Raw genomic sequence first — 55,315 nt, forward strand, 5'->3', positions numbered from 1 at the left:
GCGCGCCTCCTCGACAAAACCCGCGGCCGGGTAGACGTTGCCGCTCGTTCCGATCGCCACGAACAGGTCGCAACGCGTCAACGCCTCGCCGATCTCTTCCATGCGGTAAGGCATCTCGCCGAACCAGACCACGTCGGGCCGCAACCGTCCCTTCGCACCGCAGGCTGGACATCCGGACTGAATAGCGATGTCGCCGGCCCAGGCGCTGCTTCCGCCACAGTCCTGGCAAAGCGCGCGGCCGAGCTCTCCATGCATATGGATCAAGTTTCGCGAGCCGGCGCGCTCATGCAGATCGTCGATATTCTGGGTGACGAGGAGGACGTCGCCTCGGATTTCGCGCTCCAGCCTGGCCAGTGCCGCATGGGCCACGTTCGGCTCGACGCTGTCCATTTGTCGCCGGCGCATGTTGTAGAAGTCCTGCACCTTGACGGGATCGCGGGCAAAACCTTCCGGCGTCGCAACGTCTTCGAGGTTGCATTTCGTCCAGACACCATCGGGATCGCGAAAGGTCGCGACGCCCGATTCCGCCGAAATGCCGGCACCTGTCAGGATGACGATCCTTGATCTGGGCATGGCCGGGCCGCCTGCATCCGGAAACATCACTTTGGCCGATGATGTTACCGAAACGGCTCCAAGGCCTCAAACCCTTGTGCCGCCAACCGTCATCTGGTTCATCCTGAGATGCGGCTGGCCGACGCCGACCGGCACGCCCTGTCCGGCCTTGCCGCACATGCCGATGCCATTGTCGAGCTTCATGTCGTTGCCGACCATCGAGACGCGGTGCATGGCATCCGGCCCGTTGCCGATCAGCATCGCCCCCTTGATCGGCTGCGTTACCTTGCCGTTCTCGATCATGTAGGCCTCGGTGCAGCCGAACACGAATTTGCCCGAAGTGATGTCGACCTGGCCGCCGCCGAAGGAGACGGCATAGATGCCGTTCTTGACCGAGGCGATGATCTCGTCCGGCTCCATGTCACCAGAAGTCATGTAGGTATTGGTCATGCGCGGCATCGGCTGGTGCGCGTAGCCCTCGCGCCTTCCGTTGCCGGTGGCCTTCATGCCCATCAGCCGGGCATTCTGCCTGTCCTGCATGTAGCCGACCAGCTTGCCGTCCTCGATCAGCACGTTGCGGGCCGACGGCGTCCCTTCGTCGTCGACGGTGAGCGAGCCACGCCGCTCCGGGATTGTGCCGTCGTCAACCACGGTGACGCCCTTGGCGGCGACCTGCTGGCCCAAAAGGCCGGCGAAGGCCGAAGTCTTCTTGCGGTTGAAGTCGCCTTCCAGCCCGTGCCCGACGGCTTCGTGCAGCATGACGCCCGGCCAGCCGCTGGACAGCACGATGTCGAAGGTACCGGCCGGGGCGGGAATGGCCTCGAGATTGACCAGCGCCTGACGGAGCGCTTCCTTGGCGGCATGCTTCCAGCTGTCCTCGATCAGGAATTCGCCAAAGGTCTTGCGTCCACCCATGCCGTAGGAGCCGCTTTCCTGGCGGTCGCCGTCGCCAACCACGACCGAGACGTTGATGCGGACCAGCGGCCTGATATCGCGCACCACCTGACCGTCCGCGCGTACGATCTCGACATGCTGCCAGGACGCGGCGAGCGAGGCCGTCACCTGGCGCACGCGTGGATCCTCGGCGCGCAGCCAGGCGTCAATTTCCTGCAACAGCTTTGCCTTGGCCTCGAAGGAAGGCGAGGGGATCGGGTTCTCGTCGCCGTAGAGATGGCGGTTGGTGCGGGCGGGCGGCGTGGCAAGCGTACCGGAATAGCCGCCCTTGACGGTCGCAACCGCAGCGGCCGCGCGCAGCAGCGAGGCCTCGGAGATGTCGCTCGAATGAGCGTAGCCACTGGCCTCACCGGCGACCGCGCGCAGGCCAAAGCCCTGGTCGGTGTTGAAGTTGGCGGTCTTCAACCGGCCATTGTCGAACATCAGCGCTTCGCTCTCGCTGTATTCGAGAAACAGTTCGCCGTCGTCGGCGCCGTTTATGGTGTCGGCAACGATCTGCTTGATACGATCGTCTGACATGTCGAATTGGCCGATCAGGCTGTTCATGGCGTGCACCCGTGGGAAGATTGCTTTCCCCCGATGTAGGCGCGAAGCCGCCCCCGCACAATCGGCAATGAAGATCGGTGTCGACGAAGGGGCGGCGGCCGGTTGATGCAAGCCCCGCTTCCGATCACGAAAGCCGCGTCAGCATCCGGGTTTCCGAAGGACGGGGTCAGGGAAGGGCGGCGAAACCCTCGGCAAATCCCTTGAGATCGACAGGGATGCCTATGCCTTCTTCAGGCGTCTGGAAGACGATGAACGTCGCCGACGTGCCGGTCTTCAGCGTGTCTAGGAGCGGCTTTTCCAGGATGACCTCGGCGTAGCAGCCGTCCTGGAAGCAGCGCACGAAATAGGCGCGGCCGATATCCTTGCCGTCGACGTTGAGGCCGAGACCGTTGGGCAACAGCACGCCGAGCGGCGCCAGCACGCGCAGGATCTCGGCCTTGTTGTCGGCGGTGCGCAGCACGACCACCGACAGGCCCATCTCCGGACGGTCCTCGGCAACGACATTCTGCATCATGACACATTGCTCGGAGGTCGCGCCTGCGGGCGTGTCGCAGATGATCGACCACGCGCCATGCGTCGAGCGCACCGTGCCGCTCGGCTGGGCCGCATCGGCCTCACTCGCGACGAACAGACCGGCTGTGGACAGGACGGCGAGAAACATGACCTTCGCCAGGGCTGTCGAAAGCCCCGGTCTCGTGTGCCTCAGTCTCGAAAGCCAAGAGTTCATGACGGCTCCATTGCGAATCACGGCACTTTAAGCCGCGCCAATGCCAAGTAAAGGACGAGACCGCGTCCGAACTGTCCCGAAACAGGCAATACAGCGCTTTTTACCGCCAATCTTGCCTGAATTACGACGCTTCGCGCACTCCGCCCGCATGAGGCGGGCGACCCGCCCGAGCATACGCGATTCGCCGCTGCGGCCGCCGCCACGGAAGAGCCGCGCCAGCTTGCGCGCAAAAATGCCGCACAGTTTCCTCCGCTCCTTTCTTGCGGAGGGAAAAAGAGTATGGTTTGAACCACCTTGAGACTGTCGGGATTCCCGTCCCGGCATTGTTCGTTATTCTCGTTGGCGCAGCCGCGAGGAACTGGGAGACGAAGAGGGCGATGAGAAATTTCCGAGCTGGCGCCAGGTTTCTAGCAAGTGCCAAGTTTCTGGGTGCTTGTGCCGCTGCCACGATTTTTGCCGGCACATCCGCCCATGCCGATCAGCCCGTGGCGTGGGAGACGACCTTCCAGGCGCCGGCGACCGATATGATGCGGCAGATCGAGTGGTTCGGAAACTACACGATGTGGTTCATCGTCCCGATCACCATTCTGGTGCTGCTTCTTCTCGCCTACTGCATCGTGAAATTCCGCGCGAGCGCAAATCCGGTCCCCTCCAAGACCAGCCACAACACGCTGATCGAGGTGATCTGGACCGTTGGCCCGGTCGTGGTCCTGCTTTGCCTCGCCATTCCCTCGTTCCAGCTCTTGACCGCGCAGTACACGCCGCCGGAAGAAGCCAAGCTGACCGTCAAGGCGACCGGCAACCAGTGGAACTGGGACTACGAGTACCAGACCGACAACACGCTTTCCTTCAATTCGGCCATCCTCCAGGATGGCGATCGCGCCAAGGCGGGCAAGGAGGATCGCAAGGTCTATCCGCGCCTGCTCGCCGTCGACAACGAGTTGGTGGTGCCGGTCAACACGATGACGCGCGTGCTTGTCACCGCGACCGACGTGATCCACTCCTTCGCCATGCCGTCCTTCGGCATCAAGATCGACGCCATTCCGGGACGCACCAACGAGACCTGGTTCAAGGCCGAGAAGGAAGGCCTCTATTACGGCCAGTGTTCGCAGCTTTGCGGCAAGGACCACGCCTTCATGCCGATCGCCATTCGTGTCGTCTCGGATGCGCAGTTCAAGACCTGGCTGGCGGCAGCCAAGACCGACCTGCCCGGCGCCAACAAGACGCTCATGGCCGAGGTCGAAGGCCAGAACAAGGTAGCGGCCGCCGGCAATTGATGCCGCGGGTTAGCAAGATTTAGGGAACGGAGCGGAACATGGCAGACGCTGCAGCTCACGACGGGCACGACCACAAGCCTTATCACGGTTGGGTGCGCTGGGTTTATTCGACCAACCACAAGGACATCGGTACGCTCTACCTGATCTTCGCGATCATGGCCGGCATCATCGGCGGCGCCCTGTCGGTTGCCATCCGCATGGAGCTGCAGGAGCCCGGCATCCAGATTTTCAGCGGCCTGGCGCAGATGGTCTACGGCATGAACGGTGACGCCGCGATCGATGGCGGCAAGAGCATGTACAATGCCTTTGCCACCGCGCACGCGCTGATCATGATCTTCTTCATGGTCATGCCGGCCCTGATTGGCGGCTTCGCCAACTGGATGGTGCCGATCATGATCGGCGCTCCCGACATGGCTTTCCCGCGCATGAACAACATCTCCTTCTGGCTGTTGCCGCCGGCCTTCATCCTGCTGCTCACCTCGATGTTCGTGCCGAGCGCGCCGGGCGCTTACGGTGTCGGCGGCGGCTGGACGCTCTATCCGCCGCTTTCGACCTCGGGTCAGCCCGGGCCGGCCATGGATCTGGCCATCCTGTCGATCCACATCGCCGGTGCCTCGTCGATCCTCGGTGCCATCAACTTCATCACCACCATCTTCAACATGCGCGCTCCGGGCATGACGCTGCACAAGATGCCGCTGTTCGCCTGGTCGGTGCTGGTCACCGCCTTCCTGCTGCTGTTGTCCCTGCCGGTGCTCGCCGGCGGCATCACCATGCTGCTCACAGACCGCAATTTCGGCACCACCTTCTTCGCGCCTGATGGCGGCGGCGACCCGCTGCTGTTCCAGCACCTGTTCTGGTTCTTCGGCCATCCGGAAGTGTACATCCTGATCCTGCCGGGCTTCGGTATCATCAGCCATATCGTCTCGACCTTCTCGAGGAAGCCGGTGTTCGGCTATCTCGGCATGGCCTACGCCATGGTCGCGATCGGCGCCGTCGGCTTCATCGTGTGGGCGCACCACATGTATACGACCGGCCTGTCGCTCGACACCCAGCGCTACTTCGTCTTCGCCACCATGGTCATCGCGGTGCCGACGGGCGTGAAGATCTTCTCCTGGATCGCAACGATGTGGGGTGGATCGATCTCCTTCAAGACGCCGATGCTGTGGGCGCTCGGCTTCATCTTCCTGTTCACCATCGGTGGCGTCACCGGCGTCCAGCTGGCCAATGCCGGTCTCGACCGCTCGCTGCATGACACGTATTTCGTCATCGCCCACTTCCACTACGTGCTGTCGCTGGGCGCGGTGTTCGCGATCTTCGCCGGCTGGTACTACTGGTTCCCGAAGATGACCGGCTACATGTATTCGCCCGTCATCGCAAACACCCACTTCTGGGTCACCTTCGTCGGCGTGAACCTGATCTTCTTCCCGCAGCATTTCCTTGGCCTGGCCGGCATGCCGCGCCGCACCATCGACTATCCGGACGCGTTTGCCGGCTGGAACTATGTGTCGTCGATCGGCTCCTACATCTCGGCCGTCGGCGTGGCGATCTTCCTCTACGGCGTGTTCGAAGCCTTCCAGAAGAAGCGAATCGCCGGTGCCAACCCATGGGGTGAGGGCGCCACCACGCTCGAATGGCAGCTGCCTTCGCCGCCGCCTTTCCACCAGTGGGAGCAACTGCCGAAGATCAAGTAAGGCGGCTCCCGCCTGAATACAGAACCGCCGGCCCGCCGGCGGTTTTGGCCAACGGAATGATGGACTGAGTACGCATGGCCCTAGTCGACGAAACCAGCATTGACGAAGCGGGCTTCCGCATGTCGGAAGCGACGGCGGGCGATTTCTTCGCCCTGCTGAAGCCGCGCGTCATGTCGCTGGTGGTGTTCACAGCCTTCGTCGGGCTGGTCGCCGCACCCGTGACGATCAATCCCCTGCTGGCGGTGATCGCCATCCTTTCGATCGCCATCGGTGCTGGCGCCTCTGGCGCGCTCAACATGTGGTACGACGCCGACATCGACGCGGTCATGACCAGGACGGCCAGCCGTCCAGTGCCGTCCGGCCGGATCCAGCCGCACGAGGCGCTGAGCTTCGGCCTGGTGCTCTCGGTGCTTTCGGTGATGACGCTCGGCGTGCTGGTCAACTGGCTGTCGGCGACGCTGCTGGCCTTCACCATCTTCTTCTACGCCGTCGTCTACACGATGTGGCTGAAGCGCTGGACGCCGCAGAACATCGTCATCGGCGGCGCGGCCGGCGCGATCCCGCCAGTCATAGGCTGGGCCGCGGTGACCGGCTCGGTCAGCCTCGAAAGCATCATCCTGTTCCTGATCATCTTCCTGTGGACGCCGCCGCATTTCTGGGCGCTCGCGCTGTTCAAGTCCGAGGACTACGAGCGCGCCGGCATCCCGATGATGCCCAATGTCGCTGGCCAGGCGTCGACCCGCCGTCAGATCTTCGCCTATGCGCTGGTGCTGGCCCCTGTTGGCGTGCTGCCGTGGCTGCTCGGCTACACCACGCCCTTCTATGGCGTGGCCGCCATACTGCTCGGGCTCGGCTTTGTCTGGTACGCCTGGAAGGTGCTCGGCATGGCCGACGACGACCGCGCCATGAAGCCGGCCAAGGCGCTGTTTGCCTATTCGCTGCTTTATCTCTTCGCCATCTTCGCTGCCTACCTGGCCGACAGCGTTGTCGAACGCGCGCTTGCCATGGGTGGAGCATGATCATGGTCGAGGAGAAGCTCGAGACGGTCACCCTGACCGATCGCCAGAGGAAGGCCCAGCGCAGCCGGTCCATCGCCATAGGCCTGGCGCTGGCGGTGCTGGTCGTCATTTTCTACATCGCGACGATCGTGAAGTTCGGCCACAATTTGTCGGGCAAGATGTGATGAGCGTCGAGACGCCCAAAGAGACGGCCGGCAAAAACAGCAACCGCATCGTCGCTGCTGTTTGCCTTGCCTTCTTCACCGGCATGATCGGCATGGCCTATGCCGCCGTGCCGCTCTACAAGATGTTCTGCCAGGCGACCGGCTATGGCGGCACGACGCAACGTGTCGAGAAGCAGTATGCCGGCCGCGTGCTCGACCGCGAGATCACCGTCCGCTTCGACGCCAATATTGCCGGCGTGCCGTGGGAGTTCCAGCCGGTCCAGCGCTCGATGACCATGAAGATCGGCGAGACAGTGCAGGCGCACTATCAGGCGACGAACAAGTTCGATCGCCCAGTTACCGGCCGCGCCACCTTCAACGTGCAGCCGGAACTGGCGGGTCCTTACTTCAACAAGGTCGAGTGCTTCTGCTTCACCGATACGTCGCTGAAGCCCGGCGAGACGCTGGACATGCCGGTCCTGTTCTATGTGGACCCCGACATCGTGAATGTGCCGGAACTGAAGGACGTGAAGACGATCACGCTGTCCTACACGATGTTCCCGGTCGAGAAGAACAAGCCGGTCGCCTCCTCGGAGCCGGCCAAGGGCAACAGCAAGACAGTTTCAGATACCGAAGCAAATCTCGGGGGTTGATATGGCAGACGCGCACGCAAAACATCACGACTATCATCTCGTCGACCCGAGCCCATGGCCCTTCCTGGGCTCGATCGGGGCGCTCGTCATGGCCTTCGGCGGTGTCTGCCTCATGGAGTACCTGAAGGGCGGCTCTTTTCCGATATTCGGCTTCAACATCGCCAACCCGTGGCTGTTCTTCATCGGCCTGGTGATCGTGCTCTACACGATGTTCGCCTGGTGGTCGGATACGATCAAGGAAGCGCATGAGGGCCATCATACGCGGGTCGTGTCGCTGCATCTGCGCTATGGCATGATCATGTTCATCGCCTCGGAGGTGATGTTCTTTGTTGCCTGGTTCTGGGCCTATTTCGATGCCAGCCTTTTTGCCGGAGAGGCACAGAACTACGCGCGCAAGGCATTTACTGGTGGCGTCTGGCCGCCCAAGGGCATGGAGGTTCTCGATCCCTTCCACCTGCCGCTCTATAACACTGTTATCCTGCTCCTGTCCGGCACCACGGTCACCTGGGCGCATCATTCGCTCATCCATGGCGATCGCAAGGGGCTGATCAACGGCCTGGTGCTGACCGTCGGCCTGGGCATGCTGTTCACCATGGTGCAGGCCTACGAGTACATGCACGCTCCGTTCGGCTTCAAGGATTCCATCTACGGCGCGACCTTCTTCATGGCGACCGGCTTCCACGGCTTCCATGTCATCATCGGCACCATCTTCCTGCTGGTCTGCCTGATCCGGGCGATGAAGGGCGACTTCACCCCCAAGCAGCATTTCGGCTTCGAGGCTGCTGCCTGGTACTGGCACTTCGTCGACGTGGTCTGGCTGTTCCTGTTTGCATCGATCTACGTCTGGGGATCGGTCGGCGCGGTGATCGAAGGCCACTGATCCGGGCGTTCAGCATTTGGATTTCTGGAAGGCGGCCAGGGCGACGGGCCGCCTTCTTCTTTTCGGCGCAATGATCGCCGATCGGTTGCCGATGCGGCGGACAGTTTCCTGGGCGATTTGCGCATTCATTCTCTTGGCATTCCCGGTTCTTGCGGCTGAGAAGGTCGATCTGGTGCGTGTCCGCAAGGCGGAACGGCGGCTCGAACTGGTCGGTGACGGCAAGGTCCTGCGCAGCTACGGCATCGCGCTCGGTGGAAATCCCTTCGGCCACAAACGCCAGGAGGGCGATCAGCGTACGCCCGAGGGCCGCTATATTCTCGATTGGCGCAACCCCGACAGCATCGCGCACAAGTCGATCCACATCTCCTATCCCAATGCCGACGATCTGGCGGCCGCGAAGGCGCGCAATGCCGATGCCGGCGGCATGATCATGATCCATGGCCAGCCGAATGGCTTCGGCTGGTGGGGCTGGCTGCTTCAATTGGTCGACTGGACCGATGGCTGCATTGCCGTTACGGATTCCGACATGGACGAAATCTGGGCAATGGTGACCGATGGGACACCGATCGAGATCGAGAAATAACCATGAATGACGACAAAGCGATCTGGCCTCCGATCGATCCGATTTCGGCCGGCCTGCATGGCCGCTGCCCACGCTGCGGCGAGGGGCGGTTATTTTCCGGGTTCCTCACCGTCGGCAAGCGCTGCATCAATTGCGGCCTGGATTATTCCTTCGCCGACGCGGGCGACGGGCCGGCGGTCTTCGTCATCCTGATCATCGGCTTCATCATCGTCGGCCTGGCTCTCTGGGTCGAAGTGACGCTGAGCCCGCCGCTCTGGCTTCATCTGCTGATATGGATTCCGCTGGCCCTGGTGCTGTGCCTGACGGCGCTGCGGCTGATCAAGGGTGTGCTGCTCACCCTGCAATACGCCAACAAAGCGGCCGAAGGCCGGCTGGACCACGGCGAATGAGCGAGGCCTCCGTCAAGGATCGTGGCCGTTCGCGGCCGCGATCGGCGTTGCTGCTCGGCCTTGGCCTGCTGCTGCTTTTGATCCTTCTGGCGCTCGGCACCTGGCAGGTCCAGCGCCTGCACTGGAAAGAAGGCCTTCTGCAGACCATCGATCGACGCACCCACTCGGCGCCAGTGCCGCTGGCCGAGGTCGAGAAGGAATTCGCCTCGACCGGCGACGTCGACTACACGCCGGTCACGGTCTCCGGCACATTCCTGCATTCGGGCGAGCGCCATTTCTACACGACCTGGGAAGGTGACGCCGGCTTCAACGTCTACACGCCGTTGGCCCTCGACGACGGGCGCTTCGTGTTGGTCAATCGCGGCTTCATCCCCTACGACCTCAAGGATGCAGCCAAGCGCGCCAAGGGGCAGGTGACGGGCAGGGTCACGATCACCGGGCTCGCTCGCAATCCGCTGCCGGCGAAACCGTCGATGATGCTTCCCGACAATGACGTGGCGAAGAACATTTTCTATTGGAAGGACCGCGACGTCATGGCGGCGAGCGCCGGCCTGCCGGCCGGGTTCACGCTGGTGCCGATCTTCATCGACGCGGACAAGACGCCGAATCCCGGTGGTCTGCCGATCGGAGGCGTCACCATCATCGACCTGCCGAACAGCCACCTGCAATATGCTGTCACCTGGTATGGGCTTGCCGCGGCACTCGCAGCCGTGCTCATCCTGCGGCTTCGCCGTCCCGCGAAAGAGGAATGAACGCGCGAGCCGCCTTTCCACCGCCGCCCCTTTCTGCCGATGCCCCCTTTCTACCGATGCCCCCTTTTCTACAGATGCCCTTGACAGGGCCCGCTCTTGACAGAACAGGGGTAGGCACCTCATTTCGGCGGTGACGAACCGGCCAGGATTCAATGCTTCAGACAATCGCCAAGCCTCCTCTGACGATACGGCTCTGCCAGCCTCGCGGTTTCTGCGCCGGCGTCGACCGTGCCATCCAGATCGTCGTGCTGGCGCTGAAGAAATATGGCGCGCCGGTCTATGTCCGCCACGAGATCGTGCACAACCGCTACGTCGTCGAAGGACTGCAGAGCCTTGGCGCCGTCTTCATCGAGGAGCTTTCCGAAATCCCGCCCGAGCATCGGCAGTCGCCGGTCGTCTTCTCGGCGCACGGCGTGCCCAAATCGGTGCCGGCGGACGCGCAGGCGCGCAACCTGTTCTATCTGGACGCCACCTGTCCGCTGGTCTCGAAAGTCCACAAACAGGCGATGCGCCATCAGCGGCTTGGCCGCCATGTACTGTTGATCGGCCATGCCGGACACCCAGAGGTGATCGGCACGATGGGGCAATTGCCCGGGGGCGCGGTCACGCTGATCGAGACCGAGGCCGATGCGGCCAGGCTTGTGCCGACCGATCCGAAGGCGCTTGGCTTCGTCACCCAAACCACGCTTTCGGTCGAGGACACCGCCGGCATCATCCGTGCGCTGCGGGACCGTTTTCCCGACCTTCAGGCGCCCGCGGCGGAATCGATCTGCTATGCCACCACCAATCGCCAGGAAGCGGTCAAGGACACCGCGCCGGGGGCTGATCTCTACCTGATCGTCGGCGCCCCGAATTCCTCCAATTCGCGCCGCCTTGTCGAGGTCGCGGAGCGTGCCGGCGCCACGATGTCGCTTCTCGTGCAGCGCGCCGCCGAGATTCCGTGGAATGAGATCGGCAACATTTCGACCCTTGGCCTGTCGGCGGGTGCATCGGCGCCGGAGATCATCGTCGACGAGATCATCGACGCGTTCCGCCAGCGCTTCGATGTGACGATCGACCTGGCCATCACGGCCACCGAAACAGAGGATTTTCCGGTCATGCGGGTACTGCGCGATGTCGAACTGACGCCGGCCGACATGGCCTTCGTCAATGGAGCCGCGTAAGGCACATGGCGGTCTACACCGATGTTGCGGAGGGCGAACTCGGCGCTTTCCTGAAGCACTACCCGGTCGGCGATCTCCTGTCCTACAAGGGCATCGCCGAAGGCACCGAGAATTCGAACTTCCTGCTGCACACCTCCACCGGCTCCTACATCCTGACGCTCTATGAGAAGCGCGTCGAGAAGGCGGACCTGCCGTTCTTCCTTGGGCTGATGGGCCATCTCGCCAACAAGGGCGTGTCCTGCCCGCTGCCGGTGACAGCGCATGACGGCAGCGTCATCGGCACACTCGCCGGCCGTCCGGCGGTCATCATCACCTTCCTCGAAGGGCTTTCGCTGCGACGGCCGACAGCGACGCATTGCGCCGAAGTCGGCAAGGCGCTGGCCGCCCTGCACCTGGCCGGCGCCGATTTCTCGATGACCCGTCCCAACGCGCTCGCCATCGAAGGCTGGCGCAAGCTGTGGACCGCAGCCCGCGGCCGGGCCGACGAGGTTGAGCCGGGCCTGGCGGCCGAAGTCGATGCCGACTTCGCCGATTTCGAGCGGAACTGGCCAAAGGGTCTCCCCGAAGGCATCATCCATGCCGATCTTTTCCCGGACAATGTGTTTTTCCTCGGCGAAAAGCTCTCCGGCCTGATCGACTTCTATTTCGCCTGCAACGACCTCTACGCTTACGACGTCGCCACCTGCCTCAACGCCTGGTGCTTCGAGAAGGATTTTTCCTTCAATCTCACGAAGGGCAAGGCGCTGCTCGCCGGCTATCAGAGCGTGCGGCCCCTGAGCGATCAGGAAAAGGCAGCCCTTCCGATCCTGGCTCGCGGCTCGGCCCTGCGCTTCATGTTGACCCGGCTCTACGACTGGCTCACCGTTCCCGATGGTGGCCTGGTCATGAAGCGCGATCCGACCGAGTACATCAGACGGATGCGGTTCCATCGGGCAATCAAATCTGCTTCGGAATATGGATTGGCCGAATACGGGGTATCATGAGCAAACAGGTTGAAATCTTCACCGACGGCGCCTGTTCGGGCAATCCCGGCCCTGGCGGCTGGGGTGCGATCTTGCGCTTCAACGGCACCACCAAGGAACTTTCGGGCGGCGAGGCCGAGACGACCAACAACCGCATGGAGTTGCTGGCCGCCATCTCGGCGCTCAATGCGCTGAAGGAGCCTTGCACGGTCGAGCTTCACACCGACAGCAAATATGTCATGGACGGCATTTCCAAATGGATCCATGGCTGGAAGAAGAACGGCTGGAAGACCGCCGACAAGAAGCCGGTCAAGAACGGTGAACTGTGGCAGGCGCTCGACGAAGCCAACCGGCGCCACAAGGTCACCTGGAACTGGGTCAAGGGCCATGACGGTCATACCGAGAACGAACGCGCCGACGAGTTGGCCAGGGAAGGCATGGCGCCGTTCAAGAAAGGCTCCTTCAAGCCGGTGGGGCCGAAGCCGGATGTCCAGGCAAGACAGCCGCCGGCCACGAAAGCGCGTCGTTCGACACAGAGCTATTGATTTCCGGCAACTGCTCCGTGCTCAGGTAGTAACCTCTCGACCATGCCGATCCTCTACTATGTGACGCATCCCCAGGTTCAGGTCGATGCCACCGTTCCCGTGCCGGAATGGGGTCTATCGGACGTCGGCTGGGCGAGAGCCGTTGCCATGCTTGATCAACCGTGGGTCGGATCGATCCGGCGCATCGTATCTTCCGCTGAACGCAAGGCGATAGAAACCGCTGAGATCCTCGCAAGCCATGTCGGCCTTGCCGTCGATGTGAGGGAACGGACGCATGAGAATGACCGGTCGGCGACAGGCTTCCTGCCGCCGCTGGAGTTCGAAGCGGTCGCCGACGAGTTCTTCGCCAATCCGCGCAAAAGCGTTCGCGGGTGGGAGCGGGCAATGGATGCGCAACATCGTATCGTGAGCGAGGTCCGCGCCGTGCTCGGCACGCATGACGCTGGCGACATTGCTATTGTGGGCCATGGAGGCGTGGGAACGCTCCTCCTTCTCTCCCTCGGCGGGCGGGAAATCAGCCGCGACGCGGATCAGCCGGCCGGCGGCGGCAACTATTTTGCCTACGATATCGGCGCGCGTCACGTCATCCACGGATGGCGGCCGATCGACAGGCTGGAACAGCCCTGAAGCCTCAGCGGATCAGCAGCGCGGTGCTCCAAAGCCCGAGCGCGAACACTGTGTGCGAAACCAAGTTGAGCGCCCGGATCCGCATGGGATTGGGTCGTTTCGACGCTGCCCATCCCGCTCCCATGCCGGGCGCCAGCAGAAACCAGCCGGCACCGACGGTGACGATGCCGAGGATGAAGGCCGGCAGGAAGGTCGGCGCGGCAAGCCAGCCGGCACCAGCCACCACCACCAGGATGATGCCGTAGACGATGCCGACGAAATAGTGAAAGGCCCAGCCCAACGCCACTTCGTGCGCGTAGGGCGCTGCATCGCCGATATCATCGTGAAAGACCTTGTCACCGAGATGCCAGACCCAGCGCCCGACCGGTCCCCAGTTTGGCCGTGGCTGGCCGAACGCCTTGTGCAGGAAAATGGCCCAGAGATCCATCAGCGCCGTGGCGCCGACGCCGATCGCGATAACGCGCCAGAAGACGTCAAACATTGTTGGGACCCCCGAAAAATCGGCAGCTCTGGAGTGCAAGCGGTTCGGGCGAGGCCAGCCGTCGCGGCCTCGCCCGATGCAATCGTAAAAGTTCAGAGCTGTCCGAGAATGTGAGCCGCGCCGGACTCGTCGACGCCGGGCTTGGTCTCGACATTGACCGCGGTCACCTTGCCGTCGTCGACGACCATCGAAAACCGCTTCGAGCGCAGGCCCATGCCGCCACCGGAATAATCGGCATCGAGGCCGACCGCCTTGGCGAAATCGCCGTTGCCGTCGGCGAGGAACAGGATCTTGCCCTCACCGCCGGTGAAACGGGCCCAGGCGCCCATGACATGAACGTCGTTGACCGAAACGACTGCGATGGTGTCGACGCCACGCGCCAGGATGGCGTCATGGTTTTCGAGATAGCCGGGCAGATGGTTGTTGCTGCAGGTCGGCGTGAAGGCGCCGGGAACACCGAACAGAACCACCTTCTTGCCCGGGAAAATCTCGGCTGACGTGATCGCCTTGGCGCCATCGGCGGTCATTGTCTTGAAAGTCGCCTCGGGCAGCTTGTCGCCAACGGAAATGGTCATGAGTTCCTCGCTTGGGGAATGGGAAGAGTGCGTGCTTGCGTAGCGAACTCGGCGGCTTCCTGCAACCATCGAGGCATCAAGGGAAAGGCAGCAGTCCTTCGACCGCACCCGCCGAACTCGTCAGTGTGTAATGAAGCCCGCCATCCGTGGGCGTTGTCGAAGGACGGTCGAGGATCGGTACGGTGAAGATCAGCTTGCCATCCTTCTCGCTGCGGGAGGGGGCGCCGAACATGTAGTCCCGCTCACCGGCGACGAAGAAATCCGCCGCCTCCGGGTCACCGGGAAAGCTTGCCTCGACAACCAGCGTCTCGTGGTCGCCCGGCAGCACGTTGATGCCGAAATCAGGCCTTGCCTGCGCCGGCAAAGCCGTGAAACTCGCCTTCACCAATGCTGCGTCGTCGGCATTGTCGGGATCGGAAGTGGGGTCGACGGTCAGCCGCGTCTGCACCGGGATGCAGATCGTTTCACAAATGCCGAGAAATATATCTGCGTCGATGACCGCCGGTTGGTTCGGGGTCGCCAGCGTGAACGTCACGGGCAGCGAAACCGGATAATTGTAGCCGGCCCATTTGCCATAACCATCGTCGTGGCGCTGGGGCGCCGGAAACGAGAGGGCGGCATTGGCGATATTGGTGCTGGCTGAAATGTCGAGTTGCGGCGGCACGCCGGCGTCGCCTGGATCGCGCCAATAGGTCTTCCAGCCGGGCTTGAGCGCTATGTCGAGCACGCCCTGGATGCGGCCGGCCTCGTCCGGTTTGCCTGATGTCACCAGCCGCACCTTGCCGCCTTCGCTGTTGTACCAGGCGGATGAGGAAGCGGAGGCGGGGAGGACGGTCACCAATCCGATGGCGGTGCCGAGCACCAGGATTTTCAAGCTTTGCATGGCGGTGATTTGATCGTCCGTTCGTGGCGGTGCAATGATTTCATGGCCTTGCCGGCATCATATTTGCGTGACCCCCGGTGGCAAGCAAGGCCCACCGGCAACATGGGCTTTGGTCGAATCCGGCGCGGCACATCTTTTCGGCGCCCGGGAAACACGGTACCCTCCCTGCCATGGATTTGTTGCGCCACAAGAAGACGGCCGCTGGACGCGGCTTTCTCGACGATCAGTTCCTGATTGCCATGCCCGGCATGAAGGACGACCGTTTCACGCGCTCGGTCATCTACATCTGCGCGCACAGCGATGAAGGCGCGATGGGCCTGATCATCAACCAGACACAGCAGATGCTGTTTCCGGACCTTCTCGTGCAACTCGGCATCATGAACGAGCAGGAGGCGATCCGCCTGCCGGCGCAGGCGCGCGATTTCGTCGTGCGCAATGGCGGCCCTGTCGATCGCAGCCGGGGCTTCGTGCTGCATTCCGGCGACTATCGCGTGGAATCGTCGCTGACCGTTTCCGACGATATCTGCCTGACGGCGACGGTCGACATCTTGCGCGCCATATCGTCGGGCCGCGGCCCGCGCCATGCGCTGATGGCACTGGGCTATTCGGGCTGGGGCGCCGGCCAACTGGAAACTGAGATCGCCGAGAATGGCTGGCTGACCTGCCCGGCCAGCCCCGGGCTTCTGTTCGACGCCGATATCGAGCGCAAATACGATCGCATCCTCGCCTCGATCGGCATCGATCTGGCGCATCTTAGCCTCGCCGCCGGTCACGCCTGAAGCTGCCGAAGCGTGGACGCATCACGCCTGCGTCAGCGGATATTGTTCCTTCAACGTCTTCAGCACCTGGTCGCCCGGCATCGGGGCGCCGAACATGAAGCTTTGGACGTATTCGCAACCCATCTGACGCAGTTCCAGCGCGTCGCGCTCGTCCGATATGCCCTCGGCGACCACCGACAGGCCGAGCTCATGCGCCATGTTGACCATGGATTTGAGCAGCACAGCGCGCTTGGGCGTGTTGTCGTCGACGAAACTCTTGTCGATCTTGATGGTGTCGAACGGGAACCGCGTCAGATAGGCAAGCGAGGAATAGCCGGTGCCGAAATCGTCCAGCGACAGCCCGATGCCGAGTTGCTTCAGCTTGGTCAGCACATGGGCGGTCTGCTCGGGATTATCCATGACAAGGGACTCGGTGAGTTCCAGCCGGAAGCAGCGCGGCTTCAGATTGGCCCGCGCGATGACCGAGCGGACATCACTGACCAGGTCGCGGCGGATGAGCTGACGGCTGGACAAGTTGACCGAGACCGACAGCGGCGCATCGCCGATCTGCTTCTGCCATCCAGCGAGATCCTCGGCCGCCTGCTGCATGGCGAACAGCCCAAGCTGCACGATCAGCCCGCAGCTTTCGGCGACCGGGATGAAGTCCGCCGGCGGGATCATGCCGCGACGCGGATGATCCCAGCGCAGCAAGGCTTCGAAGCCGGCAACGCTGCCATCTTCCAGGCGCACGATCGGCTGGTAGGCAAGCGTGAATTCGCGCCGCTCGATGGCGCGCCGCAAATCGGATTCGAACTGCAGCCGGTCGGTGCCGACGGTGCGGAAAGCCGGGCGGAACGGCTCGATCCTGTCGCCGCCAAAACGCTTGGCCTGGTGCATGGCAAGCTCGGCGTCCTTGACCATGTCTTCGGCCGAGGTCTGCGCCGAGGTCCAGGTGATCAGGCCGATCGAGGCGGTCAGCACGATCTCGCGCTTGGCAAAGGTGATCGGGTTGTTAATCGCGTGCTTGATGGCATCCGCCACGCCGGCGATGCGGGCAGGGTCCTGTTCGGACAAAAGCATCAGCGCGAACTGATCGCCGGCGAAGCGCGACAGCGAATCCTTCGGCTTCAGGAGCCGGTGCAGGCGGCGCGCTATGGTGAGCAGGATGGTGTCACCGGCCGAGATGCCGAGCCCGTCATTGACCTGCTTGAAGCGGTCTATGTCGATGACGAAGACGGTCGGACGTACCTTCTCTTCGGTGCGTGCGATCGAGATGATCGCTTCCAGCCGGTTCATGAACAATTCGCGGTTCGGCAGGCCGGTCAGGTTGTCGTGCACGGCGTCGTGCAGCAGCCGCTCCTCGGACTTCTTCTGCTCGGTGACGTCGACCATGGTGCCGACGCAGCGTATGACCTCGCCGTCCGATCCGATGACGGGGCGCGCGCGGAGGGCGAACCAGTGGTAATGCCCGTCGGCGCCACGCAGGCGGAAATTCTGCGCCACCCGGCCACGGCGATGCTCCAGCACCACGTCGAGCGTCGTGCGGAACGTGTCGCGGTCGTCGGCATGCAGCACCGGCAGCCAGTTGCGCGCCGCACCCCCCAGGCTGTTGGGCGCCAGGCCGAGCTGGATGCTGACATCGGGCTTGGTGACCACGCGGTCGCGCAGGACGTCCCAGTCCCACACCGTGTCGCCCGAACCGGCAACCGCCAGCGCCTGGCGTTCGAGGTCGGAGAACAGCCCCTGATGCAGCGCGCCGCCGGCAAAGGCATGTTGCATGACGGTGAAGCCGATCAGCAGGATGATCAGGATCAGCCCGCCGCCGAGCGCCGGCTGGGCGATGTCGTTGTCGAGCATGCCGGTGATCGCCATCCACGACCCGCATAGCCACAACAGAACCATGACCCAACTGGGCACCAGCATGATCGCACGATCATAGCCGCGAATCCCGAGGAAGATGATCAGCCCGAGCCCGGTCAACGCGGTGGCGGCAAAGGAGATACGGGCGATGCCGGCGGCGACCGCCGGATCGACTATGGCGACACCGGCGATCAGGAGCAGCCCAAGGATCCAGACCAGGGCGCCGTAGCTGAAATGGCCGTGCCATCGGTTGAGGTTGAGATAAGCGAACAGGAACACCACGAAGGTCGCGGCAAGCGCCACCTCCGTACCAGCTCGCCACATCTGCTCATTGCCGGGCGAAATCTCGATGACCTTGTTGAGGAAGCCGAAATCGACGCAGATATAGGCAAGCACCGCCCAGGCAAGGGCTGCGGTCGCCGGGAACATGGAGGTTCCCTTGACCACGAAAAGGATGGTCAGGAACAGTGCCAGCAGACCGGCGATGCCGATGACGATGCCGCGAAACAGCGTATAGGAGTTGACCGAGTCCTTGTAGGCTTCCGGCTCCCAGAGATACACCTGCGGCAGCTTGGGCGAGGCGAGCTCGGCGATGAAGGTGATCACCGTTCCCGGGTTCAGCGTCACCCGGAACACATCGGCGTCGGGGCTGGTCTGGCGGTCGAGCGCGAAGCCCTCGCTGGGCGTGATGGCGGCAATGCGGGTGGCGCCAAGATCGGGCCAGAAGATGCCGGAATTCACCAGTCGGAAATGCGGCGCCACGATCAGCCTGTCGAGCTGCTGGTCGGTGGTGTTGGCCAGCGCGAACACCGCCCAGTCACCGGTCGAGCGCGCGTCATTGGCCTCGACCTCGATGCGCCGCACGATGCCGTCTGGCCCGGGCGCCGTCGACACCTGGAAGTTCTCACCCTGGTTGCGGTAGATCTCGAAGGCGCGCGACAGGTCGAGCGCGACGTCGTCGCGGGCGATCTTGATCGGTTCGACGGCAAAGGCCGACGATGCCGCGCACAGCGTCAGGATTGCCGCGAGGACAAAGGCGAACAGCGGCCCGTTGCGCAGGAAATTCGTCAAAAATCAGTCCTTCGTTCCAGCGCTCGGCGGATCGTCCGCGATCCGGGCGTAGAGGTAGTGGTCCTGCCAGATGCCGTTGATCCTGAGATAGGATCTTAAGAGTCCTTCGCGCCGGAATCCGGCTTTTTCAAGCACGCGGACCGACCGGATATTGTCGGGAATACAGGCCGCTTCGATGCGGTGCAACCTCAGCGTATCGAAGGCAAAGCGGGCCACGACCTTGACCGCGTCGGTCATCAGCCCGCGGCCGCCGAAGCGCTCGCCGATCCAGTAGCCGACATGGCCGCTTTGCGAGACACCGTGGCGTATGTTGCCGAGCGTGATTCCGCCTGCCAGCTTGCCGCTCGACTTCTCGAAGATGAAGAAGGCGATCGCGGTGCCTTGCGCATAGTCCTCGCGGTAGCGGGAGATGCGCAGGCGCCATGCCGTGCGGTCGAGTTCGTCGGGCGTCCAGCGCGGCTCCCACGGCTCCAGGAATGCCCGGCTTTCGCCGCGCAACGTCGACCATTCACGGTAGTCATTGGTGAATGGAACGCGCAGCGTAACGAGGTTGCCCTTCAGCGCCGGCAGGTCACGGCGAAAGAAAGGGAGCGCGAACACGACGCTTTGGGGACTTAGACGGCGAGCCTGCGGGCCGTGGTCTGCGTGCCCGGAAGCGAATCGAGAATCGCCTCATATGGCGCCAGCGTACCCACGGGCCCGACAGCGGTAAGCGTCGGCTTGGTCGAGAACATCCGCGACGACAGGTCGGTCAGCCGCTCCACGGTCAGCGCCGAGAGGCGCTCCATCAATTCCTCCTTGGCGATCGGCCTGCCGAACAAGAGCAGTTGCCGCGCGATCTGCGAGGCGCGGCTGGCCGGGCTTTCGGCCGACATGATCAGCCCGGCGCGATACTGGGCGCGCGCCCGGTCGAGTTCTTCCTGCAGGATGCTCTCTCCGGCCTTCTGCAGTTCGTCGATGATGACAGGTACCAGTTCGGCAATGTCGCTCTGGCCGGTCGCGGCGTGGACGCCGAATATGCCGGTGTCGGAAAAGCCCCAGTGGAAAGCATAGACCGAGTAGCACAGGCCACGTTTCTCACGGACTTCCTGGAACAGCCGCGACGACATGCCGCCGCCGAGGATCATCGACAGCACCTGCGAGGCGTAGAAGTCGCGCACATGGTAGGCGCGGCCCTCGAAGCCCAGCACGATCTGCGCGTCCATCAGGTCGCGGTCCTCGCGGAAATCGCCGCCGACATACTGCGCATATTGCGGAATGGTGCTGTCGGCCTTGCTGCGAAAGCCGCCGAGCTGCTTCTCGACCTCGCGCACGAAATTATCGTGCTTGATGTCGCCTGCGGCCACGATCACCATCCGCTCGGCGCCGTATTGGCGTTCGATGAAGTCGTGCAACTGCTTGGAAGTGAAGGATTTGACGGTTTCCGGCGTGCCCAGAATGGAGCGGCCGATTGTCTGGTGGCGAAAGGCCGTCTCGGTGAAACGGTCGAAGACGATATCATCGGGTGTGTCGTGCGCTGCACCGATCTCCTGCAGGATCACATGCTGCTCGCGTTCGAGTTCCTGCGGGTCGAATTCGGACTCCTGCAGTATGTCCGCAAGGATGTCGACCGCCAGCGGCACGTCGTCGGACAGCACCCTGGCGTAATAGGACGTGGTCTCGACGCTGGTGGCGGCGTTGATCTCGCCGCCGACATCCTCGATTTCCGAGGCGATTTCGAAAGCGCTTCGCCGCTTTGTGCCCTTGAACGCCATATGCTCGAGCAGATGGGCCATGCCATGCTCTTCGTCACGTTCATTGCGGGCGCCGGACTTGACCCAGGCACCCAAGGCAACCGATTCGATACTTGGAAGGGTTTCGGTGGCGACTGTCAGGCCGTTCGACAGACGGCTTACCTCAACACCCATATGGCTCGTACTCCCTAACGCGCCGCCCGCGCGCGGCGGCTGACGTAATCTTCCACCATTTTCAGGTCGGATGGAAGTACCGTGTATTTTTCCTCAAGTGTCATCAATCCCCCTAGCCATGCGGGCAGGGCGGGCGAGACGCCGCTGGCGGCCTCGACGGCGGCCGGAAATTTCGCCGGATGGGCGGTGCCCAGTACCACCATGGGCACGGCGCCTGATGTTTTGCCGGCCGCGACATGCACGGCCGCGGCGGTATGCGGATCCAGAAGATAATTGCTGGCCGCGAGCGTCGAGCGGATGGTGGCGGCGACCTCGTCCATGGTGGCGCGGCCGGCGTCGAATTCGGACCGCATCCCATTGATTTCGCGGGTTTCAATGGTGAAGGCGCCGGACTGCTTCAGGCCATCCATGTAGCGCCGCACGGTCGCCGCGTCACGGTTCGAGGCCTCGAACAGCAGGCGTTCGAAATTCGACGACACCTGGATATCCATCGATGGCGAGGTGGTGGCGAAGACGCCCTTGGTGCGGTATTCGCCGGTGGCGAAGGTGCGGGCCAATATGTCGTTGTCGTTGGTGGCGATGACCAGCCGTTCGATCGGCAGGCCCATCTTCTTGGCGGCGTAGCCGGCAAAGATATCGCCGAAATTGCCGGTCGGCACCGTGAACGACACCGGCCTGTCCGGTGCGCCGAGCGACAGGGCCGAGGAGAAATAGTAGACGATCTGGGCCATGATGCGCGCCCAGTTGATCGAGTTGACCCCCGACAACGCCACCCGGTCACGGAAAGCGTGGTCGTTGAACATGTCCTTGAGCAGGCCCTGGCAGTCGTCGAAATTGCCTTCGATCGCCAGCGCATGGACGTTTTCAGCCTTCGACGTCGTCATCTGCCGCTGCTGCACCGGCGAAACGCGGCCATGCGGGAAAAGGATGAAGATGTCGGTCCGGCTGCGCCCGGCAAAGGCGTCGATGGCCGCGCCGCCGGTGTCGCCTGAAGTGGCGCCGACGATGGTGGCATGCTGGTCGCGTTCGGCAAGCACATGGTCCATCAGCCGGGCGAGCAGCTGCATTGCCACGTCCTTGAACGCCAGCGTCGGTCCATGGAAGAGTTCGAGGACAAACGTGTTGGGGCCGGTCTGGACCAGCGGGCAGACCGCTTCGTGGCGGAAGGTGGCATAGGCTTCACGGACCAGGCGTTCGAAGACCGGAGCCGCGATCTCGCCGCCGAGGAACGGCGTCAGCACGCGTATGGCAAGGTCGGGATAGGCAAGGCCTCGCATGGCACGGATGTCGGCTGCCGAGAAGTGCGGCCACTCGCGTGGTAGGTAGAGCCCGCCATCGCGGGCCAGGCCGGCCAGCACGGCATCGGAAAATCCAAGCGCGGGCGCTTCGCCGCGCGTACTCACATATTGCATGTCCCAGTCCCGTTGCTGCTCGGCTTTCCGTTCACCACAAGGTGGTTAATTTCTGTGCCGGCTCCAGTCGCATTTTTGCCGCGCCGTTGATATACGTCACCAGCTTTACGAGAGGGAAGTGCAGTTTCATGGCGTTTCGTACATCACGTGGCCGCTTTTTGGCGGGTCTTGCGCTCACCGGCTTTATGCTCGCCGCCGCCGGCTGCCAATCGGGCGACAATGGCATCCTTGACCTCGGCTTCGGCAAGAAGAAGGACCCGGCAGCGCCACCGCCGCCGCAGGATCCCAAGGTCCTGGCCAGCCAGTTGAACGCCTATTGCCCGAGGGTGACGGTGCGCGACGGTACGGCCTTCTTCAACACCTATGCCAACGAGGTCAAGAAGGCCAAGCCCAAAGTCAAGAAAACAGGCGACGCCGCGGCTGATGCCGCTGCTCAGGCTGCTGCCGACGCCGCAGCCGCCACTCCGCCCGACGATTCGGCGAGGATCATTTACCAGGCGTCGATTGCCGACGTGACCCGTGATTGCAGCCGTACCGACGGACAGATGACCATGAAGATAGCGGTCGCCGGCAAGATCGTGCCGGGACCCAAGTTCTCGCCCGGCACCATCACCATGCCGATCCGCACCGCGGTGATGCACGGCACCGAGGTGCTCTACTCGCAGATCCACCAGTATCAGGTCCAGGTCACCGATCCCTCGGTCGCAACCCAGTTCGTCTTCACCGATTCCAATGTCGTCGTGCCGGCGCCGACGGCGCAGGACTATCAGGCCTATGCCGGCTATGACGAAACCGCGCCGAAGGGGACGACCGACAAGCCGAAGAAGACCCACAGGAAGAAGGCCGCGGCGACGAACTGAGCGGCCATGGACACAGCGTGCGTCCGCCCGGGCGCCCGCGTCTCAGGCGTCAGCCGACCATTCCGATAGTGCCGCGATAACGCTTTTCAACTCGGCCCAGCGGCGGATCACCGTCTCGGCGCCGGCCTCTGTCAGCGCGTCGGCATGGCCGGGATAGCTGTGGCTGGCGCCGGTGAAGCCGATCACGCGCATGCCGGCTGTCCTGGCGCCGGTGACGCCGTGCACGGAATCCTCGATGACGAAGGTGTTCGCCGGGTCCGCGCCTAGTTTTTCCGCCGCGAACAGGAACACGTCCGGGGCGGGCTTGGTCTTTTTGCTCGGGATCTCCAGCGCCGAGAAGATACGGCCGGCGAAAAACGGCAGCAGATGCACCTTCTCCAGCATGAATTCGATCCGCTCCGAACGTGAGTTGGAGCAGATGCAGCGCTGTGTCGTGACCGAGGCCACCGCCTCGCGCACGCCCTCGATGGCGCGGACGTCGCTTCGCAGTTTGCGGTCGACCAGATCCTCGGCGCGATCGATCAGTGACGCCTGGAACGGGATCTTGGACTTCTCCTCGATCCGCATCAGGATGTCCTTGAACGTCAGGCCCGCATAGGTCTCCGCGATCTCCTCGGCCGAGATTTCGTATCCGGCCAGGGTTATCAACTCCGCCTCGACCCGCGCGGCGATGATTTCGGAATCGACGAGCACGCCGTCGCAATCGAAAATGACAAGGTCTGGCTGGGGCATGGTGATCCGGAATAAGGAGGGTGGAGGAATGGCCTCTCGGCTCAAGCGGCGCGGCATACACCAATGGCCCGGTCTTCGCAAACCTGACGGATGATCGCGCCGGCCTTCACCGAATATTTACGCTGATCGGTAACCATAACGGGGAGTAAACAGTAACGCGTGCCTCGGGTGTAAAAATGTCTGCCGTGCGTCTTCTCGACGAGCTTTCCCTTGCCCCCCAGCAATCCGAATGGCTGGACACGATCCTGAAAGGCGACTGCGTCGCGGCCCTCGACCGCTTGCCGGAAAAATCGGTCGACGTCATCTTCGCCGATCCGCCCTACAATCTGCAGCTCGACGGCGATCTGCATCGCCCCGATCAGTCCAAGGTCAACGCGGTCGACGACGACTGGGATCAGTTCGAGAGTTTTGAAGCCTACGACGCTTTCACCCGTGCCTGGTTGCTGGCGGCGCGGCGAGTGCTGAAGCCCAACGGCACGATCTGGGTCATTGGCTCCTACCACAACATCTTCCGGGTCGGCGCCAAGATGCAGGATCTGGGCTTCTGGATCCTCAACGACGTGGTCTGGCGCAAGACCAATCCGATGCCGAATTTCCGCGGTCGCCGCTTCCAGAACGCCCATGAGACGATGATCTGGGCCTCGCGCGACCAGAAAGGCAAGGGCTACACTTTCAACTATGAAGCGTTGAAGGCGTCCAATGACGATGTCCAGATGCGCTCCGACTGGCTGTTCCCGATCTGCACCGGCGGCGAGCGGCTGAAGAACGACAATGGCGACAAGCTGCACCCGACACAGAAGCCTGAAGCGCTGCTGGCCCGCATCATGATGGCCTCGACCAAGCCGGGCGACATCGTGCTCGATCCTTTCTTCGGCTCCGGCACGACAGGCGCCGTGGCCAAGCGCCTCGGCCGCCATTTCGTCGGCATCGAGCGCGAGCAGGCCTATATCGACGCCGCCAATGAGCGCATCGATGCGGTGCGGCCGCTGCAGGATGCCGATTTGACTGTCCTGACCGGCAAGCGCGCCGAGCCACGCGTTGCCTTCGTCAGCCTGATCGACACCGGGCTGGTGACGCCGGGCGCCACGCTCTATGACGCCAAGAAGCGCTGGGCGGCCAAGGTGCGTGCCGACGGTACGGTGGCGATCGGCGACAGCGCCGGCTCGATCCACAAGATCGGCGCCGAAGTGCAGGGGCTGGATGCCTGCAACGGCTGGACGTTCTGGCACTATGAGCGCAGCGGTGGGCTCACCCCGATCGACGAACTGCGCCGCATTGCCCGCCTCGGCATGGAGCGGGCAGGGGGGTGACCCCCTGCCGATTGCCGCTTTCACGTTGATTCAAGATAGGAGCGGATCGCCGCAAGCGATTCAGATCACGCCTTGATCCCGAAGCGTTCAAGATCCGCTTTAAGCGTCCTGGCATCGGTGAACAGCACCGATTGCCAGCCCGCCGCCCGGGCGCCGTCGACATTCTTCTGGCTGTCGTCGATGAACAGCGTAGCCGATGGTTCGAGGCCGAACGCAGCCACGTGATGGTCGTAAATGTCGCGATCCGGCTTGATCTTGCCGATCTCGCCGGAGATGGTCACCCCACGCGGGCGCTCAAGAAAATCGAAGCGTTTGCGGGCTTCAGCAAGCGTATCGGAGGCGAAGTTGGTCAGCATGGTCACATCATGGCCGCGCTCGATCAGGCCGAGCATGATGGCGACGCTGTCGTCATAGGCATGCGGCACCATTTCGTGCCAATGGCGGCGGAAATTGCGGATGTTTTCCGAATGATCCGGGTGCTCAGCGATCAGCAGCGCCTCGGCCTCTTCCCAGGTTCGTCCGCGATCCTGCTCGATGTTCCAGTCATGCGTGCAGACATTGTCGAAGAACCACTGTCTCTCTTCGGCATCGGGAATGAGGCGACTGAACGGGATGTTTGGATCGTAGTGGATCAGCACACGGCCGATGTCGAAAACGATGTGGCGGATTTCAGTCATGGGGCCTCTTTGCTTTGAGCGGTGACGGCTTTTTCGTCGCACCGGGTATCGCAGCCTCGATTGCCTTTTTCATGACAGTGGGCAGCGCCTCTCCGGCAATCTCATGGGCAGGTGACCAGAAACATCCTGCCGGCGCATCATCTTTTATGTTGGCGCGAAAGACGTCGAGCTCGAGGGCGAAATGGGTGAAGACATGCGTGATTGTCCCGGCGCGCCGCCAGTCGCCGGAAAAGGGCGCCGCCGCCGCTGTGGTGTCCCCATCCACCCGCGCCGTCCAGGCCGTGGTCGGCACCTCCGTCATGCCGCCCAGCAAACCTTTCTCGGGCCGTTTGCGCAGAAGAAGGGCACCGTCCTCTCGCACGGCCACGAAAGCAGCGCCGCGCCGCAGCGGCTTGTCGGCTTTCGGCAGCCGCACCGGGAAGTTTTCGGGATCGCCTGAAACGACGGCGCTGCAATCCTCGCGCAGCGGACACAGCATGCAGCGCGGCCGGCGCGGCGTGCAGATCGTGGCGCCAAGGTCCATCATCGCCTGGGCGAAATCGCCCGGCCTTGTCGGCGGCAGCAGGCGCTCGACATGGGCGCGTATCTCTGCCTTGGCTTCGCTGAGAGGCGTCGTGATCGAAAACAACCTCGAGATGACGCGTTCGACATTGCCGTCGACAACGGCCGCAGGGCGGTCGAAAGCGATCGCCGTGATGGCCGCCGAGGTGTAGGCGCCGATGCCAGGCAGGTCTCTCAAGGCAGCCTCGGTGTCGGGAAAGCGGCCGCCGCGCGCCGCCACCAGATCGGCGCAAGCCTTGAGGTTGCGTGCGCGGGAATAGTAGCCGAGCCCCGCCCAGGCCTTCATGACGTCCTCGGTTGGTGCCGAGGCCAGTGCCTCGACATCGGGCCATTTCTCGACAAAAGCACGGAAGTAGGATTTCACCGCCTCGACGGTGGTCTGCTGCAGCATGACTTCGGACAGCCAGATGCGGTAGGGATCCGGCCGCACGCCGCGTGCATGCTCACGCGGCGTCACGCGCCACGGCAGTTCGCGGTGGTGTACGTCGTACCAGGCAAGCAGCCGCGAGGCGGCATCGCCTGTCATTGCCTCGTGGGTCTGGGCCTTGCGGGTCTGGTCTGCTGGTGCCATTGATCTTGTGTTGGCCTTGCGGATATCGGGTGAGGTCGTGGCTGGAGAACGCACATGGCAGGGAAAAGGCGCTTCGGCAATCCTGTTCCGGTGAGCGATCTCGCCACCGAGATCCTCGATCCGGTGCTGCGCAAAAGGGCAGGCATCTCGATCGGCCTCGTCCAGTCCTGGGAAGAGATTGCCGGACCGCGCCTTGCCAGCCGCTCGCGGCCCGAGAAGATCCAGTGGCCGCGTCGCCTGCACGAGGACGATCCGTTCGAGCCGGCGGTACTGGTTATCGCCTGCGAGGGGATGGCGGCGCTTCATCTGCAACATGAGACCGGCGAGATCATCAACCGGGTCAACGCCTTCCTCGGCTTTACGGCAATAGGCCGCATCAGGATCGTGCAAAAACCGGTGACGTCGGACAAAGGACGGCCTAAACCCAGCTTCAGGCCCTTGACGGCGGCGGAGAAGACCAAATTGTCCAGCACGGTCGAACTGATCGAGGATGAAGGGTTGCGCGCCTCGCTGGAAAGGCTTGGCGCCACCATCCTGGGTGAAAGGAAGTCAAAAACCCCTTGAAGACAGTCATGAATTTGTCGTCAACATCTCGCATTCGTGATCGCCTTTATCGGGTTCCGCGATTGGATTGGAGATGGAGATGCCTTAATTCGCGCCAACTCTCGCCTTTTCGTGCCTTTGCATTGCAAAATCCAACCCTTGTCAGGTGATTCGTATGAACCGTCCTCCGTTCGGCAAAAGTCTGTCTCGCAGAAACGTCCTGTCTTCGCTGGCCGCAATCCCGGCGGTTGCCCTGCTTGCCGCCTGCAGCGACTCCGGCGAAGAGGCCAAGGCGGCGGATGTGAAGCCTGCTGATCCGGCCGCACCCGCAAAGCCGGCAACACCGGCGGCTGTCCAGGTGCCGGAAGCGCAGGGCACCGTCGATATGGCCGAATTGCTGAAGCCGGGCGCGCTGCCCGACAAGCAGCTGGGCAAGGATGACGCCAAAGTCACCATAGTCGAATACGCATCGATGACCTGCCCGCACTGCGCGCATTTCGCCGAGACCACCTTCCCGGATCTGAAGACCAAGTACATCGACACCGGCAAGGCGCGCTATATTCTGCGCGAATTCCCGTTCGATCCGAGCGCGGAAGCCGGTTTCATGCTGGCGCGCTGCGCCAAGGATAACTATTTCCCGATGGTGGACGTGCTGTTCAGGCAGCAGGCGAACTGGGTTGGCGTGTCGAACACCAAGGATGCGCTGCTGCAAATCTCGAAGCTCGCCGGTTTTACACAGGAGTCCTTCGAGGCCTGCTTGACGGACCAGAAACTTCTGGACGATGTGAGATCTGTCCAGAAGCGCGGCGCCAATGAATTCAAGGTCGACTCGACACCGACCTTCTTCATCAACGGTAAGACCTACAAAGGGGCGATGTCGATTGAGGAAATGTCGGCCATCATCGACCCTCTGCTCTGACATCAGGTCAGCGCTGAAGCGGCAGCGTTTCGGCGCTCGCCTCAATGGGGCGCGTGAATGAAGTTCTCGCGCCTTCGCCTCCTTGGTTTCAAGTCGTTCGTCGAGCCCGGCGAGTTCGTCATCGAACGCGGCCTGACGGGTATTGTCGGGCCGAACGGCTGCGGCAAGTCGAACCTTGTCGAGGCGCTGCGCTGGGTGATGGGCGAAAGCTCCTACAAGAACATGCGCGCGTCCGGCATGGACGACGTGATCTTTTCCGGCTCGGGTACGCGGCCCGCGCGCAATACCGCCGAAGTCACGCTTTTTCTCGACAATGCCGACCGCTCGGCGCCCGCCGCCTTCAACGATGCCGACGAATTGCAGGTGTCGCGCCGCATCGAGCGCGAGGCCGGCTCGCTCTATCGCATCAATGGCAAGGAAGCGCGCGCCAAGGACGTGCAGCTTCTGTTCGCCGACCAGTCGACCGGCGCGCGCTCGCCATCGATGGTCGGGCAGGGCCGTATCGGCGAGTTGATCCAGGCCAAGCCGCAGGCGCGCCGTGCGCTGCTGGAAGAGGCGGCCGGCATTTCCGGCCTGCACACCCGTCGCCACGAAGCGGAACTGCGGCTGAAGGCGGCTGAACAGAACCTCGAACGCCTGGACGATGTCGTCGGCGAGCTGGAAAGCCAGATCGAGAGCCTCAAGCGGCAGGCGCGCCAGGCGTCACGCTTCAAGAACCTGTCGGCCGATATCCGCAAGGCCGAAGCGACATTGCTGCATCTGCGCTGGACGCTGGCCAAGACACAGGAAGGCGAAGCGCGTTCGGCGCTGGCTGCCGCGACCGCTCTGGTTGGCGACCGCGCCGCCGCGCAGATGGCCGCCGCCAGGGAACAAGGGATCGGCGCTCATCGCTTGCCTGACCTGCGGGACGCGGAAGCCGCCGCCGCCGCCGCCTTCCAGCGCCTGTCGATCGCCAAGTCGCAGATCGAGGAGGAGGCCGGCCGCATCCGCAATCGCCAGGCCGAAATCGAGCGTCGGTTGCAGCAACTTGACGGCGATATCGCCCGCGAGGAGCGGATGGTGCGCGACAATGCCGATGTTCTTGAACGCCTGCGCACCGAAGAGGCTGTACTGAATTCCGAGAACGCCGGCGCCGCGGAACGGGAAGCCACCACCCGCGCTGCATTCGAGCAGGCGGCGTCGACGCTTGCGCAGAGCGAAGCCAAGCTCGCAGCTCTGACAGCCGAACGGGCCGAGGCCGCCGCCTCGCGCCATCAGATCGAACGGACGCTGCGCGAAACCGCCGAGCGCCGCGACCGCTTCGCCCGCCAACTCGCCGAGGTTGACCGCGAATTGTCGGACATCCTCTCCAAGGTGGCTGGCCTGCCGGATCCGGCCGAGAAGCGGGTGCTGGTCGAACAGGCCGTGGCGTTGCTCGAAGAATCCGAGGCAGCGGTGGCGCAGGCTGAGCAGTCGGTCATCGATGCCCGTGCCGCCGAAAACGCTGCCCGGCCGCCGCTTCAGGACGCCAGGGCAGAGCTGGCGGGCATCGAGACCGAAGCGCGTACCCTGGCCAAGATACTCAATGCCGCCAGCGGCGATCTCTTTCCTTCGGTGCTGGAGCAGATCAGCGTCGAGCGCGGCTTTGAGACGGCGCTGGGTGCGGCCCTTGGCGAAGACCTCGATGTACCGCTCGACCGCAGCGCGCCGGTGCATTGGGGCGAAAGCCAGATCCAGCCCGGCGACGCGGCCTTGCCGGACGGCATCAAGAGCCTGGCCAGCGTGGTTCGTGCCCCCGCGCAATTGGCTCGCCGACTGGCGCAGATCGGCATCGTCGAGGCCGCTGACGGCCGCCGGCTGCAGGCGCTGCTTGCGCCGGGCCAGAGGCTGGTCAGCCGCGAAGGCGCGCTCTGGCGCTGGGACGGTCTCACGGCCAGCGCCGATGCGCCGACAGCCGCTGCACAACGGCTGGCGCAGAAAAACCGGCTTGCCGAACTCGATGCCGAAGCGGTGCAGGCGACGCTTGTCCTGCGCCAGGCCGAGGAGGCTCTGGCACAGGCCGAACAGGCGCTTCGCCAGGCAAGCGACGCTGAACGCAACACGCGCCAGGCCGGACGCGACGCCCAGCACCGCCTGGACGCTGCCCGCAATGCGCTGGCCGACGCCGAAAAGGCGGGCGGCGAGCTGTCGAGCCGGCGCGCGGCACTCGATGAGGCCCGCGCGCGCATCGTCGACAGCCATGAGGAAACCTCGGCGGCCTTCGTCGAGGCCGAAATGCTGCTGCAGGACGCGCCTGATCTCGGCGACCTGCAATTGCAGCTCGAACAGTCCTCGGCCAATGTCTCGCGCGACCGCGCCACGCTTGCCGATGCGCGTGCCGTCCACGAGGGATTGCGGCGTGAGGCCGAGGCACGCGCACGCCGGCTCGATGCAATCGGCGCCGAACGCAGCAACTGGCTGGTGCGAGCCGAAAACGCCTCGACCCAGATTGCATCGCTCGGCGACCGCAAGGCCGAGGCCGAGGCCGAGCGCGAACGCCTGGCTGATGCTCCCGACGAGATCGACGCCAAGCGGCGCGCGCTGCTGTCGCAGCTCGCCGAGGCCGAGACCTTGCGCAAGGCGGCCGCCGATCGCCTGCAGGAAGCGGAGAACAGGCAGGCCGAACTGGACAAGCTGGCCACATCGGCCATCCAGTCGCTGGCCGAGGCGCGCGAGACCCGTGCCCGTACCGAGGAAAGGCTGACGGCGGCCGACGAGCGCCGGCTTGAGGTCGAGGCGCGCATCCAGGAGACGCTGAACACGCCACCGCATCTGGTCATTCGCCATACCGGTCTGGAAGTCGACGCTCCGATGCCCGAGATGGCCGAGATCGAACGCCAGCTCGACCGTTTGAAGATCGAGCGCGAACGGCTCGGCGCCGTCAATCTGCGCGCCGAGGAAGAGCAGAAGGAGCTCTCCGACCGGCTGGAGGCGATCGTTTCCGAGCGCGAGGACATCATCGAAGCGATCCGCAAGCTCAGGCAAGCGATCCAGAGCCTCAATCGCGAAGGCCGCGAGCGGCTTCTCGCCGCCTTCGACGTGGTCAACAGCCATTTCCAGCGCCTGTTCTCGCACCTGTTCGGTGGTGGCACGGCGGAATTGCAGCTGATCGAATCCGAGGATCCGCTCGAGGCAGGTCTCGAAATTCTTGCCCGCCCGCCGGGCAAGAAGCCACAGACCATGACGCTGCTGTCGGGCGGCGAGCAGGCGCTGACGGCGATGTCGCTGATCTTCGCCGTCTTCCTGACCAATCCGGCGCCGATCTGCGTCCTCGACGAAGTCGACGCGCCGCTCGACGATCACAATGTCGAACGCTTCTGCAATCTCATGGACGAGATGGCCAAGACCACCGAGACGCGCTTCGTCATCATCACGCACAATCCGATCACGATGGCCCGCATGGACCGGCTGTTCGGTGTCACCATGGCCGAGCAGGGCGTGAGCCAACTCGTATCGGTCGATCTGCAGGCGGCTGAAGCGATGCGCGAGGCGAGCTGATACATCCGGGCTGATGGCGCTCCGCCGTCAGGACAATGTGCGATTGGCGCTCAGCCTCGATGGCGCGTGAGCCAGGTTGCACAACCCGCCACCACCAGCCCGCAGGCGATGCCGATGCAATCGGCAACCCAGTCGAACACATCGAAATCGCGGTCTATCTCCGACGTCCCCTGAAGGACTTCGATCGCAGCTCCGACCGTGGCCAGGAAAATCACCAGCCAGAGCTTGCGCCTGGGCCAACCCAGACTGCCAAGGGCAGCCAGGACGGCGAATGCGCCGGCATGGTTGAGCTTGTCATCGCTGAAACCGATATCGATGCCGAATTCCTCAAGCCAGGACACCGGCAGCAGCGCGAGGACAAGAACCGCGACGAACGTAACGACAAATGCAGTCCGTAAGACGACTGAACAGGATGTCATTGTGCCCCAACAGCGATTTCGACCGCCCTTGAGGTCGAAGCCTGCCGACTGAGCCCGATGCACCAGGCAGGCGCGGAGCGCCACGATTGCATCGGATCGTTGGAAAAGCAACGACGTTTCGCTGGCATGGAAGGGTCAATTTTCCCGTTTTTTGGGAAGGTCAGTGCCCGCCAAAGCGGGTTCCGTTTCATTTCGGCAAAGATAAGCTCTCTTCGTGAACTGGAGCTTCTTGACGATGGCAGACGCGGAAACCGGGATTTCTCGCACGGGTGATGGTCCGGCGGATCTGGCGGCACGGCCGCGGATTCTCGGGGATCTGTCGAGGCAAGATACGTGTGGACGCATCTGCGCGACGTGTCCGATGCGAAGCCAGAACTGCTCCTCATCGGCCCTCGATAGTGTCGCCGTGAGGCGAAATGCCCGGTGAGCGAAAAAGAAATGGCAGGGCGCCGCCGCGGCAGGCGCCGCCGTGTTGTCCTTGTAATCAGGCGGCGAGCCAAGCCTTGGTGAAATCCTGCTCATAGGCCTGATGCATCTGATAGCCCATCAAGGCAGGTTTCATATGGCAGAACAGCTTTCGCCAGTAAGGCTGAACGATAATGCCGGATTCCTGCAGCATCAGCTGCAATTCCTTCATCACCGCGCGACGCTGATCCGGATCGGCGATGGCATTGGCCTTGTGAACCTTGGCATCGAACGCCGAATCGGCAAACCCTGTCTCGTTCCATGCCGAGCCGCTCTGATAGGCAAGCGCATAAGTCTGGATGCCGAGCGGGCGGGCATTCCAGTTGGTCGTCGCGAAGGGATATTTGGTCCAATCGTTCCAGAATGCCGATTCCGGGATGACTGTGCGCTTCACCTTGAAGCCGGCGTCGCGCATCTGCTGGGCGACGACGTCGGAGCTTTCCTTGCGGTAGTCGGCTTCGACCGAGATCAGATCGAACTCGAAATCGAGCTGACCGGCTTCCTCCAGCAGCGCCTTGGCCCGGACCGGGTCGCGCTTGATCGGCGGCAGTTCGGCATGCTCGGGGTGCATCGGCCCGACGTGATCGTTCTGCGCCACCATGCCCATGCCGTTGGCGCCCAGCTGCAGCACCGCCTCATTGTCGACCGCAAGCTGAATGGCATTGCGCACACGCTTGTCGTCGTAGGGTTTGGCATTGACGTTGCAGCGCGAGACGATGGTGGCGGCGGTGACGATCTCGCTCTTCTTCAAGCCCAGTCCGTCGAGCATCGCGACGTCATAGGACTGCGTCTGGCCGTTCAAATCGATCTCGCCCGATTCGAAAGCGGAGACGGTGGCGGCCGAGTCGGTGCCGTAGTCGATCCAATCGATGCCATCCAGGAACACCTCGCCGCCCCACCACGAGCCTTCCGGCCGCTTGCGCACCGATGCGGCGACCCCGACATCGAGCTTCTTGAGTTCGAACGGGCCCGTGGAAATGGGATTTGCCGACAGGGGCGCCTCTTTCGGATTGAAGCTGCGATGGACGATCAATGCCGGGTAATCCGTCATCGCCGGGATGATGGTGATGTCGGGTTGCGACAGTTTCAGCGCCACGGTGTGGTCGTCGCGGATCGTGATCGCGCCGGCCCGTGCCACCTTGGTATCGGGATCGATCAGCGAACTCATGCGCCCGGCCATGGAATTGCCGGCGGCACCCTTCTCGCACCAGCGCGTGATGTTGAAGGCAACGTCGGTGGCGGTGAAATCGTCGCCGTTCGACCATTTCACGCCTGGGCGGACCTTGAGCACATACTCCGTGGCGTCCGCATTGATTTCCCAGCTCTGCAGCAGGACCGGCTCGAAGGTGAAATCCGGCTTCCAGCGCACCAGCGGTTCGAGAAATTGCATGGCGATGTTGCCCATCTGCGAAACCTTGAAACTGCGCGGGTCCTCGAGTTCCATCACCTGCATGGCGACGCGTACGACACCGCCCTTCCTGGGCTGGGCCGCTTCTTCAGCCAGAGCCGGAACCGGCTGGCCAATGAGGCCGTAGGCGACCGCCGTGCTTGCGCCAAAGGCGCTGGCCAGCGCCAGGAATTCGCGGCGGCTGAGCGCGCCATTTTTTGCCCCCCGTGCAAAGGCGTCGATCGCTGGATGAAGAGGCTTGGATGTCATATCGTTTCTCCCATTGTTGATTTTACGTCCAAATTCGGTGGAATGCCCTTACCGCACGATCGCCGGGCGCTGTCTTCTGTCGGAAGACGCGAAGGGTGGAACAGACGCGGCGGTGAGGGGAAGCCAGGATGAATCTTCTGACGGCCATGCGGGTGTTCGACCGGGTCTGCCTGCTGGGCAGCCTCTCGGCGGCGGCGCGCGATCTCAATATGTCGACCACGGCGGTCAGCCGCATGATCAAGGATCTGGAAGAGGACCTTGGCGTGCGTCTCATCAACCGCACCACAAGGCGCCTCAGCCTCACCGAGGCCGGACGTGACTATGCTCCGCGGGCCCGCAGCCTGCTGGACGACATCTCGGAATTGCAGGATTCGACGCGCGGCCTGCACAAGGAGACGCGTGGGCTGATCCGGGTTTCCTGCTCCAATGTCCTTGGCCACACGCGCATCACCAAGCTGGTGCCGAAATTCCTCGAGGAAAACCCTCTCACCAGCATCGAGTTCGACCTGACCGCGCGCTACGTCGTCGGCATTGTCGAGGAGGGCTACGATGTCGCCATCCGTTTCGGCGGACAGGCCGATTCCGCCCTGATCGCGAGGCGCCTTGGCGAGGTTCGCAACTATGTCTGCGCCACGCCGGACTACTGGAACAGAAATGGCCGGCCGACCCATCCGGACCAACTGGCAAGCCATTCCTGCGTGTTGAGCAACTTCGCCAAGCGGCTGGGCACATGGCCGTTCATAGGCCCCGACGGGCCGTTCGACGCCGCCATCGGCGGGCGCATCTCGACCAACAGCGTGGAGGCCGCCTATCAGATGACCGTCGCCGGCTTCGGCATCGGCAACCTGCCGAGCCTCCTGGTCGATGCCGCGATCCGGGACGGCCGTCTGGAGGTGCAGCTTGACGAGTTTCGCCCGGGCTCCAGCCCGATCTATGCGCTCTATCCGCACCGCACCTATATCGCCGCCAAGGTGCGCGCCTTCGTCGATTTCCTGATGCGCGAACTGTCGGCGGATTTCACCGCCTGAGACGTTGCGAGGTCGCTGGTGAACGCAGTCAGGGGCCCGGCGCGAACGCCAGGCCCCCTCTGCCCCCGTCGCCCGACGCGGCAATGTCATTTCCACCAGGCGGTGGTGTCGTACATCGGTCCCGGCTCCTCGAAGAGTTTTTCGTATTTGCACAGCGTCGGCGTCTTGCCGAGCGGCACGGAGACGCCATCCCGGAACGCCCATTCGCCGCGCTGCGTCGAATCCGCCCGCACATAGCTCGACAGGGCGAAGGCGCGGTCGTGCTGCGATTTGTTCGGCGAGGAGCCATGCACGGTAAGCAGCCCCCACATGGCAAGGTCGCCCGGCTCCAGCACCAGCGGAACGATGGTCGCCGGATCGATGCCGACCTTGCGCAACTCCTCCTCGGCGGTCAGGCCCTTCATCAGCTCGCCGGTCCCCTCGTCCGAGAGGCCGAGATAGCCGAGCTTGTGGCTGCCGGGTACGACCTGGAGGCAGCCATTGTCGAGCGTCGCGCGGTCGACGGCGAGGCCGGTGGTCACGGTCGCATCGGCGACATTGTCGAAGGCGGCCTGGTTGCGGAAGCGCAGGTCCTGATGGAAGCGGTAGCCCGTGACATTGGCGCCTGGCGGCTTCCAGTGCAGTTGCTGGGCGATTTGCCTGATGTCGCGGCCAATCAGGCCCTCGAGCAGTTTCAGATAGTCCGGGCTGCGCCGGAATTGCTCGAAATAGGAATTGATCCAGGAGAACCAGTAGGCCTGCAGCACGTAACGCTGGCCGAAATCCGACTCGGGCAGAATCTGGAAGCTGAGATTGCCATGCCTGTAGGTGGCGTGATGCTTGAGCCCTTCGGCGTAGACATCATCCGTTTCCTTCTTCAGCCGGATCATCTCGTCGCCGTCGACGAACTGTCGAACGATCGCATATCCTTCCTCGCGGTACTGCTCCACCGCCTCGCGTGCCTGCTTGTCCGTCAACATGTCTTTGACAACCCCTGTCTGGTGATCCGTGGCGATCGTAACAAAGGGATTGCGGACGATAAGTCGTGGATTCTGGCATCGACTTTCCCGAATATCGGAAAAATGCCGTCGGCTAAGGCGGGCGTGAATCCCGCGGCGTCTGGCTCGGATGCCGCCGCATCCAGCACGCCATATGCGGCTGATGCGGGAACCCGCGGTATTGCTGGCGCTGGTCGTGTCCACGATCTTTTGCCGAAGCGCTGCCGATGGCGGTTGCTGTCCGGCTATCTGCCTGTCGATTTGTTCGGCCGAAGTGGTGCAGCCGGCGAGCTTGAGCGCTGCCGCAACGATAGCTAGTCTTGTAAAGGATTGCCCCCAATGATGTTCCCCAGCGGGAAGGAATCATAGGGTGGATTCACCGTCAAGGCGTCCAGCTAGACACGCGGCGTCAATCTAGCCATGTATCTACAGCCTAAATGACCTGTGTGGATCATCCGCTGGCTGTAACGCTTGGCATTCACCAATATTCGCTAGGTGATTGAAAAATCAGGAAAAATAGATATGGCTGGGGCGCCAGGATTCGAACCTGGGAATGTCGGTACCAAAAACCGATGCCTTACCACTTGGCGACGCCCCAATAGCCGTCAGAGTCGCTTGTGCGGCGCGTTATTAGCAGAGCAGCCGAAAAGCACAATGCTTATGAGCGACCGCGAGAACACTCGGCTGGCCCGCGGGGCGTTGCCGCCGGACGGTCCTTGAACAGGCTATTGGGACCACACTGCGAGCTCATTGCCGGCCGGATCGACGAAATGGAAGCGCCGGCCGCCGGGAAATGCGAAGATCGGCTTGACGATCGTGCCGCCGGCGCTTTCGACGGCGCCAAGCGTTTCCTCGAGGTCGTCGCTGTAGAGCACGGGCAGCGGCTTGGCCGGTGCTTCCGCCGCATCGGCCTGGAAACCGCCATCCAGGCCCTCCGCGAAGGCCGAATAGGTGGGGCCATAGTCGGTGAACGACCAGGCAAAGGCGGAACTGTAGAAAGCCTTCAGCCGATCCAGCGTGCCGCCCGTCGCCGGCATTTCCAGATAGTCGAGTTTTCCAGTCAGTTTCATGGGGCACCTATTTGTTCCCTTTATGTTCTAGCGGTCGAGCCGTGAGGTGGCAAGTCTTTTTGCCGCATGTCCGGGCCGGGCTTTTTCTTAATCGATTGTAGCGGCGGAACGGCTTTTCCGGTGCTTGCCTTTCGCACTGCAGCATCATATCGCTCCAAAGTCGGACCAGGGCGGAACTTTCCGTTTCGCCAATCTTTCCAATCTCCTGCAACCGGAGAGCAAAGCATGACCAAATGGGTTTTCACCTTTGGCGATGGTGCGGCGGAAGGCCGTGCCGGCGACAAGAATCTGCTGGGCGGCAAGGGTGCCAACCTTGCCGAGATGTGCAGCCTGGGTCTGCCGGTGCCGCCGGGCTTCACCATCACCACCGAGGTCTGCAATGCCTTTTACGCCAATGGTCGCGCCTATCCGGCGGGGTTGGAAGCCGATGTCGCGATCGCGCTCGATCACATTGGCCGGCTGACCGGCCGCCAGTTCGGCGATCCGTCGAAGCTTCTGCTCGTGTCTGTACGTTCCGGGGCTCGCGCGTCGATGCCGGGCATGATGGACACGGTGCTCAATCTCGGCCTCAACGACGAAACCGTCGAGGCGTTGGCGACGGATTCCGGTGATGCGCGCTTTGCCTATGACAGCTACCGCCGCTTCATCCAGATGTATTCCGATGTCGTCATGGGCCTCGATCACGAGGTGTTCGAGGAGATCCTGGAAGACCAGAAGGCCAGCCTCGGCCATGAACTCGACACCGAGCTGACCGCCATCGAATGGCAAGGCGTGATCGCGCTCTACAAGGCCAAGGTCGAGGAAGAGCTCGGCAGGCCGTTCCCGCAGGATCCGCAAGAACAGCTCTGGGGTGCCATCGGCGCCGTGTTCTCGAGCTGGATGAACAACCGCGCCATCACCTACCGGCGTCTGCATGACATCCCCGAAAGCTGGGGCACGGCGGTCAACGTGCAAGCCATGGTGTTCGGCAATATGGGCGAGACCTCGGCCACCGGCGTCGCCTTCACCCGCAATCCGTCGACCGGCGAAAAGCAGCTCTATGGCGAGTTCCTGGTGAACGCGCAGGGCGAGGATGTCGTCGCCGGTATCCGCACGCCGCAGAACATCACCGAGGCGGCTCGCATTGCCGCCGGCTCCGACAAGCCGTCGCTGCAGAAGCTGATGCCCGACGCCTTCCAGTCCTTCGTCACCATCTCCGACAGCCTGGAAAAGCATTACCGCGACATGCAGGATCTCGAATTCACCATCGAGCGCGGCAAATTGTGGATGCTGCAGACCCGCTCCGGCAAGCGCACCGCGAAGGCGGCGCTGAAGATCGCGGTCGAGATGGCCAGGGATGGCCTTATCTCGAAGGAGGAGGCTGTCGCCCGCATCGATCCGGGCTCGCTCGACCAGTTGCTGCATCCGACCATCGATCCGAAAGCCGCGCGTGACGTCATCGGCGTCGGTCTGCCTGCCTCGCCGGGTGCCGCCACCGGCGAGATCGTCTTTTCCTCCGGCGATGCCGAGGATCTGAAGACGCAAGGCCGCAAGGCGATCCTGGTGCGCATCGAGACCAGCCCCGAGGACATCCACGGCATGCATGCGGCGGAAGGCATCCTGACCACGCGCGGCGGCATGACCAGCCATGCCGCCGTTGTCGCGCGCGGCATGGGCAAGCCTTGCGTGTCGGGCGCCGGCTCGCTGCGCGTCGACTACAAGGCGGGCACGCTGATCTCGATGGGGCAGACCTTCCGCAAAGGCGACATCATCACAATCGATGGCGGCAATGGTCAGGTGCTGAAGGGCGCGGTTGCCATGCTGCAGCCGGAACTGTCGGGCGATTTCGCCGCCATCATGGAATGGGCGGACGCCGTGCGCCGCATGAAGGTGCGCACCAACGCCGAAACGCCGCTCGATGCCCGCATGGCGCGCTCTTTCGGCGCCGAAGGCATCGGGCTTTGCCGTACGGAACACATGTTCTTCGACGGCGACCGCATCGTCGCCATGCGCGAGATGATCCTGGCCGACACCGAGAAGGACCGGCGCGCCGCCCTGGCCAAGCTTCTGCCCATGCAGCGCTCGGATTTCCTGGAACTTTTCGAGATCATGGCGGGCCTGCCGGTGACGATCCGCCTGCTCGATCCGCCGCTGCATGAATTCCTGCCCAAGACCGAGGCCGAAATCGCCGAGGTCGCCGCCGTCATGAATATATCGGCCGACAAGCTCAGGCAGCGCACCGAGGCCCTGCACGAATTCAACCCCATGCTTGGCCATCGCGGCTGCCGGCTGGCCGTCTCCTATCCGGAGATCGCGGAGATGCAGGCCCGCGCCATTTTCGAGGCCGCCGTCGAGGCCGGCAAGAAGGCGGGCGCGCTGGTTGTGCCCGAGATCATGGTGCCGCTGGTCGGCCTGGTGAAGGAACTCGACTATGTGAAGGCGCGCATCGATGCGGTCGCCAAGAGCGTCATGGACGAGACCGGCGTCAAGATCGACTATCTGACTGGAACCATGATCGAACTGCCGCGTGCGGCGATCCGTGCCCATGTGATCGCCGAGTCGGCCGAGTTCTTTTCCTTCGGCACCAACGACCTTACCCAGACCACCTTCGGCATCTCGCGCGACGATGCGGCCTCGTTCCTGGAGACTTATCGCCAGAAGGGCATCATCGAGCAGGATCCGTTCGTCTCGCTCGACATCGACGGTGTCGGCGAACTGGTGCGCATGGCCGCGCAAAAGGGCAGGGCGACACGGCCGGAGATCAAGCTCGGCATCTGCGGCGAACATGGCGGCGATCCCTCGTCGATCCGTTTCTGCGAGGAGGTCGGTCTCGACTATGTGTCGTGCTCGCCCTATCGCGTGCCGATCGCCAGGCTGGCGGCCGCGCAGGCAGCGGTGCAGGTAGCAAGGACGGGGCGCGGATGAGCCGATCAAAGCTTACGGTTTTGTATGAAAACTCACGCGAACGTGCTGAAGGCATTGCGTAATCTCGACATTGTTCCTGCCCAATTTGCGGACGGCCCGCCAATTGTCCCGGGAATCACATGTTGCAGATATCACCCGCGCCGTTCCGCTCGATCCTGGTCATTCAAACGAAGTTCATAGGCGACATCGTCCTCGCCTCGACGCTCGCCAGGAACCTGCAACTCGAATTCCCCGGCGCCAGGATCGTGTTCCTCTGCGAAGCGCATTTCGAAAGCTTCGTGGTCGCGCATGGTATCGCCTCGGAAGTGGTCACGTTCAGGCGATCCCGCATGCGCGGCACCGCGCTGGAGCGTGGAAAAGAGCTCTATGCCATGGTGCGGGCCCTACGCGACTTCCGCTTTGATCTGACGATCGACCTGACCGATTCAAAGACCTCGCGCGTCATCAGCGGGTTCGTCAACGCCAAGACCCGTGTCGGCTACAATCCTCCCGAACGGCCTCTGAAGCTGCTGGAGCGGCAACCAGCCAATGTGTTTGCCAAGCCGTTCGGATTTGGCGGCCAGCATTTTGTCTACCGCTATCTTTCGCCCATTGAAGCGCTCGGCCTCGACCTGCGCGTGACGGTGCCGAGCATTCAGCCTCTGCCGTTCGAGACCCTGAAAGCCTTGGCGCTTCTGGGCAAGCATGGTCTCAACCCACACGGCTTCGTCGCGGTGCACGCGGGAGCAAGTTTCAAGGGCCGGCAATGGCAGCCCGAACGCTTTGCCGAGGCGATCGACGAAATTGCAACCGGCAGCGGATTGGGCTTCGTGTTGGTCGGAGGGCCTGAGGAGCAGGGGACAGCCGCGCGGATCATCGCCAGGACGGTGACGCCGGTCGTCGACCTTGTCGGGACGCTGTCGCTGAACACCTTGCTGGCTGTGCTGAAGCAGGCGCGGCTGTTTCTCGGCAACGAGAGCGGCCCGATGCATATGGCGGCGGCCGCGGGCATACCCGTTGTCGGCCTGTTCGGTCTGACGAACCCGTCGCGCTGGGGCCCTCTCGGCGTGCCCAGCATCGCGCTTCGGCCACCGATGCCGTGCGACTGCGTGGCCAAGGGCTTGTGCCGCCGGACCGACCCCCGCAAGGCATGCTGCGTCTGGCGCCTGAAGGTGAGGCCTGTCGTCGAGGCGGCGCGCGAGATCTTGGCGCGCACCGAGATGAAGCGCGAGCGCGCTGTCTGAACTGCTGTCGCCCGATGAATCGTTCGCAAGCCGGGCGGTCAAATTGCCGCGCCAGGCATTTTTCTGCTACCCATCGTCCCGATTTCCGCCTTCATGCGGGTCTTGGGATAGCGGCTTGAAATCGCTCCATGGGAAATGCTCCAAAACAAAGGGCTGGTTGCCGCTTGCGTGAAACGGTGACCTGCTCCAGTCGGGAATTCGGTTCGATGCGTCTGCTGCAAAGACATCTCTGCATGATCGCCATGTCGCTGGCGGCGCTATCCAGTGCCCAAGCCGCGCCGCTCGTCGAGCCCACGCTGCACATCAAGCCCGCGGCAAGCGGGGCGGGCCATGTCGCGCTCACGCTCGATGCCTGCGGTGGACAGACCGACACACGCATTCTCTCGGCGCTGGTGGAAAACAAGATACCTGCCACCATCTTTGTCACCGGCATCTGGCTGAAGCGCAACGCCGCGGCCGTCGAGATCATGCGGGCGCATCGCGACCTTTTCGAATTGGAAAATCACGGCGGGCGCCATATTCCGGCGGTCGACACGCCGCAGAAGATCTATGGCATACGCAGCGCCGGCAGCCCGGATGCGGTGCTGGCCGAGGTCGAGTCGGGAGCCGCGGCGCTTGCCAGGACGGGTGAGCCCGCGCCGAAATGGTTCCGCGGCGCAACCGCCGAATACAGCCCCTCGGCGATCGCGATGATCCGCAAGCTCGGTTTCAAGATCGCCGGCTTTTCGATCAACGGCGACGGCGGCTCGCTGCTGGGCGCCAAGGAAACCGCCAAACGCATCGCCGCCGCCAAGGACGGTGACGTCATCATCGCCCATATCAACCAGCCCACCCATGCCGCCGGCGAGGGCGTGGTGCAAGGCCTGCTGGCACTCAAGGACAAAGGCATGACCTTCGTGCGCCTGGACGATGCCGACGGTACCGGCAATCACGGCACCACCGACTGAGGGTGCGTGGATATTCAGGTGAGGCCGGCCTGTTTCGACTCGACCTGAATCTCAACGCACCCCAATGCCCTCGAGTTCGAAGCGTTCAGCCCGGCTTGGCTTCGATGCTGACCTTGCTGGCGTAGAACGCGCCGTGGTCGCGGATTTCGGTCATTTCGTCAAAGGGCCGCTCGTAAGCCCACATCGCATTCTGACCGGTTTCGCCGGCAGGCAGCACGCTCCAATAGCTGGCATCGCCCTTGTAGGGGCAATGGGTCGAGTGTTCGGTAGCGCTCAGCTTGCCGAAATCGATGTCGGCGAACGGAATGTAGAAGGCGGCGGGGTAGGGAGCCTCCGTCAGCACCTTGGCCTTCGTGGACGACGCGATAACCGTACCGCCGGCGCGCACCGTAACGGTGCCGACATAGGGCTCGATGGTGATGATCTTGTCGGGATTGCGCTGGAAGCCGGGTGCCGGGTTGGCGATCTTGTCCATGCTGTTTCTCCTTGCCTGGCTCCCTAAGGTGTGGCGGGCACAGCCGTTGCGCAAGGTCCAGTTGCATCACGAAAACAGGCGCACCAATCGCCGCGGCGTGGCGCTTCGCGCTTTCGGTATCCGCCGCGGCTCAGGCGGCGGTCTTGAATGCGTCCATCAATCCGGCATAGGCGGCTGCGATGCCCGCCACCGGGTTGCTGCTTCTCGAAACGGTTTCGACTTTCAGCGAGCCACCGACGGTTGGCAAGGTGAGCAGCAGGAACTGGCGGTTGCCGCCGTCGCCGACTGATGCCGCCGCGACGTGCTGGCCTTCGCCTTCGTTCTGGACGCACATCTTGAACAGCAGCGTACCGCCGACCGCTTCGAGCGCGCCGCCGACAACTTCAACAAATTCGTCTTCGGAAACAGTCTTCTCGTCCGGCACCAGATCGGCCAGGCTTTCCGCAAGTGTGCTCTCAAGGGCCTTGTCGTCGAGCTGCGCGTCCATGCGAACCTCTTTCAGTCGCCAATCGCCCCTTGCCCGTTAACGAAACTTAACGCCGACGATGGCCGGATTGTGGCGGATTTCAAGTCATTTCGCCGGATAAGGCACTGCCGCCACCGCGATGATTTGGCCCTCCTGCCATCCCGGTGGCACGAGTGCCAGGAGACGGAAGTCCAAAACATGTCAAGATTCAACCGCTTGCCGTTGCGGCACGGGCGCTGAAATTCGTTCGCCGCGCAAGCGGGTGACTGGACAATCCGCCGGTTCGCTTCACAATGGTTCGAGGCTACGACGCAAAATGCGCGAGGGAGGAGGAACGGGATGCTGGGGCTGATGCAGGAATGGCCGCTGCTGTGCCACAAGCTTATCGACAACGCCGAACGGCAGCATGGAGTGCGCGAGATCGTGTCGCGCTCGGTCGAGGGACCGATCGTGCGCACCACTTATGCCGACATCCATCGTCGTTCCCTCAAGGTCGCCCAGAGGCTGGAGCGGGACGGCTATGGGTTGGGCGACCGCATCGCCACGCTGGCCTGGAACACGGCGCGCCATATCGAGGCCTGGTACGGCATCATGGGCGTCGGCGCGATCTATCATACACTCAACCCGCGCCTGTTTCCCGAGCAGATCGTCTGGATCATGAACCACGCCGAGGACAAGGCCGTCTTCGTCGACCTCACCTTCATACCGCTGCTCGAGAAGATCGCCGGTGCCGTCAAATCGCTGAAAAAGGTGATTGTGCTGACCGACAGGGAGCACATGTCGCAAACGACCCTGCCCAACGCCGTCCCCTATGAGGACTGGCTTGACGAGGTCGATGGCGATTTCGCCTGGAGGACCTTCGATGAAGGCACCGCCGCCGGCATGTGCTACACGTCGGGCACGACAGGCGATCCCAAGGGCGTCGTCTACAGCCATCGTTCGAACGTGCTGCACGCCATGATCGCCGCCATGCCCGACGCGATGGGCCTGTCGTCACGCGACACCATCCTGCCCGTGGTGCCGATGTTCCATGCCAACGCCTGGGGCCTTGGCCAGAGCGCACCGATGATCGGCGCCAAGCTGGTCATGCCCGGCTGCAGGATGGACGGCGCCTCGATCTATGAATTGCTCGAAACCGAGAAGGTAACCTTCAGTGCCGCCGTGCCGACCGTCTGGATGATGCTGCTGCAATATCTGGAGGAGACCGGCAAGAAGCTGCCCTATCTGAACAAGGTCGTCATCGGCGGCTCGTCCTGTCCGCGTGCGATCATGACGAAGTTCGAGGACAATTACGACGTCCAGGTCATCCATGCCTGGGGCATGACCGAGATGTCGCCGCTCGGCACTCTGTGCACCTTGAAGCCGGAATATGCGGCCCTGGAGAGGGAGGCCCGGCTCGACGTCAAGCAGAAACAGGGTTACCCGCCCTTCGGCGTCGAAATGAAGGTGACCGATGACGAGAACAATGCGCAACCCTGGGATGGCAAGACCTTTGGTCGGCTGAAGGTGCGTGGACCGGCCGTTGCCCGCGCCTACTACGGTGGCGCCGGTGCCGAGCAGTTCGATGAGGAGGGCTGGTTCGACACCGGAGACGTCGCTCACATCGACGCCGGCGGCTACATGCAGATCACCGATCGAGCCAAGGACGTCATCAAGTCCGGCGGCGAGTGGATTTCGACCATCGATCTCGAGAATCTGGCGGTCGGCCATCCAGACGTGGCGGAGGCGGCTGCAATCGGCGTCCATCATTCGAAATGGGGCGAGCGGCCCTTGCTGGTCGTGGTCGCCAAGCCGGGCAAGGAGCCGAGCAAGGCTGACATTCTCGGCTTCATGAACGGCAAGGTGGCCAAGTGGTGGATGCCGGACGATGTCGCTTTCGTCGGCGAGATACCCCATACCGCCACCGGCAAGATCCAGAAGATCACCTTGCGCCAGCAGTTCAGGGACTACCGCCTGCCGACGGATTGAGGGGATGTTGCTTGTTTCGGCTTCAAGCCGACGCGAAAAGGCACTAAACCTCCGTCCGGGTTGGGGCAGCGCAGAGAACAATGGTTAGCATTCCCGAACGGCGAACCTCGAAGGCTGCCGGCTGGTCGCGGCGCACGGCCGCATTTTCAGCGGTGCTTCTGCTGACCAATTTTGTCGGCCACCGCTTCGATCTCGTCGAAACGCCGGTGTTCCTGTGGGTGCTGGGCATCGTCGCGCTGCTCGCCGCGCTGGCGCTGTTGTTCGCCGCCTTCGCCTTTTCGAGACTATGGAAATTTGGTGATCGTGGCGGCCGTGACCTGACCGTCGGCGCCTTGCTGGCCCTGCTGGTGCTCGTTCCCTACGGCGTTGCCGCCTATTGGGCGACGATCTATCCGCCGCTCAGGGACATCTCGACCGATTTCGATGATCCGCCCGCGCTCGATGTCAGCGACCGGACAAAGGACATGAACGTGCTCTTGCCGTCGACGCCGGGCGAACAGCGGCTGCAGACCGATAGCTATCCGCTGGTCACCGCGCGCAGCTATGACCTGCCATTCGAGACCATCGTCAATGCCGTCGAGACCGTGCTCGACCGGCGCGGCTGGGATCTTTCCGAACCCTATCCCGACCTTGCCGGGCAAAGCGACGTGACCATTACCGCTGTCGCCAAGAGTTTCGTGCTCGGCCTTCCCGCCGATGTGGCGATCCGCGTGACGGATGATGGCGATACGGTGATCGTCGACATGCGGTCGGCCTCGCGTTACGGCCGCTACGACCTTGGCGACAATGCCGCGCGCATCACTGATTTCCTGGCGGAGTTGGACCAGGAAGTCGCCGGCCAGGTCGGAGCAGCTTCGGCCGAGTAGACTCTCCGCCGATCCCATGCCTGCTGGGAGGGTATGCCCCCAGGATAGGCCTATCGGACCGGCGTGAAAATGCCGTCGATGGCGGGAGCCGCGTCCGTCGACACCATACCGCGGGCCACCAGATCCTCGAGATGGGCAAGCACCGACAGTCCGGCGGCACCATGCAGCCGGGGATCTGTATCCCGGTAGATCGCCTTGACCATGTCGGGAACCCTCCGGTCGCCGGCTCTGACCCGCTCCAGAATGGCCCGTTCGCGCATCTTGCGATGCGTCTTCAATCCGCGCATGAAAGCGCGCGGCGCCGTTACCGGCCCGCCATGGCCTGGCAGCAGCATGCGGTCGTCGCGCTCGATCAGTCTGTCCAGCGATGCCATGTAGTCGGCCATCGCTCCGTCCGGCGGCGCGACGATGGACGTCGCCCACGCCATGACATGATCGGCCGAAAACAGGATGCCGGTTCCTTCCAGCGCGAATGCTGCGTGATTGGCGGTGTGGCCGGGGGTTAGAACGGTGCGGATCGCCCAGCCGTCGCCGGCGACCAACGTGCCGTCCGGCAGGGCGGTGTCGGGAACAAAAGCGGTGTCGGCGCTGGCGTCGAGCGCGTTGGTCTCGCCGACATGCAGTGGCCTTGCCGGCCGGTGAGGCCCCTCCGCCACCACCAGGGCACCGGTGCGCTGCTTCAGCCGGGCCGCCAGCGGGGAATGGTCGCGATGCGTGTGGCTGACGAAGACATGGCTGACCGGCCTGCCGGCGATCACGTCGAGCAAGGTCTGAAGATGGGCGTCGTCATCGGGCCCGGGGTCGATCACCGCCAGCGTGTCGCGACCGACGACGTAGCTGTTGGTGCCATGAAAAGTGAAGGGGCTGGGATTTCGGACCGTGACGCGCAGCACGTCCGGTGCCACGCTCACGCCCTGGCCGTAATGGGGATCGAAGCTGGTATCGAATTTGAGAGCCATATCGGCGCATTGTTCCCGGAACGGCAAAACCGATTGCCGCATAGCACGCAAGCCAATATAGGAAAACGCTAGACCGCGATTATCGGATCGCGACAGATCGGATTGGGGAAGACCATGGCAACTGCAACGACGATGCGCCCGCTTGTTTCTCTGGCCTTGCCGCAGGATGGCGCGGCGCGACTGGCAACACAGCTTTTCCTGGCGATCGCCGGAACGCTGCTGCTGACCCTGTCGGCCAAGACCAAGGTTGTGCTGGGCCCCGTCGACATCTCGATGCAGACGCTCGCCGTCTTGCTGATCGCCGCCGCCTTCGGCATGCGTCTCGGCGTCGCCACGCTGCTGCTCTACATGGCGGAAGGCGCCATGGGCTTCCCGGTTTTCCAGGGCACGCCGGAGAAGGGCATCGGCATCGCCTACATGCTTGGCTCGACCGGCGGCTACCTCGCTGGCTTCGTGGTCATGGCGGCGATCGTCGGCTGGGCCGCGGATCGCGGTTGGGATCGCCACCCGATCAAGCTTTTCAACGCAATGCTGGTCGCCGAAGTCGTCATGATGGCGATGGGCTTCGCCTGGCTGGCGCTGCTCATCGGTCCGGAAAAATCCTGGCAGTTCGGCGTCGTGCCGTTCATCGTCGGCGACCTGATCAAGGTTGCACTGGCGGCAAGCCTTGTGCCGGCCGTCTGGTCGCTGCTGAAGCGCTCCTGAGGTCTTCAGGAAGCTTGGCGTGCCATAGACGTCAGGGGTCCATTCCCGAGGACGGGTGCTTCTGATGAAGGTTCTGGTCACCGGCGTCGCCGGGTTCATAGGCTATCATGTCGCCAGGCGGCTCCTCGAGCGCGGCGACGAGGTTGTCGGTATCGACAGCATCAACGAGTACTACGATCCGGCGATCAAGCAGGCGCGGCTGCGGCTGCTTGCCGAAGCAAGCCGAAGCACCAATGCCGGCTATCATTTCATCCACGGCAATCTTGCCGACAGGGGCATCGTGGACGGCTGCTTTGCCGACCACGCCTTTGACCGGGTGATCCACCTCGCCGCGCAGGCCGGGGTCCGCTACAGCCTTGAAAACCCGCGCGCCTATGTCGAAAGCAACATCGTCGCCTTCACCAACATGCTGGAGGCCTGCCGCGGCAGCGGCATGGCGCACCTGACCTACGCCAGCACCTCGAGCGTTTACGGCGCCAACACCGACATGCCGTTTTCCGAGCATCGCCCCGCTGACCATCCGCTGCAGTTCTACGCCGCGACCAAGCGCGCCAACGAGTTGATGGCGCACAGCTACAGCCATCTGTTCGGGCTGCCGACCACCGGGCTGCGTTTCTTCACCGTATACGGCCCCTGGGGGCGTCCCGACATGGCGCTTTTCCTCTTCACCAGGAGCATCCTGGCCGGCGAGCCGATCAAGCTGTTCAACAATGGCAACCACACACGCGATTTCACCTATGTCGATGACATCGCCGAAGGTGTGATCAGAAGCAGTGACAGCCCAGCCACAGGCAACCCTGCCTGGGATTCCGGCCATCCGGACCCGGCAACGAGCAGCGCCCCGTGGCGTATCTTCAACATCGGCAACAATAACCCGGTGAGGCTGACCGCCTATGTCGAGGCGCTGGAAAACGCGCTTGGCCGCAAGGCCATTATCGAGCTCTTGCCGCTGCAGGCTGGGGACCTGCTCGATACCTTCGCCGACATCTCCGCATTGCAGGAGGCGGTCGGATATCGCCCCGGTACCTCCGTGTCGGAAGGGGTAGGGCGATTCGTCGAGTGGTATCTGGCGTATTTTGGTAACGACTCTGCGGTAAAAGCCGGCGCTGGCAGCAGCTTTTTCAGGGTGTAGTATGGCTCCCACTGCCGCCGAGGGGATTTGGGCATGTCAGGGAGAGCTTCTTGAAAGGAATTATCCTTGCGGGAGGTAGTGGAACACGCCTTTATCCGCTGACATTGGCAGTCTCCAAACAAATTCTTCCGGTATACGACAAGCCGATGATCTATTATCCGCTGAGCGTACTGATGCTCGCGGATATCAGGGAGATTCTGGTTATTTCGACGCCGCGGGACCTGCCCGTTTTCCGTGATCTACTCGGCGACGGATCGGAGTTCGGGCTGGACATTTCCTACGCGGAGCAGCCGCACCCCAATGGGCTTGCGGAAGCTTTCATCATCGGCCGCGAGTTCATCGGCAAGGACAGTGTGTCGATGATCCTGGGCGACAATATCTATTTTGGCGATGGGCTGTCGCAGCTTTGCCGCACCGCCGCTTCGCGCGACACGGGCGCTTCGGTTTTCGCCTACCGCGTGGATGATCCTGAACGGTATGGCGTCGTGTCCTTCGACAAGGTCACCGGAACCGCGCTTACGATCGAGGAAAAGCCGCAGAAGCCGAAATCCAACTGGGCTGTTACAGGGCTCTATTTCTACGACAACTCTGTTGTCGACATCGCCTCGTCCATTCGACCTTCGGCGCGCGGCGAACTGGAGATCACGGCGGTCAACAACGCCTATCTCGATCGCGGCCTGCTGCATGTGCACCGATTGGGGCGCGGCTATGCCTGGCTCGACACGGGGACCCATGACAGTCTGAACGACGCGTCTTCCTTCGTGCGCACGATCGAACATCGGCAGGGCATCAAGGTCGCGTGCCCCGAGGAGATCGCCTTCGAGCAGGGTTGGCTGACGGCAGAGCAAGTGCTGCAGCGCGCGACACGGTTGGGAAGAAATGAATACGCCGCCTATCTGCGCCGGCGTGTCGCCGATCTGTCGGAGGGCTAGGCGTTGGAGATCAGGTCCCTCGGCATTGAAGGCGTGCTGGAAATCGTTCCAAAGCGGCACGGCGATGCGCGCGGTTTCTTCATGGAAACCTACAATGCCGAGCGGTTTGCGCAGGCTGGAATAAATTTGCTTTTCGTGCAGGACAATCATTCCTATTCGGCCGAGGCAGGTGTCCTGCGCGGGCTCCATTACCAGCTTGCGCCCCGGGCGCAGGACAAGTTGCTGCGTGTTGTGCGCGGCCGGATTCTGGACGTTTGTGTCGACATTCGCCGCAGTTCGAAGACCTTTGGAAAATGGACCGCCCACGAGATTTCGGCTGAAAAGGGCAACCAGATTCTGGTGCCCAAGGGCTTTGCCCACGGTTTCCTGACCCTCGTGCCCGACACCGAGGTCCTCTACAAGGTGACCGACACGTACTCGCCTGAGCACGACCGGTCTATCCGCTTCGACGATCCCGCGATCGGCATCGAATGGCCTTCGGTGGCCGGCGGGTTCCAGCTCTCGGACAAGGACGGCAAGGCGCCGATGCTCGCCGACACCGAGGTGTTTGCCTGATGAGGACAGCAGCATGAATTTTCTGGTGACAGGCGGGGCCGGCTTCATCGGCTCGGCGGTGTGCCGTCATCTGTGCGCCAATCCGGCCTACCGCGTGACCAATCTCGACAAGCTGACCTATGCCGGAAACCTGGCCTCGCTGCGGCCGATCGAGAGCGCGCATAATTATCGCTTCGCCCATGGCGATATCGGCGATGAGAGGACAGTGCTCGATCTGCTGCGCCGTGACGATATCGACATCGTCATGAACCTCGCCGCCGAGAGCCATGTCGACCGCTCGATCGACGGGCCGGGCGCCTTCATCGAGACCAACATTGTCGGCACCTACCGGATCCTCAATGCGGCGCTCGAATATTGGCGTGGCCTTGCCGATGACAGGAAGGGCCGCTTCCGCTTCCACCATGTCTCGACCGATGAGGTGTTCGGCGATCTGCCATTCGACGGCGGCATGTTCGTCGAGGAGACGCCTTACGCCCCGTCCTCGCCCTATTCGGCTTCGAAGGCGGCGTCGGACCATCTGGTGCGCGCCTGGCACGAGACCTACGGCCTGCCGGTCGTGCTCTCCAACTGTTCGAACAATTACGGCCCCTATCATTTTCCCGAGAAGCTGATCCCGCTGGTCATCCTCAACGCGCTCGACGAAAAGCCGCTGCCGGTCTATGGCGCCGGCGCCAATGTGCGCGACTGGCTGTTCGTCGAGGATCACGCGCGGGCCCTGGAACTCGTCGCCACGAGAGGGCATCCGGGCGAGAGCTACAATGTCGGCGGCAATTCGGAGCGCACGAACCTCGCCGTCGTCGAGACGATCTGCGACCTGCTCGACACCAGGCGTCCCAGGGCCGGCGGCAGGCGCTATCGCGAACTGATTTCCTTCGTCACCGACCGCCCCGGCCATGATCGCCGCTACGCCATCGATGCCTCCAAGATCGGCCGTGAACTCGGCTGGGCGCCGACCGAGAATTTCGACAGCGGCCTGGCCAGAACCGTGGATTGGTTCCTCGACAACAAATGGTGGTGGGGGCCTATCCGCGAGCAGCGCTACGCCGGAGAAAGACTGGGCGAAGCGCGCAAGGGTGGCGCGTGAGGCTCGTCGTCACCGGACGCGAAGGCCAGGTCGCGGCAAGCCTGCTGGAGGCAGGCCAAGGAAAGGCCGGCATGGAGGTCGTCGCCATCGGCCGCCCGGAACTCGACCTGGAAAGACCCGAGACCATCATCGACGCCATTGCGGCCGAGAAGCCGGATATCGTGGTGTCGGCCGCCGCCTACACGGCGGTGGATCAGGCCGAGGACGAGCCCGACCTCGCCTTTGCGATCAACGCGACCGGCGCCGGCAAGGTGGCTGAAGCGGCTGCTCGGCTCGGCGCTCCCGTCATCCATCTTTCGACCGATTATGTCTTCGACGGCAGCGCTTCTCACGCCTATGTCGAGACCGACGCGACGGCGCCCCTCGGCGTCTACGGCGCCTCCAAGCTCGCCGGGGAACTGGCCGTGGCCGCCGCCGGCCCGCGCCACCTGATCCTGCGCACCGCATGGGTCTACAGCCCGTTCGGCAGGAATTTCGTGAAAACCATGCTGCGGCTGGCCGCCGACCGCGACGAGATTTCGGTGGTGGCCGATCAATGGGGAAATCCTACCTGCGCGCTCGATATGGCCGACGCCATCCTGCATGCGGCCACGGTGCTGCATGGCGACAAGAACGCCGGCGCGTTCGGAACCTATCATCTGGCCGGCACCGGCGAGACCAACTGGAGCGGCTTTGCCCGTCACATACTGGACACCAGCCGTGCGTGCGGCGGTGCTTGGGCGCAAGTGCGCGACATTGCCAGCAAGGACTATCCGACCAAGGCGCGGCGCCCAGCCAATTCGCGGCTGTCGAGCGCTAAGTTCGCTGATGTATTCGGGTGGGGCGCGCCTGACTGGCGGCAGTCGACGGAGGCGGTGGTCCGTCGGCTCCAAGGCGGGCAGGCCCCGGCCGGATGACCAAGCGTCCTTGAGGGCGCCTCGCTGAGTTTCACAAGCCGTGCCTTGCCGCGGCCCTCAACGTCGACGGCTGTCGAGCTGGTGATAGAGATCGGCATACGCCTTTCCCATCCTGTCCGATGTAAAGAGGCTGGCATAGCGATCTCGGGCGGCTCGCCCCCACGTCGCTGCTTCATCAGGCGAGCCGACGAGCCGGTTGATCGCTTCGGCAAGCCGTGCCGGATCGGAAGGCGGAACGACCAGCCCGGTTTCGCCGGCCTTGTTCACATAACTGGTTCCCGTTCCGATCTCGCATGAAATCATCGGCTTGCCGCACATTGCCGCCTCGACCAGCGATAGCCCATAGGCTTCCGACCTCTGGTTCGAAGGAAAAACGAAGCCGAGGCAGCCGTGGAGGAGCGCCATTTTGTGCGGTTCCGAAACCTCGCCCAGGAAAACCACATTGTCGCGCCGCAACGTCCTGGCCTGCAGCTTGAGCTGCTGCTCGATCGGTCCCGAGCCGGCGATGACAATCTTGCATCGGACCCTGTCCGCGGCCTCGATCAGCACATCAAGTCCCTTGTAGTAGCGTAGAACGCCGACGAACAGGACGAAGGGCTCCGCCACCGCCGACCGGCGCCAGATGGCGTCGGATTCGGTCGGCGCGGGGTAAGCTGTTTCGTCGATGCCGATGGGAATGATCGTCGATTTGGTCTTGAAGGCTTTGAGGACAGGGCTCGATCCCAGATAGTCCGGGGATGTCGCAACGATCGTGTCCACGTCCTTCAGGAAACGCAGCATCAGCGGTCGATAGAAAGGCAGTATCAGCCTCTGTTTGACGATGTCGGAATGATAGGTGACGATGGCCGGTTTGCCGTGTCGGGAATGAAAATGCACCATATCCATCAGCGGCCATGGAAAATGGTAGTGCAGCAGGTCGGCTTTCCCGGCGAGTTCCGCGAATTTCCGAAAAACCGCGCGCGAGAATCCGGTCGAGGCGAGTTCGAAATCGAGCTTGGCCTTGTGGGCCATATGGCCGTCAAACCATTGGGTGTTCTCGGCCGGAGTGGGGCTCAATGACAGCACGTCCGTTTCGATGCCATGGCTCGCGGTGCTTTGGGCAATGGCCTGTATCGTGCGCTCCACACCGCCGAACGAATCCGGCCAGTAGGTCTTGAAGAAGTGCAGGACTTTCAAACGCCGGTCTTCCGTCTTTGCTCGATGGCCTGTTCAAAAATCCGCAGCATGCTCTTGGCGTGGTTTTCCCAGGTGAAGCGTTCGGCATTCCTTTTCGCGCCCGCGGCGATGCCGTTTCGGAATTCCGCATCGACGCACAACCGGTGGAATGCGGTGGCGATCGCCACGGGATCGTTCGGGTCGACGAGGACGGCATTGTCGCCCGCCACTTCAGGCATTGACGACGTGTTCGAGGTCAGCGCCGGCTTGCCGAAAGACTGTGCCTCGACGATCGGAAAACCGAACCCCTCGTAGAGAGATGGCATCGCCAGAAACAGGCAATTCGCATAAAGCGTGGCAAGCGTCATGTCGTCGACGAATCCGGTAAACTTGATATTCGCCTCCAGCCCGCCGGCGCGCACCTTATCGGCAAGGCCCGTCTGTTTCCACCCCGTGCCGCCGACGATGACCAGATCGCAGCCGGAGCGGATGCCGGCCGGCAGCAAGCCGTAGGCCTCTATCAGATTGCCAAGGTTCTTCCGGGGTTCGACCGTGCCGACGAAGAGCGCATAGGGCTTGCCGATGCCGAGCGGCCGCAGGCTCGAAACATCGCCAGGGGCCGGCAGGGCGACCGTGCCGGGATGAACCGTGCTGACCGGCGATTTCAGCCAGGGGAATTCGGCCGTCAAGGCGGTGGCCGTGGCTGTCGAATCGGCAACCACGGCATCGGCGGTCCGCAGCGCGGGCTTCATCAGCAGGCGGTCGCCAACCCAGGTCCGCGTCCGCATGGTCCGCGCGGCGTGCAACCAGACGAGGTCGTGGATAGTGACCACCCGAGCGATGTCGCCGCCGAGAGCAAAGGGCAGACGGTGCGATGGTCCCCAGAACACCTCCACGCGGTCGCGCCGGGCCAAGGAGGGCAACACGGCCTGGCCCCAGAACGTGCGGGCGACGGGTCCCTTGAAGTCGGCGATCCGCACGCGAACGCCAGGCGGAAGATCGTAATCCGGATTGATCCTGCCAGGGGCATAGACAACCACATCGACGCCCAGAGCCGCCAGTGCCTTCACGGCATTGTGGACGAACCGGCCTATCCCGTCGGTAGCCGATCCGAGATTCCTGCCATCGATCCCGATCCTCAAGCGTGTCTCCGGAAATGAACTGGGCAAGGGATTCCGGACATTTTTACGATGGCGGCAGGACGGGTGTGTGGAAGCGTGGTCGCTTCGACCGCGCATTGCGAACCACCTGTAGCATACATCCAGCTGAATCGGTAACCTCAGGGCTGGCCGTCATGCAGCGAAAGCCGCTCCACGGCATGAGGCACGGTAGC

At 63.1% G+C, this 55,315-nt stretch carries 54 protein-coding genes and 1 tRNA gene (1 of these 55 cut by a window edge); 32 read left to right on the forward strand and 23 right to left on the reverse strand.

Annotation, left to right across the window (positions count from 1 at the left end; all coding sequences use genetic code 11):
- The 3 genes from AC07SZ_RS00570 to AC07SZ_RS00580 form a co-directional block, all read right to left on the reverse strand.
- Positions 1 to 573, reverse strand: partial view of an NAD-dependent deacylase gene (locus AC07SZ_RS00570; RefSeq protein ID WP_494912980.1) — the 5' portion only. 135 nt of this gene lie to the left of the window's left edge; 573 of the gene's 708 nt are visible here — the first part of the coding sequence; its start codon is at positions 571 to 573; its stop codon lies off the left edge, out of view.
- A 66-nt stretch (positions 574 to 639) separates the two neighbouring features.
- Positions 640 to 2,052, reverse strand: coding sequence for a metalloprotease TldD (tldD, locus tag AC07SZ_RS00575; RefSeq protein ID WP_494912981.1), 1,413 nt, complete (start codon positions 2,050 to 2,052; stop codon positions 640 to 642).
- 166 nt (positions 2,053 to 2,218) lie between these two features.
- On the reverse strand, positions 2,219 to 2,779 hold the full coding sequence (locus AC07SZ_RS00580; protein ID WP_056563969.1) for an invasion associated locus B family protein: 561 nt from the start codon (positions 2,777 to 2,779) through the stop codon (positions 2,219 to 2,221).
- Between the two features lie 377 nt (positions 2,780 to 3,156).
- Between AC07SZ_RS00580 and coxB the strand changes: the two genes are divergently transcribed.
- From coxB to AC07SZ_RS00645, 13 genes are all read left to right on the forward strand, one after another.
- A complete protein-coding gene (gene coxB / locus AC07SZ_RS00585) occupies positions 3,157 to 4,056 on the forward strand; it encodes a cytochrome c oxidase subunit II (protein ID WP_081294769.1) in 900 nt (299 codons plus the stop codon).
- A gap of 38 nt (positions 4,057 to 4,094) precedes the next feature.
- Positions 4,095 to 5,747, forward strand: a complete 1,653-nt coding sequence (gene ctaD / locus AC07SZ_RS00590; RefSeq protein ID WP_056563964.1) for a cytochrome c oxidase subunit I — start codon at positions 4,095 to 4,097, stop codon at positions 5,745 to 5,747.
- 74 nt (positions 5,748 to 5,821) lie between these two features.
- Positions 5,822 to 6,766, forward strand: coding sequence for a heme o synthase (locus AC07SZ_RS00595; protein ID WP_056563961.1), 945 nt, complete (start codon positions 5,822 to 5,824; stop codon positions 6,764 to 6,766).
- On the forward strand, positions 6,763 to 6,930 hold the full coding sequence (locus AC07SZ_RS00600; RefSeq protein WP_056563959.1) for a cytochrome c oxidase system small membrane protein: 168 nt from the start codon (positions 6,763 to 6,765) through the stop codon (positions 6,928 to 6,930). Before AC07SZ_RS00595 ends, AC07SZ_RS00600 begins: the two co-directional genes overlap by 4 nt.
- Positions 6,930 to 7,562: a cytochrome c oxidase assembly protein gene (locus AC07SZ_RS00605; protein WP_494912982.1), complete on the forward strand. Its 633-nt coding sequence runs from the start codon at positions 6,930 to 6,932 to the stop codon at positions 7,560 to 7,562. The genes AC07SZ_RS00600 and AC07SZ_RS00605 overlap by 1 nt, the downstream gene beginning before the upstream one ends.
- Before the next feature lies 1 nt (position 7,563).
- Positions 7,564 to 8,442 (forward strand): cytochrome c oxidase subunit 3, encoded by an 879-nt coding sequence (locus AC07SZ_RS00610; RefSeq protein ID WP_056563953.1) that lies wholly within the window; start codon positions 7,564 to 7,566, stop codon positions 8,440 to 8,442.
- A 91-nt stretch (positions 8,443 to 8,533) separates the two neighbouring features.
- The gene (locus AC07SZ_RS00615; protein WP_494912983.1) at positions 8,534 to 9,025 is read left to right on the forward strand and encodes a L,D-transpeptidase family protein; all 492 of its coding nucleotides are present in this window, start codon (positions 8,534 to 8,536) and stop codon (positions 9,023 to 9,025) included.
- A gap of 2 nt (positions 9,026 to 9,027) precedes the next feature.
- Complete coding sequence (locus tag AC07SZ_RS00620; protein ID WP_056563950.1) at positions 9,028 to 9,414, forward strand: DUF983 domain-containing protein; 387 nt, start codon at positions 9,028 to 9,030, stop codon at positions 9,412 to 9,414.
- The gene (locus AC07SZ_RS00625; protein WP_494912984.1) at positions 9,411 to 10,166 is read left to right on the forward strand and encodes an SURF1 family protein; all 756 of its coding nucleotides are present in this window, start codon (positions 9,411 to 9,413) and stop codon (positions 10,164 to 10,166) included. The genes AC07SZ_RS00620 and AC07SZ_RS00625 overlap by 4 nt, the downstream gene beginning before the upstream one ends.
- Before the next feature lie 152 nt (positions 10,167 to 10,318).
- Positions 10,319 to 11,329, forward strand: a complete 1,011-nt coding sequence (gene ispH / locus AC07SZ_RS00630; protein ID WP_494912985.1) for a 4-hydroxy-3-methylbut-2-enyl diphosphate reductase — start codon at positions 10,319 to 10,321, stop codon at positions 11,327 to 11,329.
- A gap of 5 nt (positions 11,330 to 11,334) precedes the next feature.
- A complete protein-coding gene (locus AC07SZ_RS00635) occupies positions 11,335 to 12,312 on the forward strand; it encodes a homoserine kinase (protein ID WP_056563942.1) in 978 nt (325 codons plus the stop codon).
- On the forward strand, positions 12,309 to 12,836 hold the full coding sequence (rnhA, locus tag AC07SZ_RS00640) for a ribonuclease HI (RefSeq protein WP_056563937.1): 528 nt from the start codon (positions 12,309 to 12,311) through the stop codon (positions 12,834 to 12,836). The genes AC07SZ_RS00635 and rnhA overlap by 4 nt, the downstream gene beginning before the upstream one ends.
- A gap of 42 nt (positions 12,837 to 12,878) precedes the next feature.
- Positions 12,879 to 13,463: a histidine phosphatase family protein gene (locus AC07SZ_RS00645; RefSeq protein WP_494912986.1), complete on the forward strand. Its 585-nt coding sequence runs from the start codon at positions 12,879 to 12,881 to the stop codon at positions 13,461 to 13,463.
- A gap of 4 nt (positions 13,464 to 13,467) precedes the next feature.
- Here the strand turns inward: AC07SZ_RS00645 and AC07SZ_RS00650 are convergent, their stop codons facing one another.
- From AC07SZ_RS00650 to AC07SZ_RS00660, 3 genes are all read right to left on the reverse strand, one after another.
- Positions 13,468 to 13,944 carry a DUF2938 domain-containing protein gene (locus AC07SZ_RS00650; protein WP_056563930.1) on the reverse strand — a complete coding sequence of 159 codons (477 nt, stop codon included), beginning with the start codon at positions 13,942 to 13,944 and terminating at the stop codon, positions 13,468 to 13,470.
- Positions 13,945 to 14,036: 92 nt separating this feature from the next.
- A complete protein-coding gene (locus tag AC07SZ_RS00655) occupies positions 14,037 to 14,519 on the reverse strand; it encodes a peroxiredoxin (RefSeq protein WP_056563927.1) in 483 nt (160 codons plus the stop codon).
- A 76-nt stretch (positions 14,520 to 14,595) separates the two neighbouring features.
- Positions 14,596 to 15,402, reverse strand: coding sequence for a protein-disulfide reductase DsbD domain-containing protein (locus AC07SZ_RS00660; protein ID WP_494912987.1), 807 nt, complete (start codon positions 15,400 to 15,402; stop codon positions 14,596 to 14,598).
- 170 nt (positions 15,403 to 15,572) lie between these two features.
- Here AC07SZ_RS00660 and AC07SZ_RS00665 point away from each other — a divergent pair, with 170 nt between their 5' ends.
- Positions 15,573 to 16,181: a YqgE/AlgH family protein gene (locus tag AC07SZ_RS00665; protein WP_056563921.1), complete on the forward strand. Its 609-nt coding sequence runs from the start codon at positions 15,573 to 15,575 to the stop codon at positions 16,179 to 16,181.
- A 21-nt stretch (positions 16,182 to 16,202) separates the two neighbouring features.
- Here AC07SZ_RS00665 and AC07SZ_RS00670 read toward each other — a convergent pair whose 3' ends face one another.
- The 4 genes from AC07SZ_RS00670 to thrC are packed head-to-tail and all read right to left on the reverse strand — an operon-like array spanning position 16,203 to position 22,410.
- Complete coding sequence (locus tag AC07SZ_RS00670) at positions 16,203 to 19,091, reverse strand: EAL domain-containing protein (protein WP_056563918.1); 2,889 nt, start codon at positions 19,089 to 19,091, stop codon at positions 16,203 to 16,205.
- A gap of 3 nt (positions 19,092 to 19,094) precedes the next feature.
- The gene (locus AC07SZ_RS00675) at positions 19,095 to 19,691 is read right to left on the reverse strand and encodes a GNAT family N-acetyltransferase (protein WP_056563916.1); all 597 of its coding nucleotides are present in this window, start codon (positions 19,689 to 19,691) and stop codon (positions 19,095 to 19,097) included.
- 14 nt (positions 19,692 to 19,705) lie between these two features.
- The gene (locus AC07SZ_RS00680; RefSeq protein ID WP_056563914.1) at positions 19,706 to 20,998 is read right to left on the reverse strand and encodes a M16 family metallopeptidase; all 1,293 of its coding nucleotides are present in this window, start codon (positions 20,996 to 20,998) and stop codon (positions 19,706 to 19,708) included.
- A gap of 14 nt (positions 20,999 to 21,012) precedes the next feature.
- The gene (gene thrC / locus AC07SZ_RS00685; protein ID WP_494912988.1) at positions 21,013 to 22,410 is read right to left on the reverse strand and encodes a threonine synthase; all 1,398 of its coding nucleotides are present in this window, start codon (positions 22,408 to 22,410) and stop codon (positions 21,013 to 21,015) included.
- A gap of 128 nt (positions 22,411 to 22,538) precedes the next feature.
- On the opposite strand from thrC, the gene AC07SZ_RS00690 reads away from it, so the two are divergent.
- Entirely contained in the window at positions 22,539 to 23,270 is a 732-nt protein-coding gene (locus tag AC07SZ_RS00690) for a hypothetical protein (RefSeq protein ID WP_494912989.1), read from the forward strand.
- 42 nt (positions 23,271 to 23,312) lie between these two features.
- Here AC07SZ_RS00690 and AC07SZ_RS00695 read toward each other — a convergent pair whose 3' ends face one another.
- A complete protein-coding gene (locus AC07SZ_RS00695) occupies positions 23,313 to 24,002 on the reverse strand; it encodes an HAD family hydrolase (protein ID WP_494912990.1) in 690 nt (229 codons plus the stop codon).
- A 176-nt stretch (positions 24,003 to 24,178) separates the two neighbouring features.
- On the opposite strand from AC07SZ_RS00695, the gene AC07SZ_RS00700 reads away from it, so the two are divergent.
- Positions 24,179 to 25,312 (forward strand): site-specific DNA-methyltransferase, encoded by a 1,134-nt coding sequence (locus AC07SZ_RS00700; protein ID WP_494912991.1) that lies wholly within the window; start codon positions 24,179 to 24,181, stop codon positions 25,310 to 25,312.
- A 65-nt stretch (positions 25,313 to 25,377) separates the two neighbouring features.
- Here the strand turns inward: AC07SZ_RS00700 and AC07SZ_RS00705 are convergent, their stop codons facing one another.
- Positions 25,378 to 25,989, reverse strand: a complete 612-nt coding sequence (locus AC07SZ_RS00705) for an HAD family hydrolase (protein WP_494912992.1) — start codon at positions 25,987 to 25,989, stop codon at positions 25,378 to 25,380.
- Positions 25,982 to 27,121, reverse strand: a complete 1,140-nt coding sequence (mutY, locus tag AC07SZ_RS00710) for an A/G-specific adenine glycosylase (protein WP_056563900.1) — start codon at positions 27,119 to 27,121, stop codon at positions 25,982 to 25,984. The genes AC07SZ_RS00705 and mutY overlap by 8 nt, the downstream gene beginning before the upstream one ends.
- A gap of 54 nt (positions 27,122 to 27,175) precedes the next feature.
- Here mutY and AC07SZ_RS00715 point away from each other — a divergent pair, with 54 nt between their 5' ends.
- The 3 genes from AC07SZ_RS00715 to smc all read left to right on the forward strand — a co-directional run bounded on the left by AC07SZ_RS00715 (position 27,176) and on the right by smc (position 32,099).
- Positions 27,176 to 27,685, forward strand: a complete 510-nt coding sequence (locus AC07SZ_RS00715) for a DUF721 domain-containing protein (RefSeq protein ID WP_056563897.1) — start codon at positions 27,176 to 27,178, stop codon at positions 27,683 to 27,685.
- A 154-nt stretch (positions 27,686 to 27,839) separates the two neighbouring features.
- On the forward strand, positions 27,840 to 28,583 hold the full coding sequence (locus AC07SZ_RS00720; protein WP_056563894.1) for a DsbA family protein: 744 nt from the start codon (positions 27,840 to 27,842) through the stop codon (positions 28,581 to 28,583).
- Between the two features lie 57 nt (positions 28,584 to 28,640).
- Positions 28,641 to 32,099: a chromosome segregation protein SMC gene (smc, locus tag AC07SZ_RS00725; protein ID WP_494912993.1), complete on the forward strand. Its 3,459-nt coding sequence runs from the start codon at positions 28,641 to 28,643 to the stop codon at positions 32,097 to 32,099.
- A gap of 50 nt (positions 32,100 to 32,149) precedes the next feature.
- On the opposite strand, the gene AC07SZ_RS00730 is transcribed toward smc, so the two are convergent.
- Both AC07SZ_RS00730 and AC07SZ_RS00735 read right to left on the reverse strand, forming a co-directional pair.
- Positions 32,150 to 32,602, reverse strand: coding sequence for a VanZ family protein (locus AC07SZ_RS00730; RefSeq protein ID WP_244493898.1), 453 nt, complete (start codon positions 32,600 to 32,602; stop codon positions 32,150 to 32,152).
- Positions 32,603 to 33,002: 400 nt separating this feature from the next.
- Complete coding sequence (locus AC07SZ_RS00735; protein WP_056563886.1) at positions 33,003 to 34,640, reverse strand: ABC transporter substrate-binding protein; 1,638 nt, start codon at positions 34,638 to 34,640, stop codon at positions 33,003 to 33,005.
- 128 nt (positions 34,641 to 34,768) lie between these two features.
- On the opposite strand from AC07SZ_RS00735, the gene AC07SZ_RS00740 reads away from it, so the two are divergent.
- Complete coding sequence (locus AC07SZ_RS00740; protein ID WP_172374180.1) at positions 34,769 to 35,668, forward strand: LysR family transcriptional regulator; 900 nt, start codon at positions 34,769 to 34,771, stop codon at positions 35,666 to 35,668.
- A gap of 86 nt (positions 35,669 to 35,754) precedes the next feature.
- On the opposite strand, the gene AC07SZ_RS00745 is transcribed toward AC07SZ_RS00740, so the two are convergent.
- A complete protein-coding gene (locus tag AC07SZ_RS00745; RefSeq protein ID WP_056563880.1) occupies positions 35,755 to 36,627 on the reverse strand; it encodes a phytanoyl-CoA dioxygenase family protein in 873 nt (290 codons plus the stop codon).
- A gap of 21 nt (positions 36,628 to 36,648) precedes the next feature.
- Here AC07SZ_RS00745 and AC07SZ_RS00750 point away from each other — a divergent pair, with 21 nt between their 5' ends.
- Positions 36,649 to 36,963, forward strand: coding sequence for a hypothetical protein (locus AC07SZ_RS00750; RefSeq protein ID WP_196772368.1), 315 nt, complete (start codon positions 36,649 to 36,651; stop codon positions 36,961 to 36,963).
- A 205-nt stretch (positions 36,964 to 37,168) separates the two neighbouring features.
- Here AC07SZ_RS00750 and AC07SZ_RS00755 read toward each other — a convergent pair.
- Together AC07SZ_RS00755 and AC07SZ_RS00760 are read right to left on the reverse strand one after the other, a co-directional pair.
- Positions 37,169 to 37,243 (reverse strand) — tRNA-Gln (locus AC07SZ_RS00755).
- Between the two features lie 127 nt (positions 37,244 to 37,370).
- Positions 37,371 to 37,715 carry a VOC family protein gene (locus AC07SZ_RS00760; protein ID WP_056563877.1) on the reverse strand — a complete coding sequence of 115 codons (345 nt, stop codon included), beginning with the start codon at positions 37,713 to 37,715 and terminating at the stop codon, positions 37,371 to 37,373.
- A 225-nt stretch (positions 37,716 to 37,940) separates the two neighbouring features.
- Between AC07SZ_RS00760 and ppdK the strand changes: the two genes are divergently transcribed.
- From ppdK to AC07SZ_RS00775, 3 genes are all read left to right on the forward strand, one after another.
- The gene (gene ppdK, locus AC07SZ_RS00765; RefSeq protein WP_056563873.1) at positions 37,941 to 40,619 is read left to right on the forward strand and encodes a pyruvate, phosphate dikinase; all 2,679 of its coding nucleotides are present in this window, start codon (positions 37,941 to 37,943) and stop codon (positions 40,617 to 40,619) included.
- Between the two features lie 119 nt (positions 40,620 to 40,738).
- A complete protein-coding gene (locus AC07SZ_RS00770) occupies positions 40,739 to 41,842 on the forward strand; it encodes a glycosyltransferase family 9 protein (protein ID WP_494912994.1) in 1,104 nt (367 codons plus the stop codon).
- A 206-nt stretch (positions 41,843 to 42,048) separates the two neighbouring features.
- Positions 42,049 to 42,789, forward strand: coding sequence for a polysaccharide deacetylase family protein (locus tag AC07SZ_RS00775; RefSeq protein WP_494912995.1), 741 nt, complete (start codon positions 42,049 to 42,051; stop codon positions 42,787 to 42,789).
- Between the two features lie 85 nt (positions 42,790 to 42,874).
- Here the strand turns inward: AC07SZ_RS00775 and AC07SZ_RS00780 are convergent, their stop codons facing one another.
- Both AC07SZ_RS00780 and AC07SZ_RS00785 read right to left on the reverse strand, forming a co-directional pair.
- On the reverse strand, positions 42,875 to 43,264 hold the full coding sequence (locus AC07SZ_RS00780) for a DUF427 domain-containing protein (RefSeq protein WP_056563865.1): 390 nt from the start codon (positions 43,262 to 43,264) through the stop codon (positions 42,875 to 42,877).
- 130 nt (positions 43,265 to 43,394) lie between these two features.
- Positions 43,395 to 43,751, reverse strand: coding sequence for a hypothetical protein (locus AC07SZ_RS00785; RefSeq protein ID WP_056563862.1), 357 nt, complete (start codon positions 43,749 to 43,751; stop codon positions 43,395 to 43,397).
- A 318-nt stretch (positions 43,752 to 44,069) separates the two neighbouring features.
- Here AC07SZ_RS00785 and AC07SZ_RS00790 point away from each other — a divergent pair, with 318 nt between their 5' ends.
- Both AC07SZ_RS00790 and AC07SZ_RS00795 read left to right on the forward strand, forming a co-directional pair.
- Positions 44,070 to 45,698 (forward strand): fatty-acid--CoA ligase, encoded by a 1,629-nt coding sequence (locus AC07SZ_RS00790; RefSeq protein WP_494912996.1) that lies wholly within the window; start codon positions 44,070 to 44,072, stop codon positions 45,696 to 45,698.
- An 80-nt stretch (positions 45,699 to 45,778) separates the two neighbouring features.
- Entirely contained in the window at positions 45,779 to 46,564 is a 786-nt protein-coding gene (locus tag AC07SZ_RS00795; protein ID WP_494912997.1) for a DUF1499 domain-containing protein, read from the forward strand.
- Positions 46,565 to 46,614: 50 nt separating this feature from the next.
- Here AC07SZ_RS00795 and AC07SZ_RS00800 read toward each other — a convergent pair whose 3' ends face one another.
- The gene (locus tag AC07SZ_RS00800) at positions 46,615 to 47,523 is read right to left on the reverse strand and encodes an MBL fold metallo-hydrolase (protein ID WP_056563851.1); all 909 of its coding nucleotides are present in this window, start codon (positions 47,521 to 47,523) and stop codon (positions 46,615 to 46,617) included.
- A 114-nt stretch (positions 47,524 to 47,637) separates the two neighbouring features.
- Between AC07SZ_RS00800 and AC07SZ_RS00805 the strand changes: the two genes are divergently transcribed.
- The 6 genes from AC07SZ_RS00805 to rfbD all read left to right on the forward strand — a co-directional run bounded on the left by AC07SZ_RS00805 (position 47,638) and on the right by rfbD (position 52,827).
- Positions 47,638 to 48,228: a biotin transporter BioY gene (locus tag AC07SZ_RS00805; protein WP_056563848.1), complete on the forward strand. Its 591-nt coding sequence runs from the start codon at positions 47,638 to 47,640 to the stop codon at positions 48,226 to 48,228.
- A gap of 64 nt (positions 48,229 to 48,292) precedes the next feature.
- On the forward strand, positions 48,293 to 49,360 hold the full coding sequence (locus AC07SZ_RS00810) for an NAD-dependent epimerase (RefSeq protein ID WP_494912998.1): 1,068 nt from the start codon (positions 48,293 to 48,295) through the stop codon (positions 49,358 to 49,360).
- Positions 49,361 to 49,410: 50 nt separating this feature from the next.
- Positions 49,411 to 50,292, forward strand: coding sequence for a glucose-1-phosphate thymidylyltransferase RfbA (rfbA, locus tag AC07SZ_RS00815; protein ID WP_494912999.1), 882 nt, complete (start codon positions 49,411 to 49,413; stop codon positions 50,290 to 50,292).
- A 3-nt stretch (positions 50,293 to 50,295) separates the two neighbouring features.
- A complete protein-coding gene (gene rfbC / locus AC07SZ_RS00820) occupies positions 50,296 to 50,847 on the forward strand; it encodes a dTDP-4-dehydrorhamnose 3,5-epimerase (RefSeq protein WP_494913000.1) in 552 nt (183 codons plus the stop codon).
- 13 nt (positions 50,848 to 50,860) lie between these two features.
- Positions 50,861 to 51,931, forward strand: a complete 1,071-nt coding sequence (gene rfbB / locus AC07SZ_RS00825; protein ID WP_494913001.1) for a dTDP-glucose 4,6-dehydratase — start codon at positions 50,861 to 50,863, stop codon at positions 51,929 to 51,931.
- Positions 51,928 to 52,827: a dTDP-4-dehydrorhamnose reductase gene (gene rfbD / locus AC07SZ_RS00830; RefSeq protein ID WP_494913002.1), complete on the forward strand. Its 900-nt coding sequence runs from the start codon at positions 51,928 to 51,930 to the stop codon at positions 52,825 to 52,827. Before rfbB ends, rfbD begins: the two co-directional genes overlap by 4 nt.
- A gap of 57 nt (positions 52,828 to 52,884) precedes the next feature.
- Here the strand turns inward: rfbD and AC07SZ_RS00835 are convergent, their stop codons facing one another.
- Together AC07SZ_RS00835 and AC07SZ_RS00840 are read right to left on the reverse strand one after the other, a co-directional pair.
- Positions 52,885 to 54,003, reverse strand: a complete 1,119-nt coding sequence (locus AC07SZ_RS00835; RefSeq protein WP_494913003.1) for a glycosyltransferase family 4 protein — start codon at positions 54,001 to 54,003, stop codon at positions 52,885 to 52,887.
- Positions 54,000 to 55,124 (reverse strand): glycosyltransferase family 4 protein, encoded by a 1,125-nt coding sequence (locus tag AC07SZ_RS00840; protein ID WP_494913004.1) that lies wholly within the window; start codon positions 55,122 to 55,124, stop codon positions 54,000 to 54,002. Before AC07SZ_RS00840 ends, AC07SZ_RS00835 begins: the two co-directional genes overlap by 4 nt.
- Positions 55,125 to 55,315: the final 191 nt, after the last annotated feature.

Source organism: Mesorhizobium sp. GW821-FHT07A06, assembly GCF_059419085.1.

Excerpts from the sequence above, each read along its gene's own strand:
- tldD (WP_494912981.1), bottom strand. The coding sequence starts at position 2,052 with ATGAACAGCCTGATCGGCCAATTCGACATGTCAGACGATCGTATCAAG.
- AC07SZ_RS00580 (WP_056563969.1), bottom strand. The coding sequence starts at position 2,779 with ATGAACTCTTGGCTTTCGAGACTGAGGCACACGAGACCGGGGCTTTCG.
- coxB (WP_081294769.1), top strand. The coding sequence starts at position 3,157 with ATGAGAAATTTCCGAGCTGGCGCCAGGTTTCTAGCAAGTGCCAAGTTT.
- ctaD (WP_056563964.1), top strand. The coding sequence starts at position 4,095 with ATGGCAGACGCTGCAGCTCACGACGGGCACGACCACAAGCCTTATCAC.
- AC07SZ_RS00595 (WP_056563961.1), top strand. The coding sequence starts at position 5,822 with ATGGCCCTAGTCGACGAAACCAGCATTGACGAAGCGGGCTTCCGCATG.
- AC07SZ_RS00600 (WP_056563959.1), top strand. The coding sequence starts at position 6,763 with ATGATCATGGTCGAGGAGAAGCTCGAGACGGTCACCCTGACCGATCGC.
- AC07SZ_RS00605 (WP_494912982.1), top strand. The coding sequence starts at position 6,930 with ATGAGCGTCGAGACGCCCAAAGAGACGGCCGGCAAAAACAGCAACCGC.
- AC07SZ_RS00610 (WP_056563953.1), top strand. The coding sequence starts at position 7,564 with ATGGCAGACGCGCACGCAAAACATCACGACTATCATCTCGTCGACCCG.
- AC07SZ_RS00615 (WP_494912983.1), top strand. The coding sequence starts at position 8,534 with ATGCGGCGGACAGTTTCCTGGGCGATTTGCGCATTCATTCTCTTGGCA.
- AC07SZ_RS00620 (WP_056563950.1), top strand. The coding sequence starts at position 9,028 with ATGAATGACGACAAAGCGATCTGGCCTCCGATCGATCCGATTTCGGCC.
- AC07SZ_RS00625 (WP_494912984.1), top strand. The coding sequence starts at position 9,411 with ATGAGCGAGGCCTCCGTCAAGGATCGTGGCCGTTCGCGGCCGCGATCG.
- ispH (WP_494912985.1), top strand. The coding sequence starts at position 10,319 with ATGCTTCAGACAATCGCCAAGCCTCCTCTGACGATACGGCTCTGCCAG.
- AC07SZ_RS00635 (WP_056563942.1), top strand. The coding sequence starts at position 11,335 with ATGGCGGTCTACACCGATGTTGCGGAGGGCGAACTCGGCGCTTTCCTG.
- rnhA (WP_056563937.1), top strand. The coding sequence starts at position 12,309 with ATGAGCAAACAGGTTGAAATCTTCACCGACGGCGCCTGTTCGGGCAAT.
- AC07SZ_RS00645 (WP_494912986.1), top strand. The coding sequence starts at position 12,879 with ATGCCGATCCTCTACTATGTGACGCATCCCCAGGTTCAGGTCGATGCC.
- AC07SZ_RS00650 (WP_056563930.1), bottom strand. The coding sequence starts at position 13,944 with ATGTTTGACGTCTTCTGGCGCGTTATCGCGATCGGCGTCGGCGCCACG.
- AC07SZ_RS00655 (WP_056563927.1), bottom strand. The coding sequence starts at position 14,519 with ATGACCATTTCCGTTGGCGACAAGCTGCCCGAGGCGACTTTCAAGACA.
- AC07SZ_RS00660 (WP_494912987.1), bottom strand. The coding sequence starts at position 15,402 with ATGCAAAGCTTGAAAATCCTGGTGCTCGGCACCGCCATCGGATTGGTG.
- AC07SZ_RS00665 (WP_056563921.1), top strand. The coding sequence starts at position 15,573 with ATGGATTTGTTGCGCCACAAGAAGACGGCCGCTGGACGCGGCTTTCTC.
- AC07SZ_RS00680 (WP_056563914.1), bottom strand. The coding sequence starts at position 20,998 with ATGGGTGTTGAGGTAAGCCGTCTGTCGAACGGCCTGACAGTCGCCACC.
- thrC (WP_494912988.1), bottom strand. The coding sequence starts at position 22,410 with ATGCAATATGTGAGTACGCGCGGCGAAGCGCCCGCGCTTGGATTTTCC.
- AC07SZ_RS00690 (WP_494912989.1), top strand. The coding sequence starts at position 22,539 with ATGGCGTTTCGTACATCACGTGGCCGCTTTTTGGCGGGTCTTGCGCTC.
- AC07SZ_RS00695 (WP_494912990.1), bottom strand. The coding sequence starts at position 24,002 with ATGCCCCAGCCAGACCTTGTCATTTTCGATTGCGACGGCGTGCTCGTC.
- AC07SZ_RS00700 (WP_494912991.1), top strand. The coding sequence starts at position 24,179 with ATGTCTGCCGTGCGTCTTCTCGACGAGCTTTCCCTTGCCCCCCAGCAA.
- AC07SZ_RS00705 (WP_494912992.1), bottom strand. The coding sequence starts at position 25,989 with ATGACTGAAATCCGCCACATCGTTTTCGACATCGGCCGTGTGCTGATC.
- mutY (WP_056563900.1), bottom strand. The coding sequence starts at position 27,121 with ATGGCACCAGCAGACCAGACCCGCAAGGCCCAGACCCACGAGGCAATG.
- AC07SZ_RS00715 (WP_056563897.1), top strand. The coding sequence starts at position 27,176 with ATGGCAGGGAAAAGGCGCTTCGGCAATCCTGTTCCGGTGAGCGATCTC.
- AC07SZ_RS00720 (WP_056563894.1), top strand. The coding sequence starts at position 27,840 with ATGAACCGTCCTCCGTTCGGCAAAAGTCTGTCTCGCAGAAACGTCCTG.
- smc (WP_494912993.1), top strand. The coding sequence starts at position 28,641 with ATGAAGTTCTCGCGCCTTCGCCTCCTTGGTTTCAAGTCGTTCGTCGAG.
- AC07SZ_RS00735 (WP_056563886.1), bottom strand. The coding sequence starts at position 34,640 with ATGACATCCAAGCCTCTTCATCCAGCGATCGACGCCTTTGCACGGGGG.
- AC07SZ_RS00740 (WP_172374180.1), top strand. The coding sequence starts at position 34,769 with ATGAATCTTCTGACGGCCATGCGGGTGTTCGACCGGGTCTGCCTGCTG.
- AC07SZ_RS00745 (WP_056563880.1), bottom strand. The coding sequence starts at position 36,627 with ATGTTGACGGACAAGCAGGCACGCGAGGCGGTGGAGCAGTACCGCGAG.
- AC07SZ_RS00760 (WP_056563877.1), bottom strand. The coding sequence starts at position 37,715 with ATGAAACTGACTGGAAAACTCGACTATCTGGAAATGCCGGCGACGGGC.
- ppdK (WP_056563873.1), top strand. The coding sequence starts at position 37,941 with ATGACCAAATGGGTTTTCACCTTTGGCGATGGTGCGGCGGAAGGCCGT.
- AC07SZ_RS00770 (WP_494912994.1), top strand. The coding sequence starts at position 40,739 with ATGTTGCAGATATCACCCGCGCCGTTCCGCTCGATCCTGGTCATTCAA.
- AC07SZ_RS00775 (WP_494912995.1), top strand. The coding sequence starts at position 42,049 with ATGCGTCTGCTGCAAAGACATCTCTGCATGATCGCCATGTCGCTGGCG.
- AC07SZ_RS00780 (WP_056563865.1), bottom strand. The coding sequence starts at position 43,264 with ATGGACAAGATCGCCAACCCGGCACCCGGCTTCCAGCGCAATCCCGAC.
- AC07SZ_RS00785 (WP_056563862.1), bottom strand. The coding sequence starts at position 43,751 with ATGGACGCGCAGCTCGACGACAAGGCCCTTGAGAGCACACTTGCGGAA.
- AC07SZ_RS00790 (WP_494912996.1), top strand. The coding sequence starts at position 44,070 with ATGCTGGGGCTGATGCAGGAATGGCCGCTGCTGTGCCACAAGCTTATC.
- AC07SZ_RS00795 (WP_494912997.1), top strand. The coding sequence starts at position 45,779 with ATGGTTAGCATTCCCGAACGGCGAACCTCGAAGGCTGCCGGCTGGTCG.
- AC07SZ_RS00800 (WP_056563851.1), bottom strand. The coding sequence starts at position 47,523 with ATGGCTCTCAAATTCGATACCAGCTTCGATCCCCATTACGGCCAGGGC.
- AC07SZ_RS00805 (WP_056563848.1), top strand. The coding sequence starts at position 47,638 with ATGGCAACTGCAACGACGATGCGCCCGCTTGTTTCTCTGGCCTTGCCG.
- AC07SZ_RS00810 (WP_494912998.1), top strand. The coding sequence starts at position 48,293 with ATGAAGGTTCTGGTCACCGGCGTCGCCGGGTTCATAGGCTATCATGTC.
- rfbB (WP_494913001.1), top strand. The coding sequence starts at position 50,861 with ATGAATTTTCTGGTGACAGGCGGGGCCGGCTTCATCGGCTCGGCGGTG.